A 57,671-nucleotide genomic window follows, 5' to 3' on the forward strand; every position below is an offset into this window, starting at 1 on the left:
ACTTGCGGCGATGGAGGGCGCCGGCGATCAGCTGGCTCGCGGTCGCGGCCGAAAGCTGGGCGAGCAGCCAGACGCAGACCAGTTTCAGCCCGCCGGCGATGCTGTCGACCTGGGGCAAGAGCCCGAGCACGATCAGGCCGAGGCCGAGATTATCGGCCTTGCTGAGCGCGTGCAGCCGGCTCAGCGTGTCGGGAAAGCGTAGCAGGCCGAGCGTTCCGGCGAGGAAGAGCAGCGCGCCGCCGGCAACCATGACGAGGGTAAGGAGATCGGCGAGCGTGCTCATGGCTCGTCGCCCTTCGGCGCGGCAGCGTCGGCGGCCTCATCCGATTGGCCGAGGGTGAAGGCGGCGCAGGAGAAGGCGGCAAGCAGCATCAGCAGCAGCGCGACATCGGTCATCGCCGAGGTATTCGAGGCGGCGCCGAGCAGGAGCAAAGCAGCGGCGGCGCCGGTTCCGAGCAATTGCACCGCCATCATGCGTTCGACCGCGAGCTCCGAGCGCAGCACCCTGAACAGGCCGAGCGCCGTGACGGCCAGGATGAAAAGCGCCGCCCCGGTGAGGAATTCAGCCATTGCGGCCTCCGTCCTGCAAGGTCTCGCAGAAGGCGGCTTCGTCGGCGGCGAGCTGTTCGGCCACAGGCTCGCGCAGGTCGAGGCAGTGGATGTGGAGCGTGCCGTCGGCCTCGGCCGCGACCGGCAGCTTGCCGGGTTGCAGGCTCATCACCGCGCAGCAGGCCTGGCGCGCCATGCCGGCGGGCAGGGCGGTCCGGTAGGTGACGAAGCCCGGCTGCAGCGGGGGCACGGGCGCGAAGGCGCGGCGCGCGACATCGATGCCGGCCGCAACCGATTGGGGCAGGAAGCGAACGAGGAAGCGCAGCACGCCGGGAAAGGATAGACTGCCACGCGCCGGCCAGAGAACCGTGCTCGTCCAGACCGCCGCCGCGGCTGCGACGACCCCGACCGGCAGGTCCTTCATGGCGGGTCCCATCAGGACCAGCCACAGCGCGAGAAAGCCGGCCCCGCGGGTCAAGAACACATGCCTCGGGGTGGAGTTCTCGGGCATCGATGCCGTTTCTCGCGAGCCTTCATGCCGGCGCGTTGCCATGTCGGGGGCGACGGCGTCCGACCGAAGGCATGTCGACGCTGCGTCAATCCGTGGTTCACGGGCCGGAATCGGCCTGATGATCCGCGGTCAAAGTACCGTTCGGTCATGCCATCGGCATCAGCCCCCTGTCTCAATCCTGTGCCCGGCGTCCCATTCTCGCCTTCTGCCGCCCGGACTGGCTGCCGGGAGGTGCAAGGCCGTGCGCGGGCGGCTATCCCTTGGCAAGGGCCGATCGGAACGACGGGTAGGCCGGGGGAGCGGACGATGCGGACCAGACAGCGAGGCACATCGGCAACAACCGATCGTGGGCGGAGCGTATGAGCATGGCACCGCTGATCGAGCCGCGCGCCGGCGACGCCGAGGATGATTTCAGCAGCACCAAGAAGCGGTCGCTGCTGGCGATCGCGGGCAGCCTGCTCGGCGAGATCAATCTGCCGAAGCTGGCGCTGGCCTGGGTCATCCTGGCACTGGTACCCGGGGTGCTGCTGGGGCTGGCGCCGCTGGTCGCGACCGCGTGGTTTGCCTCGGTCGCCGATCGGCTCTTCGCGCTCGCCGGCATCGGCTCGCTGCTGCTGCTGGCGCTGATCGCGGTGGCCGGCTGGTATGGCTTCAGGCCGCTCTTGCGTCTGGTCGAACGCAGCTTCTGGTCGCTGAACTCGCTCGCCGTGCAGCCGGTCTACGCATTGTGCCGCGAAGGGCTGCGCCATCTCGCCGAACGTTTCCTGACGGTCGGCGCGAGCGAGGACAAGCGGGCCGCCCTGCGCGCCGCGACCGCTATCGGCGCTGGCCTGCTCGCCAGTGCCGGCGCCGCCACCGTGGTGGGCCTGGTCTGGCCGGCGACGCGCTGGTCCGGCGAGTTCGCCGATCTCGTCCATCCCCTGCGTCTGCTCGTGCCGGCGCTCGCCAATACGGTCGCGGTCATGGCGGCCTATCTCGCGCTCGCCTCGCTCGCCTGGGGCCTGGCCGACGGGCTGATGGACCAGCCGCGCGATCTCGGCGGCTTCGACGAGGCTCCCGAGCAGGCGCGGCACTGGCGGGTGGTGCACCTGTCCGACATCCATATCGTCGGCGAGCGCTACGGCTTCCGGATCGAGAGCGGCCGCGCCGGGCCGCGCGGCAATGAGCGCCTGGGTCAGGTGCTCGACAGGCTGGACGAGATCCATGCCGCGGAGCCGCTCGACCTCCTGCTGATCACCGGTGACATGACGGATGCCGGGCGCTCGGCCGAATGGGCGGAATTCCTCGATCTGATGGCGCGCCATCCGGCGCTGGCGGAGCGCTGCCTGATCCTGCCCGGCAACCATGATCTCAACATCGTCGATCGGGCCAATCCGGCCCGGCTCGAACTGCCGACGAGCCCGGGCAAGCGTCTGCGCCAGATGCGGACGCTCTCGGCCATGGCGGCGATCCAGGGCGAGCGCGTCCAGGTGCTCGATCGCGAGCGGGCGGGGCTGGCGGGCACCCTGGCGGCGGCCCTGGAGCCGCATCGCGAGGCGATCGGCGTCTTCGCCGATGCCGGCACGCTGCGGCTATCGGCCGGGCTTTCCACGGTCTGGGCCGATGTCTTCCCGATGGTGCTGCCGCCCGCCGAGGAGGACGGGCTCGGCGTCATCCTGCTCAACTCCAATGCCGAGACGCATTTCTCCTTCACCAATGCGCTCGGCCTGGTGGCGGAGGAGGATCTGCAGGCGATGCTCGCCGTGCTGCGGCGCTTCCCGAAGGCGCGCTGGATCATCGGCCTGCACCATCACCCGGTCGAATACCCGCAGCCCGCCAAGGCCTTCTCGGAGCGGATCGGCACTGCGCTGATCAATGGCAGCCGCTTCGTGCGCCAACTCAAGCCGATGGCGCATCGGCTGGTGGCTATGCACGGGCATCGCCATGTCGACTGGATCGGGCGCTGCGGGCCGCTGAAGATCGTCTCGGCCCCGTCCCCGGTGATGGAGGCGACGGACGGCATGCCGACGGGCTTCTACATCCACACTCTGGCGGCCGCCGCCGATGGCGGGCTCGCCTTGCTCGCGCCGGAGCGGATCGAGATCGCGCCCCGGCCGCCGGCCGCTCTCAGTTCCTGAGGGCGGCGGCAGCTTCTTCCGGCACCGCGTCCTTCTCCGGCGATCCGAACAGCTCGGCGAGCCAGAGGCTCGAGGGATGCTGGGCGCAGAAGGTCAGGAAGGCGATGGTGATCGGCACGCCGATGAAGGCGCCGAAGACGCCCCAGAGATAGCTCCAGAAGAACACCGAGAACAGCACCATCGCCGGCGAGATCGAGAGCGCGCTGCCGGCGACGCGCGGCTCGATATAGCTGCCGACGGTGAACTGGATCAGGTTGAGGCAGGCGAAGACGCCGATCATCGCCTGCCAGGAGCCGAACTGCGTCATCGCGAACAGGGTCGGGAAGACCGTGGCGACGAGCGGGCCGAGGAAGGGGATGTAGTTCAGCAGGAAGGCGATGAAGCCCCATTCCTCGGCGAGCTGCAGACCGATGAGCTTGGCGAAGGCCCAGACCAGGACGCCGGTGATCAGGCTCATCCAGGTCCGAACCAGCATGTAGCGGCGGATCTTGCGGGCGGTCGCCATGGCGCCGCCGAGCAGGACCTGGCTGGTTTCGCGGTTGCGCATGCCGCTCAGCTTGCGTCCGAAATCGTCGACCTCGAGCAGGCCGAGGATCACATAGACCATCACGACAATCCAGAAGCTCATTGTGGTGTTGAGGCGCCCGGTGATCGTCTGGGCGGTGCGCAGCATCCAGGAGACGTTGAAGTTCTCCGACCACACGCCGGCGACCGCGATGCCATGGCCTTCGAGCCAGACCACGCCCTGGTCGTAGAACATCTGGAAACGCGCGGCGTCGTTGACGATCCAGCGGCCGACGCGGCCGAAGGCCCAGGCGATCAGCCAGCCGAAGGCGAAGAAGACGACGACCATGACGGCGATGCTGATCACAAGCGCCAGCATTCGCGGCAGCACGGATTGCAGGCGCTTCTGCAGCGGCCAGACCAGTGCGATGATGAAGAGCGCGAAGGCGACCGGGGCGAAGACCGAGCTCGCGATCGAGAGCGCGGCGACCGCCAGTATCGTGGCGATCAGGATCTGCGAACCGTGAAAGATCTTGCCGGTCGTCATCTCTTGTCCTGGTCAGGCTGGGCGTTGAGGCGGGAGGGCGGTTCCGTTGGCGAGGCGTGTCGTCTCAGACGCCGTCGGTCAGCTCGTCGAGATCGAGCGTCGAACTCTTGCCGATAGCATCGCGATGCTCGCGATAGAAGGCTTCGGCGGAACGCCGGCCTTCATTGTGGAGCATGGTCAGGAACTCCCATTCGGCGTTCAGCTTGGAGGAGTAGCCGAGCTCCGCCATGGCAGAACTGGTGATGCGGTGCAGGCGCATCCGGGCCCAGCGTGCGCTCTCGCCGGTCGCGGTCTGGGCGCTCTGGCGCAGCAGCGCCATCATCCGCAGCTCTTTCAGCAGCACGGCGTTGAACGAGACCTCGTTGAGCCGGTTCAGGATGTCGCGGGCCGTGCGCGGCGTGCCGGGACGCTCGACCGGGTTGATCTGGACCAGGATGGTGTCGAGCGCGTCGCTCTCCCTGATCAGCGGAGTCATGGTCGGATTGCCGGAATAGCCGCCGTCCCAATAGCTCTCGCCATCGATCTCGACGGCCTGGAACAGGGTCGGCAGGCAGGCCGAGGCGAGCAATACGTCGGGCGTGATCTCGGCATTGCGGAAGACCCGCCCCCGGCCGGTGCGGACATTGGTGGCGGTGATGAAGAGCTTGATCGGGCTTTTCGCGAGGCCGTCGAAATCGATGACCTCGGCGAGGATGTCGGTCAGCGGATTGGTGCCGGCCGGATTGAGGCTGTAGGGTGAAACCACCCTCGACATCATGTCCATGGCGACGAAGAGCGGCGAATTGTCGAGCGTCCAGCGGCCGAGCAGGATGTCGAGCGGGCTGCGCTGGAAGGGGCTGAAGCGCGCCGCCTCCGAGACCTTGCGCCAGAACAGGTCGAGCGCCTCGCGCGCGCCGGCCCGGCCTCCTCTGGCGAAGCCGGAAGCCAGCACCGCCGCATTCATGGCGCCGGCCGAGGTGCCCGAGATCGCCTCGATCTCGAGCCATTCCTCCTCGAGAATGCGGCAGAGCACGCCCCAGGTGAAGGCGCCATGTGCTCCGCCACCCTGGAGAGCGAGGTCGATGCGCAGCGAGGGGCGCTCCGCGGGCTTGCCGTTCTTGCCGGCGCGTAGCGGTGAAGGGGTGCTGGTCACGTCGTAGCCATCCTGATTGCGAGGCGTGCCGGGGACGTCATGCCGACTTCACCAGGCCGGAGAACCCGGCGACGGCGAGCAGGCTCAACGCCCAGCCGACCAGCGACTGGAAGTAGAAATAGGTGATCGCGACGCGCCCGCCCGGCTTGGAGGGGTTCGGCCGCCAGAAGGTTCTCTGGCCCATGTCGAGCACGGGCAGCAGCGTGTCGAGCGAATACATCCACGGGCTGAAGGCCGGATAGCTCGAGGCCTCCCAGCGTTCGCGGAAACAGGCGAGCTGGGTCTGGCCGGGGGCGGCCAGCCCCTGCGACTGGTTGCTGGCGAGGAGCGTGCGCTGCTCGCTGGTCTCGATGCCGCAGAGCGTCCATTCGGGGGCGCGCAGCACCACGGCGCTGTTCGGCATCACGGCGCCCTGTCGTTCGGCATAGGCGAAGATGCCGACGCCGAGGACCCAGAACAGCAGGAGCCAGACGAAGGCGAGCAGCGGCTGGCGGCCATAGGCCAGGGTCATGCCGAGAATGCCGTCGGTCGCGGTCAGGAGTGCGCGCAGGACCCGGTTTTTGGCGCGCTTGCGTCTTGCCTGGCGCTGCAGGCGCTCCTTGACGATGAGCACGGCGCGAGCGTCCTCGCCATGGCCCATTTCGCGGAAGACCGAGGCCAGTTGCTCATAGGGCTGCGGCCAGAAATCCTCGCCCCAGCGCTCGGGCTTCTGGCGCGCCAGCCAGTCGAGCCGGCTTGCGGCATCGACCGGTCCATCGATGAAGGCGCCGTAGCGGCAGCGGTTCAGCAGCAGGTCGCCGGGCCCCGGCCAGCATGCGGCTTCATCATGGATGGTGCCGATGGTGGCGCCGGTCAGGGCCAGCGTGCCGTTCACCTTGGCGCCCCGGCGCAGGAAGAAGGCGCCCTTGATCACGCTGCGTGCCAATTCGAGCGCAATGCCGCCGGGCACGCCGAGGACCGCACCGGATGCGTCGACATCGCCGCCGATCTGTGCGGCGCTGAGGCGTGCTTCGCCTTCGAGCCGAGCGCTGCGGAGCACGACGCTGCCGCGAATTTCGGCCTCGCTGGCCTCGATCGCCGTCCCTTCATCACGGGTGATCGCGGCGCCGGCGCAGTCGAGATCGGCCGTCAGGACCGCGCCGGAGAGATTGATCCCGCCGCGCATCGTCGTGCCGCGGGCAAGGACATTGCGGACTTCGAGGCTCGGCGCGAGCAGGGCATAGCCGTCGGAGACGCGCAGGGTCGCGCCATCGCATTCGAGATTGCCGCCGAGGCGCGCCTGGACGAGATTGACCTCGCCGCCGATCTCGGCGCCACGCAGATAGATGCCGCCGCGCGCTTCCAGACGCTCGGCCTGCAGGCCGGGCAGCTGCGAGCCGTCGAGGAACAGCCGGTTGATGATCGCCGCCCTCAGGACCGGCGTTTCCTCGAAATGACAGTCGTTCAGGCCGATGTCGCGGAAGACGCGGCAGGCCTCGAGATCGAGAATGCCGCTGATCCAGGCGCCGCTGATCCGGACGCCCTTCTCATGCGGCCGGCAGCCTTCCTCGCCGCCCAGCATGAGGAAGCGCAGGAAACCGGCGCGGACGACCCGCGCCGGATCGGGCTCGGGCGGGCGCGAGCCGTCGCCCAGCCGGTCGAAATTGCCGGAAAGCAGCTTGGCGACGACTTCCTCCTCCGCCGGGAGGAGTGGCCGGAAGTCGTCGAGGCGCGCGGTCGGATTGGCCCATTGGGCCAGTTCGCCTCCCGCTCCGGCGCCCCATTCCAGCGTCATGGGGTGGCGGGCGCGGCCGTCTCGGTCGCGGCATGCGCGGACAGCGCCTCGCGCAGCGCCGCTTCCTTGGTCTCGTCGAAGGAGGTGCGCATCAGCGTGCCGCCGACGCCCTTGAGATCGGCGAGGACCTTGTCGGTGGTCATCTTGCGGATCAGGAGGAAGAGCCCGGCCGAGTTCGGCTGCAGCGCGCCGGCGGCATCCTTCATGAACTGGTCGTTGATGCCGACATCGCTGAGCCTGCCGCCGAGCGCGCCCGAGGCGGCGCCGATCGCGGTGCCGAGCAGGGGCGCCAGGAAAATGAAGCCGATCAGCGTGCCCCAGAGCGCGCCCGAAGCGGCGCCCGCGGTGGTGAGGTTGAGCATCTGGTTGAGCTTGACCTGGCCCTTTTCGTCCTTGGTGACGACGACGGCGTCGCCGAGCTCGATCAGATATTCGCGCTGGAGGGAAAGGACCTTCTGGCGGACCTCCTCGGCCTTCTGCTCGGAGGGGAAGGCGATGAAGACGAGATCGCTCATCAGTGCAGCTCCATGTTTGCACGGGGGGGTCGACCCTGCGCCGCCACTCCGGCGGCGCGGCCAATGAGAAATTCGGCCAGCAGCGGGACGGGGCGACCGGTGGAAGCCTTGGCGGCGCCCGCGGTCGAGGCGGTGCCCGCAATGTCGAGATGCGCCCAGGGATAGGCCCTGGCGAAGCGGGAGAGGAAACAGGCTGCGGTGATCGCGCCCGCCGCGCGTCCGCCGAGACTGCCGGCGTCGGGCAGACTGCCGCCGGGCTGGCCGAAATAATCGTCCCAGAGCGGAAGCTGCCAGGCGCGATCGCCGGACATGCCTCCGCAGTGCAGCAGTTCGGCGGCCAGGGTCTCGTCATTGGCGAACAGGCCGCTCGCATGCGAACCCAGCGCCGCGACGCAGGCCTCGGTCAGGGTGGCGACGTCGATCACGCAGGCCGGCTTGAAGCGCTCGGCATAGGTCAGCACGTCACAGAGCAGCAGCCGGCCTTCGGTGTCATCGGACCCCATCTCGATGGTCTGGCCGGACATCGAAGTCACCACGTCGCCGGGTCTGCCGCCATGGCCGCCGGGCATGTTCTCGGCCGCGGCGATCAGGCCGACGACGTCGAGCGGCAGACCAAGCCGGGCGACCGTGCGCAGCGCGCCGAGCACGCTGCCGGCACCGCTCATGCTGAACCGCCTATCCGGGGCCTCGGCGCCCGGCGGCGGGGAGAGGTGGGTGGGACCAGCGCTCATGCCCTTGCCGACGAGCACGATCGGCTTGCGTGAGGCCTTGCGGCCCTGGGGCTGCATCACGATGAGCTTGCAGGGATTGGCGGCGCCCGTGCCGGCCTGGAGGAAGGCTCCCATTCCGAGGGCTTCGAGGGCCTGGCGCTCCAGCACCTCGACCGCGAAGCCGAATTCTTCGCCCATGTCGCGGGCGGTCCTGGCCAGGAAGTCCGGGGTGCAGACATCGCTCGGCAGGTTGCCGAGCTCCTTTGCCAGGGTGACGCCTTCGGCGACGGCGATGCCTTGCCGCAGGGCCAGGACGAGTTCCAGGGTCAGGGTCTGCGGGAGGAGCAGCATGATGCTGCGCATCGGCCGGCTCCGCGTCTTTCGAGCCTGAGCCGAGGCCGGAGGGAAGAAATTGTAGCTGCCAGAGGCGAGGTGCTGGCCGGCCTGCCGGACGCGCCAGCTCAGCGAGCGTCCGGGCACTTCATTCTCGGCCAGCGTCACAACGGCTTCCGAAATGGCGCCCTCGGCGATGACTTTCGCCGTCGCGGCCAGAGCCCGCCAATAGGCGCTGTCGGAAAAGGCCTCACGCTGGCCGAGGCTGACCAGCAGCGTCCGGGGCGCGGGCGAGCCTGGCAGATGATGCAGCAGCACGGTGGCGCCGGGCATCTCGGCGAGCTCGCCATGCGCCATGATCTGGGAGAGCCGGCCTGCGGTGCTGGCATCGAGGCGAGCGGCGGAGCCGCTCACCGGTCCGGTGCTGAACAGGCCGATGACGAGCAGCTCGGTCCGGAGCCTTTCGGCATCGCCGACCACCGGCATGATCTCCAGAGAATGTCTCCAGGAAGGCATCGTCGCATCGCTTGGTTGAGGAGAATTCTGCCGGATGGCGGGCGGAATACAGCTCTCCACGAGCCGCGGAGCGAAGGACGCTCCGCTTATGAGGGGGGCAGGGTCGGGCGGCCCTCCTGGCTTCCAACCGCGGCGGTACGGTCAGGAGCCGTCGGCAACTGGCGGATGCGCTGTCCCGGCAGCAGCGCCTGGATCCCGCCGCTGACCACGATCTCGCCGGGGGTGAGGCCCTGCGAGACGATGACCTGGTTCGGATCGAAGCGCATCACGTCGATGTTGCGCAGGGAGACGGTCGATTTTGCGGGATCGACGACCCAGACCGCCGGCGAGGAGCCCTGCTGGGTCAAGGCGCTCGCCGGAACGGCGATGATCGCGGCAGTCGCGGTCTCGACGGTGCCGACGACGGTCGATCCGAGCCGCATCGCCTCCGGTGGATCGCTCAGCCCGACCCGGATGGCGAAGGTGCGCGTGACGGGGTCGGCCTGCGGCGCGATCTCGCGGACGCGGCCGAGCGCGGTGACACCGGGAGCATCGGCGAGAGCGACGCGGACCATGGTCTCGCCCGACTTCTTCTCGAGCAGGCTGGCGGGAATGTTGAAGACGGCGTCGCGGCCGTCATCGCGGGCGAGCTGGGCGATGACCTGGCCGGGCTGAACGACCTCGCCGGGCTCGACATTGCGGGCGGTCACCGTGCCGGCGACGGAGGCCCGCAGCTCGGTGAAACCGAGCCGGTCCTGCGCCAGTTCGAGCTGGGCCTCGGCATTTTCGAGCTGGGCCTGGGCCGCCTCCTGCGCCTTGAGCGCCTGGTCGAAGCGCGGCCGGGTGGTGAAGCCCTGGGCCATCAGCCGTTCCTGGCGCTCGAAAGTGCTGCGCGCGGTGCTGACCTCGCCCCTGGCCGCCTCCAGCGCCGCCTTGGCCGCAGTCAAGGCGTTGCGCTCCAGCGTCGGGTCGAGGCGGGCGACGAGCTGCCCGGCGGCGACGCGATCGCCGATATTGACCGGCCGTTCGGTGACGCGGCCGCCGATGCGGAAGGCGAGGCCGACATTCTTCTCGGCCTGGATCTCGCCGCTGAGCTGGATTTCGTTGGCGAGCTTGCCGGCCTCGACGGTGACGACGCGGACGAAGCGCCCTTCCGCCGGCGCGGCCGGCTCGTTCTGGCAGGCGGCCAGTGCGAGCAGCAGGAGCGCTGCGGCCGCGGGACGAAGGCGAAATGCCGAAGGATGAGTCATGGCGCAGCAGCTCCCGCGACAGCCTTGGCACCGGGCTCGGCCGCCTTGGGCGCGGCGGAGCCACGGGCGAAGACGGTGACATAGAGGACCGGCAGCAGGATCAGGGTCAGCACGGTCGCGACCAGCAGCCCGCCCATGATGGCGAAGGCCATCGGTCCCCAGAACACCGTCGGCGCGATCGGGATCATGCCCAGCACCGTGGAGACGGCGGTCAGCATGATCGGCCGGAAGCGGGTCGAGGCTGCATCGAGCGCCGCATCAGTGATGCTCTTGCCGCTCTCGCGCTCGCTCTCGATCTGGCCGATCAGGATGACTGCGTTCTTGGTGATGATGCCGATCAGCGCGAGGATGCCGAGCAGGGCGACGAAGCCGAGCGGCATGCGCGAGAGCAGCAGGGCGCTGACCACGCCGATCATGCCGAGAGGCGCGATGCTGAGCACGATCGCCAGCAGGCGGAAGCTGCGGAGCTGCAGCATCAGCACCGTGAACATGATCAGCAGCATCACCGGCACGACCGCGATGACCGAAGCCTGCGAGATCGCGCTTTCCTCGACCGTGCCGCCGAGCGCGATGCCGTAGCCGGCGGGCAGGGTCTTGCGCAGCTCCTCGATGCCGGAGGCGAGCCCGCTGACGACGGTTTCGGGCAGGACGCCCGGCTTGACGTCGGCGGCGACCGTCAGGGTCGGGATGCGATCGCGCCGCCAGATCAGCGGCGAATCGAGCCCGTAGCTGAAGGTCGCGAACTGCGAGAGCGGTACCTGCCGCCCGCTCGGCAGCGCGACCTGCATGGTACGCAGCGTGTCGAGCGAGAGGCGGTCGGCGTCCTGGGCCCGCACGACCACGTCGACGAGATAGATGCCGTCGCGGATCTGGGTCACCACCGTGCCGGAGACGACCGCGTTGACGATGCTCGCCAGGGCCTGCGAGCTCAGGCCGAGCCGACGGGCCTCGTCCTGGTCGACCCGCAGGCGCAGCTCGCGCATGGGCTCGATCCAGTTGAAGTTGACCATCTCGGTCTTCGGATCGGCGGCGATGACCTGCCCGACCTTCATCGCGATATTGCGAACTTCGGCGAGGTCCGGGCCGCTGACACGGTACTGCACCGGCCAGCCGACGGGGGGGCCGAGCTCGAGCGGATAGACGCGCGAGACGACGTTCGGGAAGTCCTTGGCGAGCAGCGCCTCCAGCTTCTTATGCAGGCGTTCGCGTGCGGCGATGTCCTTGGCGACGACGACGGCCTGGCTGAAGAATTCGTTCGGCAGCTGGGCGTTGAGCGGCAGGTAGAAGCGGATCGCGCCACGCCCGACATAGGTGCTCCAGCGCTCCACATCGGGATCGCCCTTGAGCGCGGCGTCGAGCCGGTGCGCGATGGTCTCGCTGGCATAGATCGAGGCGTTCTGCGGCGCGGTGAGATCGACCAGAAGCTCGGGCCGGTCCGAAGCGGGGAAAAACTGGCGCGGTACCAGAGCCAGCGCCAGGATCGAGGCGACGAAGAGCCCGATGGTGACGGCGATGGTGAGCCAGCGCAGGCGGATCGCTCCTGTGAGCAGGCTGCGGAAGCCGCGTTCGACGCGGCCGGGCCCCGAGGCCGCGGCCTTCGGTGCCTTCAGCATGGCGAGGCCGAGCACCGGGGCGAAGACGACCGCGATGAAGAATGAGACGATGAGTGCGATCGTCACCACCGCGAAGAGCGAGAAGGTGTACTCGCCGGCCGAGCTCGCGGCGAAGCCGATCGGCACGAAGCCGGCGATCGTGACGAGCGTGCCCGCCGCCATGGCGGTGGCGTAGCGCTCGAAGGCGAAGGTCGCCGCCTTCGCTTTGTCCTCGCCGGCCGCGAGCCGTGTCACCATCGCGTCGGTCGTCGTCATGGCGTCGTCGACGAGGAGTGCCAGCGCGATGATCAGCGCGCCCAGCGAGATGCGCTGCATGTCGATGCCGATGATCAGCATGCAGGCGAAGACGACGGCGAGCGTCAGCGGAATCGAGAGCGCGACGACGAGGCCCGGCCTGACGCCGAGGCTGATGAAGCTGACGACGAGGATGATCGCGATCGACTGCCAGAGCGACGTCATGAAGTCGTGGATGGCCTCGTCGACCGTGACGGCCTGATCTGCGACCAGATGCGGCTCGATGCCGTGCGGCAGGTCGGCGGTGATCTTCGCCATCGCCGTCTTGATGTTGGCGCCCAGCGCCAGGATGTCGCCGCCCTCGCGCATGGCGATGCCCAGGCCGATCGCCTCCTGGCCGTTGACGCGGAACATCGGCTGCGGCGGGTCGGCATGGCCGCGGCGTACGGTCGCGATGTCGGCGAGGCGGACCATGCGGTCGCCGACCGGGAAATTGACCTGGAGCAGGTCGGCCTCGGACTGGAAGGCCCCCGAGACGCGCAGCGAAATGCGCTCCTCCGGCGTCTGGATCATGCCCGAGGGACGCACGATGTTCTGGGCCTGCAGCGCGGCCAGGAGCGCGCCGCGGTCGACGCCGAGATTGGCGAGCTCGCGCACCGAGAACTCGACGAAGATGCGCTCGTCCTGCGCGCCGATGATCTCGATCTTGGAGACGTCTGGCACCAAGAGCAGCCGCGAGCGCGCCGCCTCGACATGGTCTCGCAATTCACGACCGGTGAAGCCGTCGGCCGTGAAGCCGTAGATGATGCCGAAAGTGTCGCCGAAACGGTCGTTGAAGACCGGGCCGAGCGTGCCGGCCGGCAGGGTATGGCGCATGTCGGCGACGAGATTGCGCACACGGTACCAGGTGTCCTGCACCTCGTGACCGGGCACGGACTGCTTCAGGTTGACGAAAATCGTGGTGACGCCCGGCGTGGTGTAGCTGCGGACGTTGTCGAGCCCGGGGGTCTCCTCGATCTGCCGTTCCAGGCGCTCGGTCACCTGGCTCAGCATGTCTTCCATCGTCGCGCCGGGCCAGGCTGCCGAGACGACCATGGACTTGATGACGAAGGACGGGTCCTCGTTACGGCCGAGGCGGATGAAGGCGAAGATGCCGGCCAGCACCGAGACGATCATGAGGTAGATCACGACCGAGCGGTTCTTGAGCGCCCATTCCGAGAGGTTGAAGCTCATCGCGATTCCGTCCCGGCCAGCCGCACCTGCTGGCCTTCCTTCAACTGGCTCACCCCGGCGGTGACGACGATGTCCCCGAGTGCGAGGCCCTTGCCGATCAGTGCCGTGGCAGGGTCGGCGCTGATCACTTCAAGCTTGCGCAGCGACACGGTGAACTTGGTGGGGTCGACCACCCAGACGCCCGAATCCTGCCCTTGCCGCGCCAGCGCCGTGGCCGGAATGGCGATGGCCGAGGTCTCGGCGCTGCGGATCGCGCCCGAAACCGCCGTGCCCAGCCGGAAGGATTGCGGCGGTTCGGCAAGGCCGACCCTGACCCTGAAGGTCCGCGTCACCGGATCGGCCTGGGGCGCGACCTCGCGGACGCGGCCGGTGGCGGTCACGGCCGGATCGCCGGCGAGCGCGATATGGACGCGCGCATCGGGCGGCAGCGCGCGCACGACATCCGCCGGCACCTCGAAGACGGCATCGCGTCCCTCGCGCCGGGCGAGCTGGACGATCATGCGGGCGGGAGCGACGACCTCGCCGGGCTCCGCGCCGATGCGGGTGACCACACCCGGCGCATCGGCCTTCAGGCTGGTGAAGCCGACGATGTCCTGTGCCGAGCGGACGCGTGCCTGGGCCGCGTCGACCTGGGCCCGGGCGGCGGTGCGGCCCTGCTCCGCCGCCTCGAAATCGGCGCGGGTGGTGACGTTGCGCTCGAGCAGATGGCTCTGGCGTTCGAACTGGTTCTCGGCCTTGCGCAGCAGGCCCTGGGCCGCGGTGAGGGCGGCGCGGGCCGAGCGCAGTTCGTTGAGCTCGTTCTCCGGATCGAGCCGGGCGACGATCTCGCCCTCGCGCACGGTCGCGCCGACGCCGACGCTCCGCTCGGCCAGTCGCCCGCCGATCCGGAAGGACAGGGCGGCTTGGTCCTGCGCCTCGATATGCCCGGTGAAACTGATGTCACGGATCTCGCGTGGCGCCTCGACCGTGATCGTGCGCACGGTCCGGACCGGCGGTGTCGGGGCGGCCTCCTCGCTCCGGCAGCCGGCGACGGCGAGCGCGATGGCAGCGAGCGCCGCACCTTGCAGCGAGCGGGCCGTGCGGAACCTGTCGGGCTTGCCCATGCTAACCACCCGTGTGCCGAAACGGCCGCACGCTGCGCAAGAATCGCATCGGCGTCAGCGCGCAAGCAGACTGGATGTCCTGCAAGCCGTTCAAAGGCATGATCTCATTCCTCTGGCAACCGCAAGGCGACGGCGCGGAACCTTGCGCCGAGCAAGATCCGCCGCACCGTACGCTTCGGGTGACGGCAGGAACGCTACCAACAGACCGGCGGAGGCGGATGAGCTCAGAATCCCAACTCTGCGCTGGTCATCCCAATCTTTGGAGGGGCTGCTCGGCTTCGCTCGCGAGGGCCAGTGCGAGCGAGGACCTGCCCCTGAAGCCGAGCGCGACCGGGATCAGCAGCAGGAAGCCGGCCGCCGAGACGGTGGCCATCAGGCAGTAAACATGTTCGCCCCATTCACCATAGAGATGGCCCGCCAGCGTGGTCAGGACAGCCATGATCCCGGCCCAGCTCGCCGCCAGCCAGGCCTGCGCCTGGGCCAGCAGCCCGGCAGGCACGATCCGTGCGAGCAGGAAGACGCTGCTCAGATGCGTCGCTCCGAAGGTCAGCCCGTGGGTGAACTGAAGCAGGACCAGGAAGCCGATCTGCGGATCCTGCGCCATCCCGACCCAGCGCAGGGTCGCGATCACCGCGCTGGCGGCGAGCAGAGCGGCGGCGCCGGCAGAGCCCCGCACGACATAGCCGAGCAGGCTGAAGAAGGCCATTTCCGAGACGATGCCCGCGGCCCAGAGCGCGCCCATGGTTCCGCCGGACATGCCGAGGCTCTGCCAGTGCAAGGTGCTGAAGCCGTAGACCGCGGCATGGCTGGCCTGGACGAGCGCGGCGCCGGCGATGGTGAGGACGAGCAGATGCGGCGAAGCGAGCTTCCCGGCCGGTTGCGTGGCGGCGACCGGGCGTTCCGGGACGCGAATGACCGCCACGGCCCACGCTGCAAGCGTGGTCGCAAGGGCCGACAGAAGCAGCATTCCGATGATCGAGCTGGCAGGGAGCCAGTCCAGCATCCAGCCGGCGGAGAGGTTCGCGATCGCGAAACCGGCCGAGCCCCAGAGGCGGATACGGCCATAGCGCAATTCCGGGGTCCGCAGCTCGTTCAGGCTTCGCAAGGTGACGGCGTCGGTGAGGGCGATCAGCGGCCCCTGGGCGAGCGCGATGGCGACGACCAGCAGGAGGATCGGCAGGAAGCCGCCGGCGAAGGCGAGCAGCCCCGTGCCGATGGTGACCGCGGCCGAGCAGATGACGAGCGCCGCCCTCGCGCCTCCGCTGCGGTCGGCCAGCGCGCCGACAACCGGGTTCGCGATGATGCGGGCCAGGAGCGGCGCGGCCAGTATGATCCCGATGGCTTCGTCGCTGAGCGACTGTGCGCGCAGCCAGAGCGGAAAAAACGGCAGGTTGACGCCGAGCTCGAAGAACAGGGCGGCGTAGAGAAAGGAAAGCCGCCCGGTCGGCGCCTTCATGCCTCATGCCCGGCGTCGGCCGGGCCGGCTTCGGGCGTGCGGAGGTCGAAAGGGGCTGCTGAGAGCTGCGCCAGGCTGCGCTCGCGCGCTTCGCTCGGGCTGTGGCCGAATTCCCGCCGGAAGGCCCGGCTGAAGGTGGAATGGTCGACGAAGCCGACCTCGTTGCCGATGATGTGGATCGACGGGGAATCGCGATGCGAACTCAGGCGACGATAGGCCTCGCGCAATCTTTCGCGGTTGATGAAATGGGCGACGCCGCCAGTGCTCTCGAACAGGCGGTAGAGCTTGGAGCGTGACATCGCCATCAGACGGGCCAGTTGCTCGGGGCCGAATTCGGGGGAAGCCATGTTCTGCCGGACCACCAGGCGGGCCCGGTCGATCAGCAGGGAGGCCAGAGAGGCTTCCGCCGCTTCCGCGCGGGCGGCGCGCGGGACGACGCAGGCGGCGACGAGGGCGCGCGTCGCCGCAGCGAGATCCTGAGCATGGGCCGGCGGGATGTGGGGCAGTTGCCGGGCCAGGTTGTCCATATAGCCGGCGAGCAAGGCGCCGAGCTGGGGATTGATGTCGAGCGCATGCGCCTGTTCGAAATCGTCGCGCTCGTTGCGGCAGAAATCCCTCGGCAGGAACAGGGTCAGGACCTCGGTATCCTCGGCCTGGCCTTCGAATGGCAGGGCGAGCGACCGAAAGCTGATGTTCGGCCGCGCGGACGCGAGATAGTCGCCGCCCCGTCTCGGATAGGAACGTGCGGACACCACGCACCAATGGTCCAGGAAGGAGCGGGGGCGGTGCCGCCAGTGTCGGGCCGGCGTGTCGGAATACAAGGTTCGCGTGAGGATGATGTTGCCGAAGGTCCAGGAGGAGAATTCGACGGCGAAGGATTCCGAGGTTGCCGGCGTCGGCAGGAGGTCGATCGTGCCCGAAAGCAGCGAGCGCCACACTTCGAACTGATCGCGCGCAGGCAGATCCCTCGTCGAGAAGCTCTGAACGAAGACGGGCCCGGTCGGCGTATGCGGAGTGCTGTGAGTGGAAGTTGTCACGCCGCCTTCCTTTTTTATGGTGCCAGTTGGGACTTCCAGGATTGCAGTCAACGTGCGCCCGATTCCAGTTCGTCTTGAATGGTTTCGTCAACCTGTATTCGGTCTGATGAGATTTCTTTTGTTTTGGATCAATTCTAAGTTTCGATCTGAAGGTCTGATCCGGCTTTGCGCTTTCCGGACCGGACGTTTCCTCTAGCGCAGGGACGCGGCATCGAAGATGCGGATCGGGGCGGTGACGAGGAGGCTGGCCGCCGAACCGAGCGCATCCGCAGCCGCCAGCGGCGGGGATATGTCCGTGTCCGTGATGACCTGGCCCTGCAACAGGCGGTCTCCGATCAGACGGACGGCATCGGGGCTGGCGGCATAGAGATCGTGGTTGATGCGGTCGCCGGCATTGATGGCGCTGAGATCTAGCACGGTGATGCCCGACAGCCCGGCAAACTGCTGCTGGTACTCGTCGCGGGTCAGGTCGATGCCGCCGAGGCGCGTCGCCCCCCTGGAGATGAAGCGCGAGAGCTGCAGCGCCCGGTCATGCTGGGCGACGAACAGGGTGATCTGCGGCCGGCGTTTGCCCATATCCTCGACCTGGCGCCGGAACACGCCGACATCGAGATCGGGCGAGGCGAGGATCAGGTTGCTGATCTTGCGGGGCACGCCGCCCTGCTCGAGCGCGAGCTGGCGGACAGCCTCGACGGCCGGCCAGCTGCCCATGGAATGGGCGAGGATGACGATGTCGCTGACGGACGGGCTGTTCGCCGCGGCCTTCAAGAGATAGGCGAGGTCCGAGCGCGAATAGGAGGCGTTGTCGAAATCGCGGGCATAGTCGAGCAAATGGCCGCGCGATGGCCAGGAGAACAGGGCCGGCAGCGCATTCGCATCGGCATCGTGCGCGAGTTGCGCGAAGCGGAAGACCGCCCGGTCGAACGGCGTGTTGAAGCCGTGCACGAAGACGAAGACGCGCCGCTTCCGGCCATTCGCCTTGTTGAACCAGGACGCCAGCTGCGGCTTGGCGATCGGCGTCACCGAGCTGACGGTGAAATCCGTCTCCGGATTGCCCGGGACAGAACGCGGCAACTGGATGGTGCCGACCTCGCGGTCACGCGGGATCGAGACGACGATGTTGGAGAAGGAGACGGTGTCTCCGCGATCGCCGCTGAACAGGACGCCCGGCTCGGCCGAAGGCGCGCGCGTGGTCGCGGTGAGCATGTCGACCCGGTCGGTGCCCGGAACAGCGGGCACGATCTGCAGCAGGCCGGTCGGTGCGGAGGCGCAGGCGCCGAGGCCGAGCGCGCAGGCCAGCGCCATGACGGCATGTCGCCAAGGGCGGCGGTTTCGATTCGAAGTCACCGCCGGACTCCAGAATGTGAACGCCGGGCCGCCGGAGCGTGAGATGGACAGCACAAGAGAGATTCGCTTCGATTTCCGCGCATCGGTGTCACTTTGGCCATCCGCGCTGCGGCTGTGAATCGGAGGCTCACTCAAGGTCATGACAGGATAAAGAAGCCCCCCGGTAGCAGCAAGCTCGCGGTCGTCGGGCTTTGGTAGGCTTCGGACGTAACTTTGGGACAGGCGGCCCACTTTTTGGGATTCTGTGCCGATGCCCATTCCGCAAGGCGATCTAAGTTTCCGAGAATACGCACCGGCTCTGTGCCCGGTCATCACATTTGTACCGACGCAGTCCTTCCAGGGTGCGCCAATGCCAGGCTCGGGGGAGAAGGCACTATGACTGTCGAGAGCACGGCGCCGAAGACGACGATGCAGCGATTTCTCGATACCGTCGAGAAAGTCGGGAACATGGTTCCCCATCCGGTCATCATCTTCCTGATCCTGATCGGTATCGTCATCGTCCTTTCCGCCGTGCTGAGCCTGTTCGGCGCGGCCGTCACCTTCGAGCGGATCAATCCCGACACGCACAAGGTCGAGACGGCCTCCACGGCGATCCGGAGCCTTCTGAACGTCGAAGGCATCCGCTTCATGTATTCCTCGCTGATCCCGAACTTCATGAGCTTCACCGCGGTGGGGCTGATGATCGTCGCGATGATCGGCGCCGGCGTCGCCGAGGAATCGGGGCTCGTCACCGCGCTGATCCGCAAGCTCGTGATCGTCTCGCCGGCCTGGGCGCTGACCTATATCCTGGCTTTCGTCGGCATCCTCGCCTCGATCGCCGCCGATGCTGGCTATCTCGTGCTGATCCCGCTCGCTGGCATCGCCTATCTCGCTGTCGGGCGGAATCCGCTGGCGGGCCTGGCACTCGGCTTCGCGGCGGTGGCCGGCGCCTTCACCGTCAACATGCTGATCAAGCCGCTCGACGCGGTGCTGGTCGAGTTCACCAATGACGCTGCGCGCCTCGTCGACCCCAACCGCTCGATCGGCCTCGCCTCCAATCTCTGGTTCTCGATTGCCTCGGTGATCTTCCTCACCGTCGTCGTCGCCTTCATCACCGACAAGATGATCGCGCCGCGCCTGGGCGCTTACGACCCGTCCAAGGCGGCCGAGGGTACCACCACCGAGCAGGGCGCCGTGCTGTCCGAATCGGAGAGCCGCGGCCTGCGCTATGCCGGCTTCGGCATGCTAGCTTTGATCGCGGTCTTCCTGGTGCTGACCATTCCCTCCTGGGCGCCGTTGCGCAATCCGACCACCGGCGAGCTGATCGGCAACTCGCCCTTCATGAACGGGCTGATCGCCCTGATCATGCTGATGTTCCTGGTCAGTGGCTGGTGCTATGGCATCGGTGCCGGGACGCTGCGGACCCTGACCGAGGTGATCGCGGCGATCGAGAAGTCGATCAAGAGCATGGGCGGCACGATCTTCCTGTTTTTCGTGCTCAGCCAGTTCGTCGCCTATTTCACCTATACCAATATCGGCACGGTGATGGCGCTCAGCCTGTCGGGCGTCCTGCAGGCGGCCAATATCGGCGCGCTGCCGCTGCTGCTCGGCTTCATCGTCGTGGTCGCGATCATCGACCTCCTGCTCACCGGCGCCATCGCCAAATGGGCGATCTTCGCGCCGGTCTTCGTGCCGCTGCTGATGAAGCTCGGCGTCGAGCCCGAGGCGGTGCTGGCAGCCTATCGCGTCGGCGATTCCCCGATGAACGCGATCACCCCGCTCAACGCCTATTTCGCGCTCGTCGTCGGCTTCGCCCAGAAATACGACCGCAATGCCGGCGTCGGCACCATCGTCTCGCTGATGCTGCCCTATGTCGTGTGGATGTTCGTGCTGTGGACCGCGCTCTTCGCGGTCTGGAAGATGCTGGGCCTGCCCTGGGGCCTCTGATCGACCGCCGGATCCACATTTAAAATCAATCCAGACCCAACCCTCGGATGGATGTCATGAGCACTGCCAATATCCCCCTCGATGTCGAAGGCGCGATCGACCACCTGATGAACTTCCTCTCGGTCGAGGGCGTCACCGGCGAGGAGGCTGCGATCGCTGCCGCGGTCAGCGAAGCCCTGAAGAAGGCCGGCGTGCCCGCTTCCGCGATCCGCTTCGACGATGCCAATACGCGCATCCCGGTGCCGACCCAGACCGGCAACCTGATCGTTGACCTGCCCGGAACGAAGCCCGGCCCGCGGCTGATGTTCTCGACCCATCTCGACACGGTGCCGCTCTGCGCCGGCGCCAAGCCGAAGCGCGAGGGTGACCGGATCGTCTCCGACGGCACGACCGCCCTCGGCGGCGATGCCCGCACCGGCGTCGCGCTGCTCGTCGTGCTCGCCGAGACGCTGCTCAAGCACAAGCTGCCGCATCCGCCGATCACGCTGCTCTTCACGGTTCGCGAGGAGAGCGGCCTGCACGGCGCGCGCGAGCTCAACCCGGCCGAACTCGGCGGGCCGGTTATGTGCATCAATGTCGACGGTCAGCTCGCCTCCGAGCTGATCATCGGCGCGGTCGGCCAGGAGAACTGGGAAGTCGAGATCAAGGGCAAGGCCTCCCATGCCGGCGTCGCGCCGGATAGAGGCATCTCGGCGACCCTGGTCGGCGCGCTCGGCCTCGCCGAGGCGAAGCGCACCGGCTGGTTCGGCAAGGTCGTCAAGGGCGACGAGTTCGGCACCAGCAATATCGGCATCTTCGGCGGCAAGAACGGCAAGCCGGCCGGCGACGCCACCAATGTCGTCACCGACTACGCCTTCCTGAAGGGCGAGGCGCGCAGCCCCGAGCTGAGCTTCGCCACCAAGATCGTCGATGGCTACGAGGCGGCCTTCGCCAAGGCCAAGGCCGAGGTCACGGACCATGAGGGCGAGACCGCGGAGGTGACCTTCCGCCGGGCCGCCGCCTATCCGCCCTTCAAGCTCGCCGACGACGCCAAGGTCGTAAAGCGTGCGACCAAGGCGCTCGAGCTGCTCGGCATCAAGCCGACCTATCTGTTCTCGAATGGCGGGCTCGATGCGAACTGGCTCGACAGGGCCGGCATCCCGACCATCACCATCGGCGCCGGCCAGGCCGAGATCCATACGATCAAAGAGTTCGTGAAGCTCGACGAATATGAGAAGGGCTGCCGGCTCGGCATCCTGATGGCGACGCTCGAAGACTAAAGACAAAATCGAGCGGGCGGTGACGGCCCGAGCAGACGCAACAAGGAGCTGAGCGTGAGCCCGATAGCCTATACCGCCCTGATCATCGCAGTCGCGGTCGTCCTGTTCGTCACGAACAAGGTGCCCGTTGTGCTGGTGGCGATGGGCACGGCGCTCTCGCTTTGGGCGACCGGCGTGCTCACTCTGCCGCAATCGCTCGGCGGGCTCGGCGATCCCGCCGTGATCTTCATCGCCTCGCTGTTCATCATCAGCTCGGCGCTCGAGGTCACCGGCGTCACGGCCTGGGCGGGGCAACTGCTGATCAAGGGCGCGGGCGAGGAGAGCCGCACGCGCCTGCTCCTGCTGACCATGACGCTCGTCGCCTTGCTGACCGCCCTGATCAGCGTCAACGGCGCCGTCGCGGCGCTGATGCCTGTCGTCGTGGTCATCGCGGTGCGGCTGCGGCGGAACTCGTCGCAGCTCTTGATGCCGCTGGTCTTCGCGGCCCATGCCGGCTCACTGCTGGCGCTGACCGGCACGCCCGTCAACGTGCTCGTCTCCGAGGCGGCGGCGGATGCCGGCGTCGGCGGTTTCGGTTTCTTCGAGTTCGCGCTCGCGGGCATTCCGCTGCTGCTCGGCTCGATGGCGATCATGATCCTGTTCGGCGAGAAGCTGCTGCCCCAGCGCAACGGCGCGACCATGCCGGCCGATTTCAGCCGGCATGCGCGCACGCTGGTCGAGCAGTATGGGCTCGCCAGCGGCGTCTTTCAGCTGCGCGTGCGTCCGACCTGCCCCTATATCGGCCAGCCTGCGACCGCGGTCGATGTCAGCGGCTTTCCCGGCCTGCAGTTCGTCGCGATCCAGGAAGGCGAGAGCGGCGGCCCGCTGCGCCGCGGGACGATCGCCGAGGGCGACTACATCCTCCTGCGCGGCGAGGCCGAGGCGGCCGCGAACCTGTCGGTCAAGATGCATCTCGCCTTCCGCGACGAGGGCGCCGCGGCCGGCGAAGGCGAGGAGACGCTGTTCAACCGCCGCTCCGGTCTCGCCGAGGTGGTGATCCCGCCGCGCTCCGGCCTGATCGGGCAGAGCGTGTTCCCGGGCATGGTCACCGAAAGCGGCGACCTGATCATCCTCGCCGTCCAGCGCGCCGGCAACGAGGTCGCCGCCGCGAGCGCGACCAGCGATGGCGGTGGCATCGTGCTGCAGACCGGCGACACCATGCTGCTCCAGGGCACCTGGAAGGCGCTCGACACCCATCTCGACGATCCCGACGTGCTGGTCGTCAGCTCGCCCGAACTCGTCCGGCGCCAGGCGGTGCCGATGGGGCCGGGGGCCAAGCAGGCGATCGTCATCCTGTTCGCGATGGTGCTGATGCTGGCGACCGGCATCGTGCCGCCGGCCGTGGCCGGGCTGCTCGCGGCCGGCGCCGTCATCCTCTGCGGCATCATGAATGTCGAGCAATCCTATCGCGCGATTTCGTGGACGACGGTGATCCTGGTCGGCGCGATGATGCCGCTCTCGACCGCGATGGTGGAGACCGGTGCCGCGAAGATGCTGGCCGAGCGGCTGGTCTACATGGTCGGCGATGCCGGGCCGATGGCGCTGCTCGCCGGGCTGTTCGTGCTGACCGCGATCATGGGCCAGCTGATCAGCAACACCGCGACGGCGCTGATCGTCATCCCGATCGGCGTCGCGGCCGCCGCCAGCATGGGCATCTCGCCGCGCCCCGTGCTGATGAGCACCGCCGTTGCCGCGGCCGGCGCCTTCCTGACCCCGATCGCCACCCCGACCAATCTGATGGTGATGGGACCGGGCGGCTACGCCTTCGGCGACTACTGGAAGCTCGGCCTGCCGCTGCTGATCTGGTTCTTCGTGGTCGCGGTCTTCATCGTGCCGCTGATCTGGCGCTTCTGACGCACCGCCACCGCGGCATTCGCAATCTGTTTTTGAGCATCGGCCGGCGCGGACCACCGCGCCGGCTTTTTGCCGTCTGACGCCGGGGCATGAAGTTGACCTTCGGCTCGTTCCCATTCGACAATCTTCGTCGTGCGGAAATGCGCATAGCGCATCGCGTATCGCTGTTGCTTACTCGTGAGTAAGGTCATGAACAGCGAGTACGAACGCTGGAGACACCGCGACGATCAATGATCGCGGGCTCGACGGGAGGATGCGATGAACGAAGCCGGGGCTCCTGTGCTCCTGGCGATCGAGGGGGCCGTTGCGGTCATCACCCTCAATCGCCCGCAAGTGCTCAACGCGATCGACGCTGCGACTGCGCGCGCCTTCGGAGAGGCCGTGGCTGATATCGCCGGCAATCCCGCGGTGCGCTGCGTGCTGTTGCGCGGCGAGGGCCGGGCCTTCTGCGCCGGCGGGGACGTGTCCCGTTTCGTCGACGGCGACCCGCTCGGCGCGGTCGAGGCGATCATCGACCCGCTCCATGCCGCACTGAAGCAACTCGATTCCCTTTCCGTGCCGACGGTCGCGGCGGTGCAGGGCGCTGCCGCCGGCGCGGGCTTCAGCCTCGCTCTGGCCTGCGATCTCGCGCTTGCCGCCGACGATGCCGTGTTCACCCTCGCCTATGCCCGGATCGGTGCGAGCCCGGACGGCTCGGCGACCTACCGGCTACCGCGGCTGGTCGGGCCACGCAAGGCGCTTGAGCTCGCCATGCTGGCCGAGCCGGTCAAGGCGCCCGAGGCGCTGGCGCTCGGTCTGGTCAACCGCGTCGTGCCTGCAACGGCGCTGCAGGATGAGGCGCTGGCGCTGGCGCAGCGGCTCGCCGCCGGCCCGACCGGCGCCTATGGCCGGATCAAGGACCTGATCGGCCATTCGCTCGACAACGCGCTTCCGGCGCAGCTCGACCGCGAGCGCGAAGCCTTCCTCACCGGCGTGCGTACCGCTGACTTCAAGGAGGGCGCGAGCGCCTTCCTAGCGAAGCGGCCGGCGCGGTTCGAGGGGCGCTGAGATGGCGGCAGCGATGCCCGCCGGTGTGCCCGCCCGGCCGATCCTGGAGGTCGCGGGCGTCTCGCTCGCCTTCGGCGGCGTGCGCGCTTTGACCGACGTCTCCTTCCAGGTGCCGGAAGGCTCGATCACCGCGGTGATCGGGCCCAATGGCGCCGGCAAGACCTCGCTGTTCAACACGATCTCCGGCTTCTACCGGCCGCAGGCCGGGCAGATCAGCTTTGCCGGCGAGAGCCTGACTGGCGTACGTGCCCCGGAACGGGCGGCGCGGGGCCTCGCCCGTACTTTCCAGAACATCGCCCTGTTCCGCGGCATGACCGTGCTCGACAACATCAAGCTCGGCCGCCACGCGCATCTGCGCACCGGCGTACTCGACGCTCTGTTTTACTGGGGCAGGGCGCAGAAGGAGGAGCTGGAGCTGCGGGCGGAGATCGAGGAGCGGATCATCGACTTCCTCGAGATCCAGCACATCCGCAACGCCTCGGTCGCGACCCTGTCCTATGGCCTGCAGAAGCGCGTCGAGCTCGCCCGGGCGCTGGCCATGCGCCCGCGCATCCTGATGCTCGACGAACCGGTCGCCGGCATGAACCGCGAAGAGACCGAGGACATGGCCCGCTTCATCCTCGATGTGAAGGAGGAATGGGGCGTCACCATCCTGATGGTCGAGCACGACATGGGCATGGTGATGGACATCTCCGACCATGTCGTCGTGCTGAATTTCGGCCAGGTCATCGCCAGCGGCACGCCGCGCGAGGTGCAGAGCAACGAGGCGGTGATCGCGGCCTATCTCGGTGCCGGCGATGTCGGCGAGCTCTCGCGTCGGATCAAGGCGGAGGCGGTGTGATGGACGCGCTCTTCCTCTTCGAAGTCACCCTGGCCGGGCTCGGTGCCGGCGCGCTCTATTCGCTGACCGGCGTCGCCTTCGTGCTGATCTACAAGGCGACCCGCGTGGTCAATCTCGCCATCGGCGAGATCCTGATGCTGGGCGGCTATGCCTTTCTCGGCTTCGCCGCCGGGCTCGGCCTCTCGCCCTGGCTTGCTTTGCCGCTCGCGGTCGCGGCCGGCGGCGTGCTCGGCTGGCTGGTCGAGCGCACCATGATCCGGCCGATGCTGGGCGAGAGCCCGATCTCGGTGTTCATGGTGACGATCGGGCTCGGCTCGATCCTCGCCGGCGTCGTGCAGCTCGGCTGGGGCGCCGATCCGCTACGCCTGCCCGAATTCATGCCGTCGACGCCGGTCTTCATCGGCGAGGCCTATCTCGCGCCGAAGGTCGCGATCGGCTTCGTCGCCGCGGCCGTGGTGATCGGGCTCTTCCTCGCCCTGTTCCGCTTCTCGCGCGGTGGCGTCGCGCTGAAAGCGACGGCGGCCGATCAGGGCGCCGCCTATTCGGTCGGCATCGACGTGCCGCGTGTCTTCTCCGTCGCCTGGATCCTCGCCTGTGCCACCGCTGCGGGCGCGGGCGTTCTGGTCGGGGCGATCGGCGGGATCTCTCCGACCATGGGCGTGTTCGGGCTTTCGGTGCTGGTCGTCGTGATCATCGGCGGGCTCGATTCGATCGCCGGGGCGCTGGTCGGCGGCCTCTTGATCGGGCTGGTCGAGGCGCTGGCCGGGGCCTTTCTCGGCGGCGAGTTCAAGCTCGTCGTCACCTTCGCTTTGCTGCTCGTGCTGCTGATGGTCCGGCCCTACGGCCTGTTCGGCACGCATGAGATCGAGAGGCTTTAGCGCCATGCGGATCGGCACGCTCAAGACCAGCTACGCCGCCGACGAGGCGCTGTTCGACAGCTCCGTGCAGCGCACGCTGCTGGTGCTGCTCGCACTCGCTGCGGTCGCCTTCCCCTTCGTCGCGAGTCCGTACTGGCTCTTCCTCGCCTGCCTCTGTGCCATCAATGTCGCGAGCGCGACGGGGCTGAACCTGCTCACCGGCTATACCGGGCTGGTCAGCCTCGGCCAGGCCGCGTTCATGAGCGTCGGCGCCTATACGGTCGCGGTGCTGGAGATCCGGCTCGGCACGCCCTTCCTGCTCAACCTGCTGATCGGCGCCGGGCTCGCCGCGATGATCGGCATCCTCGTCGGCATTCCCAGCCTGAAGGTGAAGGGGCTCTATCTCGCCATCGCGACGATCGCGGCCTCGGTCATCCTGCACTTCCTGTTCTCGCACTGGTCGCTGACCGGCGAGGCGCGCGGCCTGTCGATGCCGCCGGCACGGCTGTTCGGGATCAGCCTCGACCAGCCCTTCTCGCTCTACTGGCTGATCATGCCGGTGACCTGCCTGATGGTGCTCGGCGCCGCCAACCTGCTGCGCACCCGCATCGGGCGCGCCTTCATCGCGATCCGCGACCGCGACATCTCGGCCGAGGTGCTCGGCATCCCGCTGCTCCGCTACAAGCTGACGAGCTTTGCGATCTCGTCCTTCTATGCCGGCCTCGCCGGTGGGCTCTGGGCCTATTTCTTCCGGGTCGTGACGCCGGAGAGCTTTCCGCTGGTCAACTCGATCTTCTACCTCGCCGCGATCATCGTCGGCGGCATGGGGACGATCCTCGGCGGCATCCTCGGCGCGGTCTTCATGACACTCGTCCCCGAACTCCTGAAATTCGTCGCGAACTGGGCGACGCCGATCTATCCGGACGCACTCGCGGCGCTGGCGCCGGTACGCACCATCGTCTTCGGTGGGCTGATTGTCGGCTTCCTGATCTTCGAACCGCGCGGCCTCGCCGAGATCTGGCGGCGGGTGCGGCGCTTCTTCCATCTCTGGCCCTTCAGGACCTGAAGGCGCACGGGACACGTGCCTTTGACGAAACGGCCGTCGCCAAGAGCGGCCATATCAGCGGGAGGACGAGCATGAGCAAGATGAGGTTGAACCGGCGGGAGCTTCTGGCCGGGACGGCGGCAACCGCCGCGATGGCGTTCGGGATGGGGCCGCTCGCGGCGCAGGAAGGCGGCGACATCGTGCTCGGCGGCTCGATCCCGCTGACCGGCGTCTTCGCCTTCGCGGGCGTCGGCATCCATGCCGGCATCCAGGACTATCTCAAGATCCTGAACGATGGCGGCGGCATCAAGGGCCGCAAGATCAAATATGTCGCCGAGGATACCGCCTACAAGGTCGACGCCTCGGTCGCCGCCTTCAATAAGATCACCAGCCAGGAGAAGGTCTCGCTCTACTATGGCGATTCGACCGGCTTCTCGAAGACGATCAATCCCGAGCTCGAGCGCCGCGGCACCATGATCATGGCCGGCGCCTCCTTCGCGACCGAGCTTAACGACCCCAAGAAGTTCCCGCTGCAGTTCATGGCGGGGCCGGACTATACCGAGATGTTCGGCATCCTCCTGCGCTACATCGCCAAGGAGAAGCCGGGCGCGCGCGTCGCCTTCGTCTATTCCGACACCGAATTCGGCCGCGACCCGATCGTGCCAGGCGAGGCGGTCGCCAAGGAGCTGAAGCTCAACGTCGTCGAGAAGATCGTGACCCCGCCCGGCAGCGTCGACGTTTCGACCGAGGTGCTGAAGCTGCGCCGCGCCAATCCCGACTTCACGATCTTCCACGGCTATGTGCTGGCGCCGATCCCGGAATTCGTCACCCAGGCGAAGCAGATGGGCATGAAGAGCCAGTTCATGGGCACGTTCTGGACCATGGACAATTCGACGGTGCAGCGCATGGGCGACGCCGCCGACGGCTTCATGGGCGTGATGCCGTACCGCTACTATTACGACAAGGACGGTACCGCGCCGATGCTGGAGAAGATCCGGCAGATGCGCACCGAGTACCAGTCGACCGGCTACCTGCAAGGCTTCGTCACCGCCATGCTGATGGCCGAGGCGGTGAAGCGGACGCTCGATGCCGGCAAGGAGCTGACCGGCGCCAATCTCAAGGCCGGGCTGAACAGCATCAAGGACTTCGACACCGGCGGCCTGTTCGGCGTGCCGATCTCGATCCCCGGCAATTCCGTGCCGGTCGGCCGGATCTATCGCTTCGACAGCAAGGCCAAGCAGATGCTGCCGGCCTCCGACTGGATCAAGCTTTGACCCTCAGGCGCAGGGCGAGGGGCTGAAGGCATGGCCGGGACCGCGGTGCTCGACGTCAACAATGTCGAGGTCGTCTACAACAGGACGGTGCAGGTGCTGCGCGGCCTGTCGCTGCGCGTGCCGCAGGGGCAGATCGTCGCCCTGCTCGGCTCGAACGGGGCCGGCAAGTCGACCCTGCTCAAGGCCGTCTCGAACCTGCTCGCGCTCGAGGATGGCGCCGTCACCGGCGGCGCCATCCATTTCCAGGGCGACGATATCGCGAGCCTTGCCCCGCACGGCCTCGTCCGGCGCGGCCTGTTCCATGTCATGGAGGGACGGCGCATCTTCGAGGACCTGACGGTCGAGGAGAACCTGACCGCTGCGACCTTCGCCCTGACCGGGCGCAAGCTGCCGGCGGCGGATTTCGATCTGGTCTACAGCTATTTCCCGCGCCTGCACGAGCGCCGCAAGGGGCTGGCGGGCTATCTCTCTGGCGGCGAGCAGCAGATGCTCGCCATCGGGCGGGCGCTGATCGCGCGCCCCTCGCTGATCCTGCTCGACGAGCCCTCGCTTGGCCTCGCGCCGAAGCTGGTCGAGGAGATCTTCACGATCATCGCCAGGATCAATGCCGAGCAGGGCGTCTCGATGCTGCTCGTCGAGCAGAACGCCGCGGTCGCCTTCGCGGTCGCGAATTACGGCTACATCCTCGAAATGGGCAAGGTCGTGATCGACGGCCCGGTCGAGAAGCTGGTCCGCGACCAGGACGTGCGCGAATTCTATCTCGGCCTCGGCGGCGCCGGGGGCGAGCGCAGCTATCGCGACATCAAGCACTACAAGCGCCGCAAGCGCTGGCTTTCGTGAGGTCGGCAACGATGCGCGAGCTTCCCAATCTCACCCTGCCGCAGATGCTGCGCGAGAATGCGCGGACGATGCCCGAGCGCATCGCCCTGAGGCAAAAGGACTTCGGCATCTGGCTGCCGATCAGCTGGGCGGAGTACGACCGCCGCGCCCGGCATTTCGGCCTTGGCCTGCGCGCGCTAGGGCTCGCCGAAGGCGGGCATGTCGGTATCCTCTCCGAGAACCGGGCCGAATGGGTGGTCGCCCAGCTCGGTGCCGGCATGGTCGGGGCGGTGGCGATCGGCGTCTATGCGACCAGCCCGGCCAACGAGGTCGCCTATGTGCTCGGGCATGCGGAAGTCGAGATCGTGGTCTGCGAGGACCAGGAGCAGGCCGACAAGGTGCTGGAGCGCATCGCGGAGCTGCCGCAGCTGAAGCGGATCGTGGTGATCGATCCCAAGGGCCTGCGGCACTACGGCTCGGAGCTGATCATCTCCTTCGCCGATGTGCTGAAGAGCGGCGCCGAATACGAGATCGCGCATCCCGGCCTGGTCGAGGCCTGCCTTGCCGCCCAGACTCCGGCCGATATCGGCCTGATGGTCTACACCTCTGGCTCGACCGGCAAGCCCAAGGGCGCGATGCTGAGCTATCGCAACATGCGGGCCCAGGCTGCCGGCGTGATCGAACGGCTCGGCTACGACGCCGACACCACCAACCTGTCCTATCTGCCGCTCTGCCATGTCGCCGAGCAGATGCTGAGCACCATGGCGCCGATCTATGTCGGTTCCTGCGTCTCCTTCGGCGAGTCGATCCGCACCGTGCAGGAAGACCTGCGCGAGATCGCGCCGACGCTCTTCCTCGGCGTGCCGCGGATCTGGGAGAAGCTGCACGCCGCGATCCACATCAAGCTGATGGAGGCCGGCGGTTGGCGCCGGCGTCTGTTCGAGGCGGGTCTCGCCGCCTGCGAGCCCTTCGCCACCAAGCCACCGGCGGCGCGCAGCCTGCGCGAGAAGGCGGTAGCCGGCTTCTACCATCTCGTCATCTTCCGGGCGCTGCAGAACTTCATCGGCCTGCGCAAGGTCAAGGTCGCGCTTACCGGCGCGGCGCCGATCCCGCCGCGCATCGTGCAGTTCTTCCGTACGCTCGGTGTGCCTCTCGTCGAGGTCTACGGCCTGACCGAGACCTCGGGCATGTCCGTCGGCCAGCGCCTCCAGCGCCTGCTGCCTGCTTCAGTCGGCGAGGCTGTCGCCGGTGCCGAACTCAAGCTGGGCGCCGAGGGCGAGCTCCTGCTGCGCGGCGACATCGTCTTCGAGGGCTATTTCCGCAATCCCGAGGCGACGGCCGCCGTGCTGCGCGATGGCTGGCTGCACACCGGCGACGTCGCCGCGATCGAGGATGGCCAGACAAGGATCGTCGACCGGCTGAAGGACATCATGATCACCGCCGGCGGCAAGAATCTCAGCCCCTCCGAGATCGAGAACACGGTGAAGGGCAGCGCCTTCATCAAGGAGTGCATCGTCGTCGCCGATGGCCGGCGCTATCCCTCGGCGCTGATCCAGATCGACGGCGAGACCGTCGGCAAATGGGCCGAGGAGAACCGCATCGCCTTCACCCATTTCCGCAGCCTCGCCGAGCATGGCCGCGTGCGCGAGCTGGTCGCCGCCGAGATCGAGCGGGCGAATGCCCAACTCGCACCGGTCGCGCAGCTCAAGCGCTTCCACCTCCTCGTCAAGGAACTCGACCATGACGATGACGAGGTCACCGCGACGATGAAGGTGCGCCGCGCCAACATCGCGAAGAAATACGCCGCCGAGATCGAAGGGCTGTACAAGCCCGAGCGGCAGGCCGAATCCGCCTGAAGGAGCAGTTTCATGAGCCGACATGTCGTCATCACCGCGGGCGTCCGCACCGCCATCGGCACCTTTGGCGGAGCGCTGTCCGGCCATGCGCCGTCGGAGCTCGGGGCGCTCGTCGTCGGCGAGGCGCTGAACCGCGCCGGCCTGCCCGCAGCCGAGGTCGGCCATGTCGTCTTCGGCAATGTCATCCTGACCGAATCGAAGGATGCCTATCTCGCCCGCGTCGCGGCGATCGAGGCCGGGATTCCGGTCGAAGTTCCCGCGATGACGCTGAACCGGCTCTGCGGTTCCGGCGTGCAGGCGATCATCTCGGCGGCGCAGGCGATCATGCTCGGCGATTGCGACACCGCGGTCGCCGGCGGCGCCGAGACGATGAGCCGGGCGCCGCATCTGCTCGCCACGGCCCGCTTCGGCCAGCGCATGGGCGATGCCGTCGTCGCCGACCATCTGACCGGCGTACTGACCGACCCGTTCGGCAACGGCATCATGGGCATCACCGCGGAGAACGTCGCCGAGCGCTACGGCATCGATCGCGAGGCGCAGGACACCTTCGCCGCCGAAAGCCAGCGCCGCGCCGCCGAGGCGATCGCCGCCGGCCGCTTCAAGCAGCAGATTCTGCCGGTCGAAGTCCGCAAGGGCCGCGACACCATCAGCTTCGATACCGACGAGCACCCCAAGCCGGCGACGACGGCGGAGACGCTGAAGGGGCTGCGCCCGACCTTCAAGAAGGACGGCACGGTCACGCCCGGCAACGCTTCGGGCATCAATGACGGCGCCGCCGCCATGGTGCTGATGGAGGAAGGCCGTGCCGGCCGCGAGGGCAAGCCGGTGCTGGCGCGCCTCGTCGGTTATGCCCATGCCGGCGTCGAGCCCGGCGTGATGGGCATCGGCCCGGTGCCGGCGGTGCAGGCTCTGCTCAAGCGCACCGGGCTCTCGCTCGGCGATTTCGACGTGATCGAGTCGAACGAGGCCTTTGCCGCCCAGGCCTGCGCGGTCGCCAAGGAGCTCGGCTTCGATCCGGCCAGGGTCAACCCGAATGGCGGGGCAATCGCGCTCGGCCATCCCGTCGGCGCGACCGGCGCGATCATCACCCTCAAGGCGGCCTATGAGCTTCAGCGCAGCGGTGGCCGCTACGGGCTGGTGACGATGTGCATCGGCGGCGGCCAGGGCATCGCGCTGGCCATCGAGCGGGCCTGAGCCGGATGGCGGCGCCACTCTGGAAGACGCAGGCGCAGCGCGAGCAGGAGCGCGCGCTGAAGCGCGAGGCCGTGCTGCGCGCTGCGGCGCGCGCCTTCAGCGAGCAGGGCTTTCACCGGACCTCGCTCGACGATGTCGCGGAACGGCTCAACGTCACCAAGCCGACGATCTACCATTACGTCCGCAGCAAGGACGAGATCCTGTTCGAATGCGTGCGGATCGGGCTGGAGCGGCTCGATTCGGCGTCGGCCCAGGCCGAGGCGCAGCGCGGTCGCGGTCGGGGCCTCGAGCGGCTGATCGTGCTCTGGACCGAATATGCGCGGATCGTCACCGAGGATTTCGGGCGCTGCCTCATCCTGGTCGGCGAGGACCCCTTGCCGGCGGAGACGCGCAAGGAGCTGCGCGCCCTCAAAGGCAAGATCGACAAGCGCTTCCGCGGCCTGATCGAGCAGGGCATCGCCGACGGCTCGATCCAGCCCTGCGACCCCAAGCTGCTCGCCTTCGCGGCCGCCGGCGCGCTGAGCTGGATCGCGCGCTGGCATGACCCGGCGGGCTCGCTGCCGGTCGACGAGATCGCCCGGCAGACGATCGGCTTCTTCGTCCACGGCATCGGCGCGAATGGCGCAGGAGCAGGGAACGGTCGCCACGCCGGAGAGCATGTGAGCGCGGTGTAAGCCGGTCTTGCCGCCGGTCGGAAACGCGGATTTTCCGAACCGCTTGCAGGCCGAGGCAGCGACGCGCGCGCCCGGCCGCTAAAATTTGCGATTGATTGACATCAATTACGCGTGTTCCCGAACACCGCATTGAGGCGGGCAGCGGCCAGGGTCGTTGCTAAAGCGTCTTACGCTGGCGATAGTGCAGTGCGGCAAGCCGCTGCGACGCTCCGACGTACAAGCCCCGTGGCGTGTAGGGAAAAGCGATATGATCGGTCCCTTCTCGGTGAACCCATCCGCCGGTGCAAAGGCGGAAGCTCTGTTTCGCAGTGATCTCGGCGATTATCTGGTCGATGTCGCGCAGCGCAATCTGCTGATGCTCGACGTGCTGCGCAGGCGCGGCGACAATTATCTCCAGCATATGGCGATGATCGCGCCGCATGTCCTGGGCTTCAGCTTCGAGCCCGTGATGAGCGGCCTCAGCCTGCCGCGCCCGGTCAACTACTGGCTGGTCCGGATCATTCCGCCGGAGGGCGTCGTCACCAACGAGGCGTCACGCCCCTTCATCGTCGTCGATCCGCGCGCCGGCCATGGGCCAGGGATCGGCGGGATGAAGCCGGACAGCGAGATCGGCGCGGCGCTCGCCGCCGGCCATCCCTGCTATTTCATCGGTTTCCTGCCCGATCCTGTGCCGGGGCAGACGATCGAGGATGTCGGCTGCGCCGAGGCCGCCTTCATCGAGGCCGTGATCAAGCGCCATCCCGACTATCCTGGAAAACCCTGCGTCATCGGCAATTGCCAGGCCGGCTGGGCCGTGCTCGGGCTCGCCGCCGCCCGTCCCGATCTGATGGGGCCGATCATGGCGGCGGGCGCGCCGCTGGCCTATTGGAACGGCAAGGACGGCCTCAACCCGATGCGCTATTCGGGCGGCATGCTCGGCGGCTCCTGGTTGGCCTCGCTGACGGGCGATCTCGGTGCCGGCATCTTCGACGGGGCCTATCTCGTCCAGAATTTCGAGAAGCTGAACCCGGCCAATACCTGGTGGGGCAAGCTCTACGACGTCTGGTCTCAGGTCGACACGGAAGCCGAGCGCTTCCTCTCCTTCGAGAAATGGTGGGGCGGCCATGTGCTGCTCAACCGCGAGGAGATCGAATTCATCGTCGAGGAGCTCTTCGTCGGCAACAAGCTGACCAAGGGCGAGGTCAGGCTGTCCTCCGGCAAGACGATCGATCTGCGCGAGGTCACCTCGCCGATCGTGGTGTTCTGCTCCTGGGGCGACAACATCACCCCGCCGCAGCAGGCGCTGGGTTGGATCACCGATCTCTATGCCAGCGATCTCGCTCTGATCGCGGCCGAGCAGACCATCGTCTACTGCATCCATCCGCAGGCCGGCCATCTCGGCGTGTTCGTCTCGAGTTCGGTGGCAAAGAAGGAGCACACTGAACTCACCGAGAACATGGACCTGATCGACATCCTGCCTCCCGGCCTGTGGGAAGCGGTGATCACGCCGCGCGAGCCTGGACAGGATTATGCCGACCTCGCCGCCGGCAACCATGTGCTGCGCTTCGAGCCGCGCAAGCTCGAAGATATCCGGGCGCTCGGGCTGAACAGCGCCGAGGACGATCGGCGTTTCGCGACCGTCGCCAGGCTTTCCGAGATCAATGCCGATCTCTACAAGACCTGGCTGCGCCCCTGGGTGAAGGCCGTCGCCAATGCGCCCGCCGCGGAATTGTCCCGCCGGCTCAATCCGCTGCGCTCGCAATTCGAGGCGTTCTCGCACAACAACCCGTTCCTGCGTGGCGTGCCGGTCTTGGCGGAGCAGGTTCGCCGTAACCGCCGCCCGGCAGCCCCGGGCAATCCGTTCCTGGCCTGGCAGCAGATGGCTTCGCAGAACATCGCCGCCTCGCTCGACCTGTTCCGCGACATTCGCGATTCCGCCACCGAACTCCTGTTCAAGCAGGTCTATGGCTCTCCTGCGTTGCAGCAGGCGCTCGGCGTCACCGATGAGACGGCGCGCCCCGTACCCGCCGATCGTGAGCGTGGCGTCGCCGAGCTGGAGGCCGGGCTCGCCGGTCTGCGCCAGCGGGTCAGCGAGATCAACGCGAACATCGCCGTGCTGCGCGCCTTCATGTTCGTCCTGGCGGCAGGCAAGAGCCTAGACGAGCGCATCTTCGCTGCGCTCCGGCGGCTGCAGAAAAAGCATCAGAGCCTCGAAGGCACGACGCTCTGGCAATTCAAGGCCAAGGTCCGGGAGCAGTTCTTCATGCTGCGCTTCGACCGGGACGAGGCCGTCGCCGCGATCGAGCGCGTTCTGCAGAAGCAGGCGCCGCCGATCTCGCTGGAGGAGTTCCACGGCATCCTGACCGCGGCCGGCCCGCTCGAAGGCGAGGCGCTCACCCGCTACGAACGCGTCAGCAGGATGTTCCCGGATCATGCGCCGGAGCGCGAGCCGCCGGCGCCGGGCGTCGAGACGTCCGCTTTGACCGTTCGCGCAGCCACGCCCAAGCCGGCAGCGCAGCGGCGCAGGCCCGGCACCGGATCGCGCCGCCGCACCGCCCCGCAGAAGTGACACCGAAAATGGCTCAGACCAGCACGCTCGCCGCCGAAATCGGCCATCCTCGGCGTACCGCTGCCAATGGCGACAAATATGAGCGCCTGATCGCCAAGGCCCGCGAAATCCCGCCGGCGCCGACGGCGGTCGCGCATCCCTGTGACGAATCCTCGCTGAGGGGCGCGCTCGACGCGGCGGCGCAAGGCTTGATCACGCCGATCCTGGTCGGCCCCAGCGGTCGGATCGTCGCGACGGCGAAGCAGGCCGGGCTCGACATCGCCGGGCTGGAGATCGTCGATACCCCGCACAGCCATGCCTCGGCGGCCAAGGCGGTCGAGCTGGTGCATGCCGGTAAGGCGGCGCTGCTGATGAAGGGCAGCCTGCACACCGACGAATTGCTGGCCGAGGTCACCAACAAGGAGACCGGGCTGCGCACCGGCCGGCGTGTCAGCCATGTCTTCATCATGGACGTGCCGACCTATCCTGAGCCGTTGTTCATCACCGACGCCGCGGTCAACATCTTCCCCGACCTCGAAGCCAAGCGCGACATCATCCAGAACGCGATCGACCTGCATGTCGGGCTCGGATTGGGGACGCCGAGGGTCGCGATCCTCTCGGCGGTCGAGACGGTGACGACAAAGATCCCGAGCACATTGGAGGCGGCGGCGCTCTGCAAGATGGCCGATCGTGGCCAGATCTGCGGCGGCCTGCTCGATGGGCCGCTGGCGCTCGACAATGCGATCAGCCCGGAAGCGGCCAGCATCAAGGGCATCGTCTCGCCGGTCGCGGGCAGGGCCCAAATCTTGGTGGTGCCGGACCTCGAAGCCGGCAACATGCTGGCGAAGAACCTGACCTTCCTGTCGGGCGCCGATGCCGCCGGCATCGTGCTCGGCGCGCGCGTGCCGATCATCCTGACCAGTCGCGCCGACAATGTCCGCACGCGGCTTGCCTCCTGCGCCGTTGCCGGGCTCTATGCCCATGCGCTGGCCCAGTCGCGCCCGATCGGAGGCTAGGCGGTGAGCGAGGTCCTGTTCGTCGTCAATGCCGGCAGTTCGAGCATCAAGTTCAAGCTCTATCGCGTCGTCGGCGAGGATATCGCGCTGGTCTTCGGTGGCGCCGTCGACGGCATCGGCACAAGGCCGCGGCTCAAGGCGAAGGACCATGCCGGCGAGACGCTGATCGAGCGCAGTTTCAGCGCGGAGGAGGTCGCAAATTCCTCGCAGGCGCAGCGCATCATCGCCGACTGGGTCGGCGGGCAGATGAAGGACGCGCAGCTGATCGGCATCGGCCATCGCGTCGTCCATGGCGGGCCGGTCTATTCGGCCCCGGTCCTGGTCGACGACGCGGTGATGCGGACGCTCGAGACCTTCATCCCGCTGGCGCCGCTGCACCAGCTCAGCAATCTCGACCCGATCCGCGTGCTGCGCGAGCGCCGGCCCGATCTCCCCCAGGTCGCCTGTTTCGATACCGCCTTCCATCGCGGGCATCCCGAATTGTCGGACCGCTTCGCCCTGCCGCGCGAACTCTATGACGAGGGCGTCCGGCGCTACGGCTTCCACGGCCTGTCCTATGAATATGTCTCGCAGGCGCTGCGCGGCATCGCGCCGGAGATCGCCGAGAAGCGCGTGATCATCGCCCATCTCGGCTCCGGCGCCTCGGTCTGCGCGCTGGAAGGCGGCCGCAGCATCGAGACGACCATGGGCTTCACCGCGCTGGACGGGCTGCCGATGGGGACACGCTCCGGCTCGCTCGACCCGGGCGTCGTGCTGCACCTGATCGAGCAGAAGGGCATGAGCCCGGCCGAGGTCGGGCATATGCTCTATCATGAGAGCGGGCTGCGCGGCCTGTCCGGGATCAGCAACGATGTCCGGGCCCTGCTGGAGAGCGACAGGCCGGAGGCTGCGATGGCGATCGACTTCTTCAGCCTGCGCGTGGCGCAGGCCTTCGCCAGCCTGTCGGTCTCGCTCGGCGGGCTGGATGCTCTCGTCTTCACCGCCGGCGTCGGCGAGAATGCCCATCAGGTCCGGCGCAATGTGGTCGAGCGCCTGCGCTGGGCCGGGTTTGCGCTCGACGAAGAGGCCAACAGCCGCAATGACCGCCGGATCGAGGCACCCGGCAGCCGCGTACCGATCCTCGTCGTGCCCACGGATGAGGAACGCATGATCGGCCAGCACACGCTGCGCCTGCTGCGCCGGCCACAGGATTGCATCGCGAAGCAGGCCGGGGCTCCGCACCGGCCCGAGCTCGGAGAAAGATGATGAATTTCGCCCGCTTATCGACCGCGACGGCCCTGGCGGCGACGCTCCTGACCTTCGGCAGCGTCATGACCCCGGTCTCTCGCGACGTCTCGCTCAGCACTCCTGCGCAGGCCCAGTCGCGGATCAAGGAATTCCTGCAGCGCCTGCGCAGTGGCAACCTGCCCGCCGGCATCGCCAAATCGAACGGCCGGATCGAGGCGACGCAGATCGATGTCGCGGCGAAATATGCCGGGCGGCTGTCGCAGGTCCTGGTCAATGAGGGCGACGACGTCACGGCCGGGCAGGTCGTCGCGAAGATCTCCTCGCCGGAATACGAGGCGCAATTGCGCGGCGCCCAGTCTCAGGTCCTCAAGGCCAAGCAGGGGCTCGCCGAGGCGAACGCCCTGATCGTCCAGCGCAAGAGCGAGATCACCCTGACCCAGGCCGAGCTGGAGCGCGGCCAGCAGCTCGTCGACAAGGGCTATCTGACCCGTCAGACTTTCGACCAGCGCGTCGCCAAGGCCGATACGGCGAAGGCCGCGCTCGTCGCCGCCGAGGCTCAGCGCGAGCAGGCTGCGTTCGCCATCAAGAGCGCCGAGGCCGAGGTCGATCGGATCGAGGCCGTGCTGGTCGACATGACCCTGGTCGCGCCCCGCAGCGGACGGGTGCAGTATCAGCTCGCCCGGGCAGGCGAGGTCGTCGGTGCCGGCTCGCGCATCCTGACGCTGCTCGATCTCAGCGATGTCTACATGACGATCTATCTGCCGGCCGCCCAGGCCGGGCTGCTGGCGCTCGGCGACGAGGCGCGGATCACCGTCGACCCGCTGCCGAACTACGTCATTCCCGCCAATGTCAGCTTCGTCGCGGCCGATGCCCAGTTCACGCCGAAGAGCGTCGAAACCGCCGATGAGCGCGAGAAGCTGATGTTCCGCGTCAAGCTGCAGATCGATCCGCGCGTCCTGAAGAAATACCACCGCCAGGCCAAGACCGGCGTGCGCGGCATGGGCTTCGTGCGCACCAGCGCCTCGATCCAGTGGCCCGAAGACCTCAGCGTGAAGCTCCCCTGATGAGCGACGGTTACATTGCCAGGGTCGAGAACGTCTCGCACCGCTACGGCAAGACGGTCGCGCTCGACGACGTCTCGATCGCGTTCCCGGCGCGCCGCATGGTCGGGGTGATCGGTCCGGACGGGGTCGGCAAATCGGCCCTGCTCGCTCTGGTGGCGGGTGTCCGCCAGATCCAGACCGGCGTGGTCACGGTCTTCGACGGCGACATGGCCGACAAGGCGCATCGCGAGAAGCATGGCGCGCGCATCGCCTATATGCCGCAAGGGCTCGGCCGCAATCTCTACCCGACGCTGAGCGTCTTCGAGAATATCGACTTCCATGGACGGCTGTTCGGTCAGGGCGAGGCCGAGCGGCGACGGCGCATCGACGAATTGCTGCAGGCGACCGGGCTCGACCCGTTCGAGGACCGTCCGGCCGGCAAGCTCTCGGGCGGCATGAAGCAGAAGCTCAGCCTGTGCTGCGCGTTGATCCACGATCCCGATCTCCTGATCCTCGACGAGCCGACGACGGGCGTCGATCCGCTGTCACGCGGCCAGTTCTGGGATTTGATCAACACGATCCGTAGCCGGCGCCCGCAGATGAGCGTCATCGTCGCCACCGCCTATATGGACGAGGCCGAGCGCTTCGACTGGCTCGCCGCCATGGATGACGGCAAGGTGATCGCCTCCGGGCCGGTCGACGAAATCCTGGCGAAGACCGGGCAGAGATCGCTGGAGGCGGCCTTCATCGCGCTACTGCCGGAAGCCAAGCGGGCGCACCATCAGGAGGTGGTCGTGCGGCCGCGCCCGGCCAGCGACAGCGCCGTGCCGGCGATCGAGGCCGAGGGGCTGACCCGCCGCTTCGGCAATTTCACCGCCGTCGACCATGTCAGCTTCCGCATCGAGCGCGGCGAGATCTTCGGCTTCCTCGGCTCGAATGGCTGCGGCAAGTCGACGGTGATGAAGATGCTCACCGGCCTGCTGCCGGCGAGCGAGGGCACGGCCAAATTGTTCGGCAAGCCGATGGGCTCGAACGACATGGAGACGCGCCGCAATGTCGGCTACATGTCGCAGGCCTTCTCGCTCTATACCGAGCTGACCGTCCGGCAGAACCTCGAGCTGCACGCCAAGCTCTATCATCTGCCGAGCGAGGAGATCGAAGGCCGCATCGCCGAGCTGCTCGAGCGCTACGATCTGAAGGACGTGGTCGATGCCCGTCCCGATAGCCTGCCGCTCGGCATCAAGCAACGCCTGCAGCTCGCCGTCGCGGTGCTGCACCGGCCGGCCATGCTGATCCTCGACGAGCCGACCTCGGGCGTCGACCCGATCGCGCGCGACGCCTTCTGGCGCACGCTGATCGACCTCTCGCGCGATGACGGCGTGACGATCTTCCTCTCGACGCATTTCATGAACGAGGCGGAGCGCTGCGACCGCATCTCGCTGATGCATGCAGGCAAGGTGCTCGCCGTCGGCACGCCCGAGGAGCTGGTGCGCGAGCGAGGCAGCGCCTCGCTGGAGGATACCTTCGTCGACTATCTCGCCGAGGCCGCCGGGATCGACCGCGAGGCCAGGACCGAGGCGCCCGATCCGAACGCGGCGACGCCGGCCCCGGAGCCGATCCGCCCGCCGCGCCGCTTCGACCCGAAGCGGCTCTGGGCCTATTCGCGGCGCGAGACGATGGAGCTGCTGCGCGATCCGATCCGGCTCGCCTTCGCCTTCCTCGGCCCGCTCGTCCTGATGATCGCCTTCGGTTTCGGCATCTCCTTCGATGTCGAGAACCTGCGCTTCTCTGCGCTCGACCACGACAACACGCCCGAAAGCCGGCAATTGGTCGAAGCCTTTTCCGGCTCGCGCTATTTCGAGGAGCGCCCGCCGTTGCGAAGTTCCGGCGAACTCGACCAGCGCCTGCGCACCGGCGAATTGCAGCTCGCCATCGAGATCCCGCCGGGCTTCGGTCGCGACCTGCAATCGGGCCGGAAGCCCGAGGTCGCGGTCTGGCTCGACGGTGCCATGCCGTTCCGCGCCGAGACGACCAAGGGCTATGTCACCGGGCTCGCTGCGCAACACGCCAAGGAATGGCTGGTCCAGAACAGCACCGGCACGAGCGCCGCCAGCCTGATCAATATCGAGACGCGCTTCCGCTACAATCAGGCCTTCAAGAGCGTCAACGCCATGGTGCCGAGCGTGATCATGCTGATGCTGATCCTGATTCCGGCGATCATGTCGGCGATTGCCGTCGTGCGCGAGAAGGAGACCGGCTCTATCGCCAATTTCCAGTCGACGCCGATCACCAAATTCGAGTTCCTGTTCGGCAAGCAACTGCCCTATATCGCGATCGCGATGATCAGCTTCGTGCTGCTGGTGCTGCTGGCGCTTTTCCTGTTCGGCGTGCCGATCAAGGGCTCGGCGGCGCTGCTGGCCCTGGGAACCCTGCTCTATGTCACGGCGACGACCGGCTTCGGCCAGCTGATCTCGACCTTCACCAAGACGCAGGTCTCGGCGGTGTTCGCCACCGCGATCCTCTCGATCATCCCGGCGGTGAACTTCTCCGGACTGCTCGTTCCGGTCGCCTCGCTCTCCGGCGGCGCGCGCTTGATCGGGCTCGGCTTTCCCACGGCCTGGTACCAGCCGATCAGCGTCGGCACTTTCACCAAGGGGCTCGGCTTCGACGATCTTTCCTTCAACCTCGTGATGCTCGCCGGCTTTTCACTGCTCTTCCTCGCCCTGGCGCAGCTTCTGCTGCGCAAGCAGGAACTCTGAGATGAGCGCCGAGACTTCCGCCACCACTCAGGGCCGTTCAGGCCAACGCCTGTCCGGGCTGCGCATCCATCTGCAGAACATCGTCCAGCTCGTGATCAAGGAGCTGCGCAGCATCCGCGCCGATCCGGTGATGCTGATCCTGCTGGTCTACTCCTTCTCGATCGCCGTCTACACGGTGGCGACAGGCGCCTCGACCGAAGCCAAGAACCTCTCGGTCGGTATCGTCGACGAGGACCGCTCGGACCTGTCCCGTCAGATCCGGAACGCGCTGAACCCGCCGCTGTTCAAGAGCGCGGTGCCGATCAACGCCGGCGAGATCGACGAGGAGATGGACCATGGCAGGCTGGTCTTCGTGCTGGAGATCCCGCCTTCCTTCCAGGCCGACCTGCTCTCCGGCCGGCGCGCTTCGGTGCAGCTCAATGTCGACGCCACCGCGATGACGCAGGCCGGCAATGGTGCGGTCTATATCCAGTCGATCATCGCGCAGGAGGTGACGAATTTCCTGGCCGGCCGCGAGACGGTGACCAGCGCCCCGGTCAATGTGGTGATCCGCGCCAAGTTCAATCCGAACCTGGATTCGGCCTGGTTCACCTCGGTGATGCAGGTGATCAACAGCATCACCCTGCTGACCGTGATCCTCACCGGTGCCGCCCTGATCCGCGAGCGCGAACAGGGTACGGTCGAGCATCTCCTGGTGATGCCGGTGGTGCCGACCGAGATCATGCTGGCCAAGATCATCGCCAACGGCATCGTCATCCTGGTCGCGGCCGGGCTGTCGCTGGCGCTCGTCGTGCAATGGTGGCTGCAGGTGCCGATCGCCGGCTCGCTGGTGCTCTTCCTCGCCGGAGCAGGGCTCTATGTCTTCGCCGTCGCGGCGCTCGGCATCATGCTCGGCACGCTCGCCACCACCATGGGGCAGTTCGGGCTCCTCGCCATCCCCATCCTCGTGCTGATGCAGCTGCTCTCGGGCTCGAGCACGCCAATGGAGAGCATGCCGGTCTGGCTGCAATACACCATGCAGGTGATCAGCCCGACGCCGCATTTCGTGGCTTTCGCGCAGGCGGTGCTCTATCGCGGCGCCGGATTTTCGGTGGTCTGGCTGCAACTCGTCGCGCTGATCGTCATCGGTGGCGTCTATTTCAGCTACGCCCTCAGCCGCTTCCGCCGCGTGATCTTCGGAGATTGACCCCATGACGCCGATCGGTGAACTCGTCCGTGGCAAGAAGGGTTTGATCGTCGGTATCGCCAATGAAGGCAGCATCGCCTTCGGCTGCGGAAGGGTGCTGCACCGGCTCGGCGCGGAACTGGCCGTGACCTATCTCAACGCCAAGGCCGAGAAATGGGTGCGCCCGCTCGCCGAGGAGCTCGCCAGTCCGATCATCATGCCGCTCGATGTCGAGGTCCCCGGCGAGCTCGAAGCGGTGTTCGCGGCGATCGCCCGGCACTGGGGCAAGCTCGACTTCGTTATCCATTCGATCGCCTTCGCGCCGCGCGACGATCTGCATGGCCGCGTCGTCGACGTCTCGCGCGAGGGCTTCGAGCAGGCGATGCGGGTGTCCTGCTACTCGCTGATCGAGATGACGCGCGCCGCCGAGCCGCTGATGGCGGAAGGCGGCACGATCCTGACGATGAGCTATTACGGCGCCGAGAAGGTGCTCGATAACTACAACATCATGGGGCCGGTGAAGGCGGCGCTCGAGAGCACGACGCGCTATCTCGCCCATGAACTCGGCCAGAAGGGCATCCGCCTGCATGCGCTTTCGCCGGGCCCGCTGAAGACGCGGGCCGCCGGCGGCATCGCCGGCTTCGACGAATTGCTGTCGCAGGCCGCCGCCCGGGCGCCGCAGGGACGCGTCGTCACCATCGACGAGGTCGGCCAGGTTGCCGCCTTCCTGATCAGCGACGCGGCCACGGGCATGACCGGCAACACGATCTATGTCGACGCCGGCTATCATATCATGGGGTAGGACGCCGGGCTGGAGGTTCAGCCGAGCCGGTAGGGCAGGATGCCGCGCTCCCAGGGGTCGACGATCACGGCGCGGTCGAGCGGCGGCACGGCACGCTGCGGGCAGTCCGGCCGCTCGCAGAGCCGGCAATTGATCCCGATCTCGGCGATCTTGCCGCTGCTGCGGATGGCGTCGGCGTAGATCAGCTCGTCGGCATAGGCCATCTCGCAACCGATGCCGATGGCATAGCGCGAGCGCACGGCGTCGAAGCGTGACTCGCCCTTGCTGATCGCCCGGGCGATCGAGAGGTATTGCCGGCCATCCGGCATTTCCGCCCGCTGCACCAGGAAGCGATCCGGCATCTCGAAGGCTTCGTGGATGTTCCAGATCGGGCAGGCGCCGCCATAGCGGGCGAACTGGAAGCGCGTCGCGCTATGGCGCTTGGTGATGTTGCCGGCGCGGTCGACACGCAGGAAATACATCGGCACGCCTTCCTGCCCGGCGCGCTGCAAGGTCGAGAGCCGGTGGCAGACCTGCTCCAGGCTGGCCCCGAAGCGGATGGCGAGGCGTTCGACATCGTGCCGCATCCGGCGTGCTTCGTCGCGAAAGGCGCCATAGGGCATGGTCAGCGCGCCGGCGAAATAGTTCGAGAGCGCGGCCGAGCAGAGGAGCGCGCTGTCGCGGTTGAGGAAGCCGGCTTGCGCCACGATCGCGTCGGCCGTCTCGCCATGGGTGAGCCGGGCGACATGGCGGGCCAGGGCGAAGACCTGGCTGGAGACCGGCAGCGCCTCGTTCAGCGTGATCCTGCCGGCCTCGCGCTCCAGCCGGCTCTGGGCGGGATGGCTGTCGGGCGGGCATTCGACGACGCTAAGCCCGTGCTCACTGGCGAGATAGATCTCCATGCGCTGGCGGGGGTCGCCGGGGATCTCCGAGATGCGCGTTGCCAGGGCTTCGGCGGCGAGGTCGAGCTCATCGACGTAATTGCCGATGAAATGGAAGAAGTCGCGGACCTCGTCGAAGGCCGAGATCGGCCGGCGCGGCTGCGAGGGCTCGGGATGGACGGCCTCGTCGAGGGCGCGATAGCGCGCCTCGAGGCTCTGGTATTGCGCGTGCAGATCAAGCAGGGCGCGGCCGATCTGCGGCATCTGGACGGCGGCGGTGCGCAATTCGCGCGGATTGACCTCGATCGTCCCGAACAGCGGATCGGCCAGGGTCTCGCGCAGATTGGCGGCGAGGCGGTCGCCGAGATCGTCGGTGAAGATCGAGAGATTGACCCGGAAGACGCGGGCGAGATCGACCACCATCGTGCCCGAAAGGCTGCGCTGACTCGCCTCGATCTGGCTGAGGTAGCTCGGCGAGATATTGAGGCGCCGCGCCAGTTCGAGCTGGGTCCAGTCGCGTTCCTCGCGCAATCTGCGAATGGTCGCGCCGGCGAAGAGCTTGCGTCTCAACTTTTCTGTTGGCGAATTTGTTAATTTTGCCATTTTGCAATTTTGCACAAAATCCCTTGCCGCCACAAGGCGCGCGGCGGATAGGGCAGGCGAGGGAGACGGCCATGCAAGACATCCTGAACGATCTCGAATCGCGTCGCGCGGGAGCCCGGCTCGGTGGTGGCGAGCGGCGGATTGCGGCGCAGCATGGGCGCGGCAAGCTGACGGCGCGCGAGCGGATCGAGCTGCTGCTCGACAAGGACTCCTTCGAGGAGTTCGACATGTTCGTGCAGCACCGGGCGGTCGATTTCGGCATGGACAAGGCCGAGAAGATCCCGGGCGACGGCGTCGTCACCGGCTGGGGCACGGTCAATGGCCGCACCGTCTTCGTCTTCTCCAAGGATTTCACCGTCTTCGGCGGCTCGCTCTCCGAGACCCATGCCCAGAAGATCATCAAGATCCAGGACATGGCGCTGAAGATGCGCGCGCCCATCGTCGGCATCTTCGACGCCGGCGGCGCCCGCATCCAGGAGGGCGTCGCGGCGCTCGGCGGCTATGGCGAGGTCTTCAAGCGCAACGTCCAGGCGTCCGGCGTGATCCCGCAGATCTCGGTGATCATGGGGCCCTGCGCCGGCGGCGACGTCTATTCGCCGGCGATGACCGATTTCATCTTCATGGTCCGCGACACCTCCTACATGTTCGTCACCGGGCCGGAGGTGGTGAAGACCGTCACCAACGAGACGGTGACCGCCGAAGAGCTCGGCGGCGCCAGGGTCCACACCTCCAAATCCTCGGTGGCCGACGGCTCCTTCGAGAACGATGTCGAGGCGCTGCTGCAGGTGCGCCGGCTGATCGACTTCCTGCCGGCCAACAATACGGCGGGCGTGCCGGAATGGCCGTCCTTCGACGTGCCGGACCGGGTCGACACCAGCCTCGACACGCTGGTGCCGGACAATCCGAACAAGCCCTACGACATCAAGGAACTGATCCTGAAGACGCTCGACGAGGGCGATTTCTTCGAGATCCAGGAGGCTTACGCGAAGAACATCGTCACCGGCTTCGGGCGGATCGAGGGCCGCACGGTCGGCGTCGTCGCCAACCAGCCGATGGTGCTGGCCGGGGTGCTCGACTCCGATGCCTCGCGCAAGGCGGCGCGCTTCGTGCGCTATTGCGACGCCTTCGAGATCCCGATCGTCACCTTCGTCGACGTGCCCGGCTTCCTGCCGGGCACGGCGCAGGAATATGGCGGGCTGATCAAGCACGGCGCCAAGCTGCTTTTCGCCTATTCGGAATGCACGGTGCCGCTGGTCACGGTGATCACCCGAAAGGCCTTTGGCGGCGCCTATGACGTGATGGCCTCGAAGCATATCGGCGCCGACGTCAACTATGCCTGGCCGAGCGCCCAGATCGCGGTGATGGGCGCCAAGGGCGCGGTCGAGATCATCTTCCGCGGCGGCGACGCCGAGACCATCGCGCGCCAGACCAAGGAATATGAGGACCGCTTCATGTCCCCGTTCGTCGCTGCCGAACGCGGCTATGTCGACGAGGTGATCATGCCGCACTCGACCCGTCGCCGCATCGCCCGGGCGCTGGCCATGCTCCGCACCAAGAGCCTCGAACGCCCCTGGCGCAAACACGACAATATCCCGCTGTGAACAAAGCGGTGGCAAAGGCGGGCGAGCATGTCGAAAGTGACCTCGACGCGCTTGCTGCGTTGCTCTGGGCGGTCGGCGAAGCGCCCGCCGATGCCCAGGCCCAGGATCATCTTCTGAGCGAGATCTCGCAGCTCCTCTGGGACGCCAGCGAGCCCAACCAAGCCGTCGAGCGATAGGAAACCAGCGATGTTCACGAAGATCCTGATCGCGAACCGCGGCGAGATCGCCTGCCGAGTGATCAAGACGGCGCGGCGGATGGGGATCGCGACGGTCGCGGTGTATTCGGATGCGGACCGCGAGGCGCTGCATGTCGAGATGGCCGACGAGGCCGTTCATATCGGGGCGGCGCCGGCCGCCGAATCCTATCTCCAGATCGAGAAGATCATCGCCGCCTGCAAGGCGACCGGCGCCGAAGCGGTGCATCCCGGCTATGGCTTCCTCTCCGAGCGCGAGGCCTTCGCCAGGGCGTTGAAGGAGAACGGCATCGTCTTCATCGGGCCGAACCCCGGCGCGATCGCGGCGATGGGCGACAAGATCGAGTCGAAGAAGGCGGCGGCGGCGGCCAAGGTCTCGACCGTGCCCGGGCATCTCGGCGTGATCGAGGACCCCGACCATGCCGTCAGGATCGCCGACGAGATCGGCTATCCCGTGATGATCAAGGCCTCGGCCGGCGGCGGTGGCAAGGGCATGCGCATCGCCCATTCCTCCGGCGAGGTCGCCGAGGGTTTCGCCCGGGCGCGCTCGGAAGCGGCCTCGTCCTTCGGCGACGACCGGGTCTTCATCGAAAAATTCATCGTCGATCCCCGGCATATCGAGATCCAGGTGCTCGGCGACAAGCATGGCACCGTGATCCATCTCGGCGAGCGCGAATGCTCGATCCAGCGCCGCAACCAGAAGGTCGTCGAGGAGGCGCCGTCGCCTCTGCTCGACGAGGCGACCCGGCGCAGGATGGGCGAGCAGGCGGTCGCGCTGGCAAGGGCGGTGAACTATGACAGCGCCGGTACGGTCGAGTTCGTCGCCGGCCAGGACAAGTCCTTCTACTTCCTCGAGATGAACACGCGCCTGCAGGTCGAGCATCCGGTCACCGAGATGGTCACCGGCATCGACCTCGTCGAGCAGATGATCCGCGTCGCCTATGGCGAGAGGCTGGCGATCAGCCAGGAGGATGTGAAGCTGAACGGCTGGGCGGTCGAATCCCGCGTCTATGCCGAGGATCCGACCCGCAACTTCCTGCCCTCGACCGGGCGGCTGGTGACCTATCGCCCGCCCGCCGAGGGGCGCGACGGCGAGGCCACGGTGCGCAACGACACCGGCGTCTATGAGGGCGGCGAGATCTCGATCTATTACGACCCGATGATCGCCAAGCTGGTGACGCATGCGCCGACGCGCGAGGCGGCGATCAGGGCGCAGGCGCGGGCGCTCGACGCCTTCGCGATCGACGGCATCCGCCACAACATCCCCTTCGTCTCGGCGCTGATGCAGCATCCGCGCTGGATCGCCGGCGAGCTCTCGACCGGCTTCATCGCCGAGGAGTTCCCGGAGGGGTTTGCGCTGCCGCAGCCGCAGGGCGAGGTCGCCTTGCGCATGGCGGCGATCGCGATCGCCTGCGACCACCGGATGAACCAGCGCAAGCGCAACGTCTCGGCGCAGATGCAGGGCTGGCGCAAGGTCGAGTTCGAGCGCGCCCGCATCGTCGAGCTCGGGGGCGAGCGTTTCGCGGGCGAGGTCTCCGAAGAAGGCGGGGCGATCGTGATCGCCTTCGGCGAACGTCGCGTCAGCCTCGCCAGCGACTGGCGCCCGGGCGAGCCGGTCTGGCAGGGCACGCAGGGCGGGATCGCCATCGCGGCGCAGGTCCGGCCGATCCTCAACGGCTTCGCCCTCGGCCATGCCGGCGCCTATGCCAATGCTCATGTCTACACCGCCCGCGAGGCGCAGCTTGCGGCGCTGATGCCGGAAAAGGCTGACGCCGATACCGGAAAATTCCTGCTCTGCCCGATGCCCGGGCTGGTCAAGGCGCTCTTCGTCAGCCTCGGCCAGGAGGTCAAGGCCGGCGAGCCGCTCGCCATGGTCGAGGCGATGAAGATGGAAAACGTCCTGCGCGCCGAAAAGGACGTCACCATCACAAAGATCCTCGCCAAAGAAGGCGACTCACTCGCCGTCGACGCCGTGATTATGGAGTTCGCGTGAGAGACGCCACGGAGGACACCATGCTTCCCGAAACGGTCGCCGCCGCCTTTCCGCTGCCCGATCAGGCGCAATGGCGCAGCGCCGTCGACAAGGTGCTGAAGGGCGCCGATTTCGAAAAGCGCCTCGTCTCCCAGAGCGCGGACGGCATCCGGATCGCGCCGCTCTACCCTGCCGCACCCGCCGGGCTGCGGCCGATGCGCGCCGTTGCCGGCCGCTGGCAGGTCGCTGCCAAGCTCGACCATCCTTCGCCGGCTGCCGCTCGCGATCTTGCGCTCGCCGACCTCGAAGGCGGCGCAGAGACACTGGTCCTCAGCTTCGCCGGTGCGCGCGCTGCCCGCGGCTACGGTCTGGTCGCCGAGGATGTCGCGGCTCTCGACACGGCGCTCGACGGGGTGATGCTCGATCTGATCCGCCTGCGGCTCGATCCGGCGCCGGCCGGGGAGCGCAACGCCCGTTTGGTCGCGGAGCTGATCGCGCGCCGCGATATCGACCCCGCCAAGGCGGAGGTGGACTTCGGCCTCGATCCGATCGGCGTATTCGCCAGCCATGGCGCGCTTTCGGCGGCATGGCCTGAACTCGGCCGGCGCCTCGCCGCGCTGATCGGCGAACTCAGGGGGCGGGGTTTTTCCGGCCCATTCCTGACGGTCGATACCAGGCCCTATCACGAGGCGGGGGCGAGCGAGGCGCAGGAACTCGGCGCGGCGATGGCGACGGCGCTCGCTTATCTCAGGGCGCTGGAGGCTGGCGGCATGGCGCTCGACTTGGCGCGCGACGCGATCTCCTTCACGCTCGTCGCCGATACCGACGAGTTCATGACCATCGCCAAGTTCCGGGCGGCGCGGCTGCTCTGGGAGCGGGTGCAGCAGGCCTGCGGCCTCGCAGCGAAGCCGATGGCGCTGCATGCCGAAACCGCCTGGCGCTCGTTGACGAGGCGCGATCCCTGGGTGAATCAGCTGCGCGCCACGATCGCCAGCTTCTCGGCCGGTATCGGCGGTGCGGATTCGCTCACCGTCCTGCCCTTCACCGCGGCGCTCGGCTTAGCCGACGCCTTCGCCCGGCGCGTGGCGCGGAATACGCAATTGATCCTGCTGGAAGAGGCCAATCTCTGGCGCGTCGCCGATCCGGCGGCCGGCGCCGGCGGCTTCGAAGCGCTGACGCAGGGGCTCTGCGAGCAGGGCTGGAGTAAGCTGCAGGATCTCGAGCGCGAAGCCGCCGACGGTCTGCCCGGCATGGTCGCAGCGCTCGCCAATGGTCATGTCCAGCAGGGATTGGCCCGCCAGCGCGCGCTGCGGACCAAGGCGATCGCGACCCGCCGCGAGCCGATCACCGGGACGAGCGAGTTCCCCAATCTCGGCGAGACGAGCGTCAGCGTGCTCGCCGTCCCGCCGGTGGCGGACGGCTCTGAAGCGGTCGCTGCCGAGACAGGACTTATGACGGAGGCCCTGCCGTCGGTGCGGCTGGCGGAGGCGTTCGAAGCGCTGCGCGATCAAGCCGACGCAGCTACGGCGCGGCGCGGCAAGCGTCCGGCCGTCTTCCTCGCGACGCTCGGTTCGATCGCCGATTTCACGGCGCGGGCCGGCTTCGCCCGCAATCTGTTTGAGGCGGGCGGTCTCGCCGCGCCTTCCGGAGACGGCTTCGCCAGCGGCGGCGCGACGGATCTGGCAGCGCTCGTCACCGCCTTCGAGACCTCGGGCGCGAGGCTCGCCTGCCTCTGCGGTTCCGATGCCGGTTATGCCGGCGAGGCGATCGCGGTCGCGCAGGCGTTGCAGGCTAAAGGCGCGAGCGTCTGGCTCGCGGGCCGGCCGGGCGATCTCGAAAGCGCCTTGAACCAGGCGGGGGTGAGCGCCTTCATCTTCGCTGGCTGCGATGTGATCGAAGCGCTGCGCAGCGCCCACGCCATTGCGGCGTCCTGACGGGAGAGACCGATGAGCTTGATCCCGGATTTTACGAGGCTTGGCTTTTCGGAGATCGCCGGCGCGGCGGGCGCGAGCGCCTCTACGGCGGGCGCTGTGCCGGTCTCCGGCGAGGTTTGGGCGACGCCTGAGGGGATCGCGGTGAAGCCGGTCTATACGGCTGAAGATCGCGCCGGGCTCGCCTTCGTCGAGACCCTGCCGGGGATCGCGCCCTATCTGCGCGGGCCCTACCCGACCATGTATGTCAACCAGCCCTGGACGATCCGGCAATATGCCGGCTTCTCGACGGCGGAGGATTCGAACGCCTTCTACCGGAGGAACCTCGCCGCCGGGCAGAAGGGGCTCTCGGTCGCCTTCGATCTCGCGACCCATCGCGGCTATGACAGCGACCATCCGCGGGTCGGCGGCGATGTCGGCATGGCCGGGGTCGCGATCGATTCGATCTACGATATGCGCACGCTGTTCTCGGGGATTCCCCTCGACCAGATGAGCGTCTCGATGACGATGAACGGCGCGGTGCTCCCCGTGCTGGCGCTCTACATCGTCGCGGCCGAAGAACAGGGCGTGCCGGCGGCCAAACTCTCGGGGACCATCCAGAACGACATCCTCAAGGAGTTCATGGTCCGCAACACCTATATCTATCCGCCCGGCCCCTCGATGCGGATCATCGGCGACATCTTCGCCTATACCTCGGCCCATATGCCGAAGTTCAACTCGATCTCGATCTCCGGCTACCATATGCAGGAGGCGGGGGCGACGCAGGACCTCGAGCTCGGCTACACCCTCGCCGACGGCGTCGAGTATATCCGCGCCGGTCAGCGCGCGGGGCTCTCCGTCGACGTCTTCGCGCCGCGCCTGTCGTTCTTCTGGGCGATCGGCATGAACTTCTTCATGGAGGTCGCCAAGCTCAGGGCGGCAAGGCTGATCTGGGCCAAGCTCGTCAAGGACTTTGGTGCGCAGAACGAGAAGTCGCTGCCGCTGCGCACCCATTGCCAGACCTCCGGCTGGTCGCTGACGGCGCAGGACGTGTTCAACAATGTGCCGCGCACGATGATCGAGGCGATGGCGGCGACGCAGGGCCATACCCAGTCGCTGCACACCAATGCGCTCGACGAGGCGCTCGCCCTGCCGACCGATTTCTCGGCCCGCATCGCGCGCAACACCCAGATCCTGCTGCAGCAGGAGAGCGGCACCACCCGGATCATCGACCCCTGGGGCGGCTCCTATTATGTCGAGCGTCTGACCGCCGAGCTCGCGGCAAAAGCCTGGGCGCATATCCAGGAGGTCGAGGCGCTCGGCGGCATGGCCAAGGCGATCGAGGCCGGCATCCCGAAGCTGCGGATCGAGGAGGCCGCCGCCAAGACCCAGGCGCGCATCGATGGCGGCCAGCAGGCGATCATCGGGGTCAACTGCTTCAAGCCGCAGGACGAGGCGGCGATCGAGGTGCTCAAGGTCGACAATGCCGCGGTCCGGGCCCGGCAGCTCGACAAGCTCGCCCGGCTGAAGGCCGAGCGCAACGAGGGCGAGGTCCAGGCGGCGCTGGCGGCGCTGACGCAGGGTGCCGCCGGCGAGGCCAATCTGCTCGACCTCGCCGTCAAGGCGGCGCGGGCCAAGGCGACGGTCGGCGAGATCTCCATGGCACTGGAAAAGGTCTTCGGGCGCCACCGGGCCGAGATCAAGGCGATCTCGGGGGTCTACAAGCGGGAGGTCGGCACGATGAACCCTGCGGTCGCACGGGTGCAGGCGATGACCGAGGCCTTCGCGGAGGCGGATGGGCGCCGCCCGCGCATCCTCGTCGCCAAGATGGGCCAGGACGGGCATGATCGCGGCCAGAAGGTGATCGCCTCGGCCTTCGCCGATCTCGGCTTCGACGTCGATATCGGCCCGCTCTTCGCCACCCCCGAGGAGGCGGCGCGCCAGGGCGTCGAGAACGACGTCCACATCATCGGCGTCTCCTCGCTCGCCGCCGGCCACCTGACCCTGGTGCCGGAGCTCAAGGCGGCGCTCGCCAAAGCCGGGCGCCCCGACATCATGATCGTCGTCGGCGGCGTGATCCCGCCACAGGACTTCGAGACCCTGCTCAAGGCCGGCGCCAGCGCGATCTTCCCGCCGGGAACCGTGATCGCCGACGCCGCCGAAAAGCTCCTCGAGGAACTCAACCAGAAACTCGGATACATCAAGAAATCAGCCGCGGAGTAAGCAGGGCCCCCCCGAAGTCAAGGGGCTCCGCGGGGGCATGCGGGCGTCAAGCATGGTGTCCGTCAGATTGTCTCCTCGGCGCTCTCATATTCGCTGTCGGCCCCGCCGAGAGCGAGATATTCGGCGGCCAGGAAGTCGAGCAGGCTGCGCACCGAAGGCAGCAGGCCGCGCCGGGAGGGGAAGGCGGCATGGATGATGCCGGCCTGCGGCGCCCAGTGCGGCAGGATGTCGACCAGCCGGCCGGATTTCAGATCCTGCGGGATCACCATCAGCGGCAGCTGGCCGACGCCGATACCGGCCAGCGCTGCCCGCCGGAGCGCGACCATGTCCTCGGTCACCAATCTCGGCCTGTGCGGGATGATGGCCGTCGCGCCGCCGGGCCCGTCCAGGTGCCATTCATGGCTGGTCCGGGCCGAATCCCAGGCTAGGCTCGGAAGTTCCGAGAGGTCGGCCGGGACCAGCGGCCGCGAGAAGCAGTCGGCGATCAGGGCCGGGCTGGCTACCAGGCGCTGCCTGCTGGTGGCCAGCTTGCGGATCACCAGGTCGCTATCGTCCAGCGGTGGAAAGCGGACCCGGAGCGCGATGTCGAAACCTTCCCGGATCACGTCGACGCGCCGATTGGTGCTTTCGAGATGGACCGTGACCTTGGGATGCTTGCCCATGAAGCGGGCGATCATGTCGGCGATCCGGAAATAGATCAGCGAAGCCGGGCAACTGACCCGCACCACGCCTTGGGGCTCGGCCCGTATCCGTTCGATCGCCTCCTTTGCAGCCTCGGCTTCGACCACCATGGCCAGGCAATGCCGGTAGAATTCGCGGCCGATTTCGGTGACCATGAATTGCCGCGTCGAACGCTGGATCAGGCGCACGCCGAGGCTCTCCTCGAGGAGGCCGATGCGACGGCTGAGCCGCGAACGCGGCAGGTTCAGCTTGCGGGCCGCGGCGGCGAAGCCGTTCTGTTCGACGACATCGACGAAAAGACGGAAGTCGTTGAGGTCCTGCATGTCGTGATTCGTGATCAATGTCCTGAATTCAGGACATTGTATCCTAAACGTCGGTCTACTGCGAGTTTTGTCGCAGATATAGGTTTCCCTTCAGATGGAACGCCCCAGGCGGCCGAAAGGGAGAAAGACCGTGAGACAGCTTCGAGGCATCTACAGCAGCCCGGCGCCGCATTGGGTTGGCGACGGGTTTCCGGTGCGCTCCATGCTCTCGCATGCGGTGCAGGGCGAGCATGTCAGCCCCTTCCTGCATCTCGACCATGCCGGACCGGCCGCGTTCGCGCCAGCCGAGCGGCCGCGCGGCGTCGGGGTGCATCCGCATCGCGGCTTCGAGACCGTGACGATCGTCTATCAGGGCGAAGTCGAGCATCGCGACTCGACCGGTGCCGGCGGCGTGATCGGTCCGGGCGATGTCCAGTGGATGACGGCGGCGTCCGGCATCCTGCACGAGGAATTCCATTCGCAGGCCTTCACACGCCGCGGCGGCACGCTCGACATGGTGCAGCTCTGGGTGAACCTGCCGGCGAAGCACAAGAATGCCGAACCGGGCTACCAGACGCTGCTCGACCGTGACATCCCCGCGGTAACCCTGCCGGGCGAGGCCGGCCGGCTGCGCGTCATCGCCGGCGACTATCAGGGCCATCGGGGGCCGGCCCGCAGCTTCACGCCGATCACGCTCTGGGACCTTCAGCTGAAGCAGGGCAAGTCGGTCTCGCTGGATCTGCCGGAAGGCCACATGGCGGGGCTCGCCCTGCTGCGCGGAACCGTGCGCGTCAACGGTGCTGCGACGGCGCATGCGGGGCAGTTCGTCCTGCTCGACCGCGACGGCGGCGCCATCAGCCTCGCCGCGGAAAGCGATGCGAGCGTCCTGCTGCTCGGCGGCGAGCCGATCGCGGAACCGGTCGCGATGCGCGGGCCCTTCGTCATGAACACGGCCGAGGAGCTGAACCACGCCTTCGCCGATTTCCGGGCCGGCCGCTTCGGGGCGATCCCCGCCTGAGGGCTGCTCGGCCGGAACATTCTGTCTGACGAGGGGCGCGACCGAGCCCGCGCGCGACCTTCGCTCGCCATCGCGTGATGGCGTCCTCAAGCGGGCGGATCAGATGTCAAGCAAGGAGCATGACCATGAGCTACAACCGTCTCGACAAGGACAAGGCTGCCGTATTGCTGGTCGATCATCAGGCCGGTCTTTCATCCCTGGTGCGCGATATCCAGCCGGATTCCTTCCGCAACAATGTGCTGGCGCTGGCCGATATCGCCCAATACTTCAAGCTGCCCTCGGTTCTGACCACGAGCTTCGAGGATGGCCCCAACGGCCCGCTGATGCCCGAGCTGAGGGAGAAGCTGCCGAACGCCCCGTTCATTCCGCGCCCGGGCCAGATCAATGCCTGGGACAATGAGGACTTCGTCAAGGCGGTGAAGGCGACGGGGCGCAAGCAGCTCATCATCGCCGGCATCGTGACCGAGGTCTGCGTCGCCTTTCCGGCTCTTTCGGCTCTCGAGGAAGGCTATGAGGTCTTTGTCGTGACCGACGCTTCCGGCACCTTCAACGAGGTCACCCGCCATTCCGCCTGGGACCGCATGTCCAAGGCCGGGGCGCAGCTGATGACCTGGTTCGGCGTCGCCTGCGAGTTGCACCGCGACTGGCGCAACGATGTCGAGGGGCTGGGCGCTTTGTTCGCCAACCACATCCCCGACTACCGCAACCTGATCAACAGCTACACTACGACCAAGGCGTCGAAGTGAATTTCGGTCCTTGAGCGAGGGCGAGCAGACAGGAGATCATCATGACCACCAATACGAATGTCGCCAATTTCAACGGCCAGCGCCCGGTCATCGACCCCAATGACGCGGTGATGCTGCTGATCGACCATCAGAGCGGCCTGTTCCAGACCGTCGGCGACATGCCGATGCCGGTCCTGCGCAATCATGCCGCGGCGCTGGCCAAGATGGCGACGCTCGCCAACATCCCGGTGATCACCACCGCCTCGGTGCCGCAGGGCCCGAACGGACCGCTGATTCCCGAGATCCATGCCAATGCCCCGCATGCCAGATATGTGGCGCGCAAGGGCGAGATCAACGCCTGGGACAACCCAGATTTCGTTGCCGCAGTGAAGGCGACGGGCCGCAAGACGCTGATCATCGCCGGCACGATCACCTCGGTCTGCATGGCTTTTCCGGCGATCTCGGCGGTCCAGGACGGCTACAAGGTCTTCGCCGTGATCGATGCCTCCGGCACCTACTCCAAGATGGCGCAGGAGATCACGCTGGCGCGCGTCGTCCAGGCCGGTGTCGTCCCGATGGACACCGCTGCCGTCGCCTCCGAGATCCAGAAGACCTGGAACCGCGAGGACGCCCAGGAATGGGCCGGCGTCTACACCAAGATCTTCCCGGCCTATCAGCTGCTGATCGAGAGCTATCTGAAGGCGCAGGAGGTCGAGAAGACCCACGAGCAGCTCGACTCGGCCCGCAAGTAAGCCGCTGCGGACAAACCCGCTCTCTCGCCCGACGGAGCGCTGGGAGCGATGGCCCGGCGAGGCATCGACCTCGCCGGGCTTTCGCCGTTTCCAGGGGAGGCGGCCTCAGGCGCGCGTGAAACCGGCGAAAAGCCGCGTCACTTCGCGATAGACCTCGCGCTTGAACGGGATGATGAGCTCGGGCGTATCCGCCAGCGGCGCCCAGCGCCAGGAATCGAATTCCGCCTTGTGGCCGCCGGCTGGATTGGCGATGTCGATCTCGTCTTCCTCGCCCTCGAAGCGGAAGGCGAACCATTTCTGCGCCTGGCCGCGATAGCGCCCGCGCCAGGCCTCCTTGCCGATCTCGTGCGGCAGGTCATAGCTCAGCCAGCCCGGCGCCTCGGCCAGCAGCGTGACCGAGGCGACATTGGTTTCCTCGCGCAGTTCGCGATAGGCCGCCTGCAAGGGCTGCTCGCCGGCGTCGATGCCGCCCTGCGGCATCTGCCATTCATGGCCGGGGGCGACATGCTCGCGCTGGCTGCGATTGGCGCGGCGGCCGAGGAAGACCAGGCCTTCGCGGTTGAACAGGGCAAGGCCGACACAGGGCCGGTAGCCGGCGGGCGGTTTGGTCGTCATCTCAGGGAGCCGGTGCTCGAAGGGTTGCGGAAGCCGCGCGCGGCGCTGACCGGCACGATGGTCAGGCCCTTGGCCTCGAGGGTTCTCGCCCAGCGCGTGATACGTTCGATGGTGACCGGCAATGCGCTCGCGGTCGCGACCGCGACGCCGTTCTCGCGGGCGAGCGTCTCCAGCCGCTGCAGCTCCTTGTCGATGGCATCGGCACGCGGTGCGCCGTCGAGGGCAAGATCGGCCTTCAGCGCCGGGATCTGTGCCCGCGTTGCCGCCGGGGCGAGCTGGCTGCGCGCCGAGGAGCCGTCATCGACCACCATCAGGCCGCGGCCGGCGACCTCGCGCAGCAGCGGCGTCAGGGTGGCATCGTCCGCCGTCAGGCGGCCGCCGAGAAAATTGACGATGCCGACATAGCCGGTGAAGCGCCCGAGCGCCCATTGCAGCCGGTCGAGATTATCGGCGCCCTTCGGGCCGGTGAGCAGGGTGTGCGGGCCCGGATCGTTGTCCGGATAGTCGAAGGGCTCCATCGGTACCTGCAGG

The 57,671-nt window shown here is 67.5% G+C and carries 46 protein-coding genes (2 of these 46 only partly in view); 28 read left to right on the top strand and 18 right to left on the bottom strand.

What is annotated here, in order from left to right; genetic code table 11:
• The 3 genes in view from AC3RCC_RS04040 to AC3RCC_RS04050 are tightly spaced (each overlapping or abutting the next) and all read right to left on the bottom strand, a layout consistent with a single transcriptional unit that may run on beyond the window.
• On the bottom strand, positions 1-283 hold the 5' portion of the coding sequence (locus AC3RCC_RS04040; RefSeq protein ID WP_492257672.1) for a monovalent cation/H(+) antiporter subunit G. It extends 11 nt beyond the left edge of the window; 283 of the gene's 294 nt are visible here — the first part of the coding sequence; the start codon lies at positions 281-283; its stop codon lies off the left edge, out of view.
• Positions 280-570 (bottom strand): monovalent cation/H+ antiporter complex subunit F, encoded by a 291-nt coding sequence (locus tag AC3RCC_RS04045; RefSeq protein WP_492257673.1) that lies wholly within the window; start codon positions 568-570, stop codon positions 280-282. Before AC3RCC_RS04045 ends, AC3RCC_RS04040 begins: the two co-directional genes overlap by 4 nt.
• Positions 563-1,027, bottom strand: coding sequence for a Na+/H+ antiporter subunit E (locus AC3RCC_RS04050; RefSeq protein ID WP_492257674.1), 465 nt, complete (start codon positions 1,025-1,027; stop codon positions 563-565). Before AC3RCC_RS04050 ends, AC3RCC_RS04045 begins: the two co-directional genes overlap by 8 nt.
• 398 nt (positions 1,028-1,425) lie before the next feature.
• Between AC3RCC_RS04050 and AC3RCC_RS04055 the strand changes: the two genes are divergently transcribed.
• Entirely contained in the window at positions 1,426-3,177 is a 1,752-nt protein-coding gene (locus AC3RCC_RS04055) for a metallophosphoesterase family protein (protein WP_492257675.1), read from the top strand.
• Here the strand turns inward: AC3RCC_RS04055 and AC3RCC_RS04060 are convergent.
• From AC3RCC_RS04060 to AC3RCC_RS04110, 11 genes are all read right to left on the bottom strand, one after another.
• The gene (locus AC3RCC_RS04060) at positions 3,167-4,228 is read right to left on the bottom strand and encodes an AI-2E family transporter (protein ID WP_492257676.1); all 1,062 of its coding nucleotides are present in this window, start codon (positions 4,226-4,228) and stop codon (positions 3,167-3,169) included. The genes AC3RCC_RS04055 and AC3RCC_RS04060 overlap by 11 nt on opposite strands.
• A 64-nt stretch (positions 4,229-4,292) precedes the next feature.
• The gene (locus tag AC3RCC_RS04065; RefSeq protein ID WP_492257677.1) at positions 4,293-5,360 is read right to left on the bottom strand and encodes a patatin-like phospholipase family protein; all 1,068 of its coding nucleotides are present in this window, start codon (positions 5,358-5,360) and stop codon (positions 4,293-4,295) included.
• A gap of 37 nt (positions 5,361-5,397) precedes the next feature.
• A complete protein-coding gene (locus AC3RCC_RS04070; RefSeq protein ID WP_492257678.1) occupies positions 5,398-7,134 on the bottom strand; it encodes a hypothetical protein in 1,737 nt (578 codons plus the stop codon).
• Positions 7,131-7,649, bottom strand: a complete 519-nt coding sequence (locus AC3RCC_RS04075) for a DUF1269 domain-containing protein (RefSeq protein WP_492257679.1) — start codon at positions 7,647-7,649, stop codon at positions 7,131-7,133. The genes AC3RCC_RS04070 and AC3RCC_RS04075 overlap by 4 nt, the downstream gene beginning before the upstream one ends.
• Complete coding sequence (locus tag AC3RCC_RS04080) at positions 7,649-9,208, bottom strand: leucyl aminopeptidase (RefSeq protein WP_291638056.1); 1,560 nt, start codon at positions 9,206-9,208, stop codon at positions 7,649-7,651. The genes AC3RCC_RS04075 and AC3RCC_RS04080 overlap by 1 nt, the downstream gene beginning before the upstream one ends.
• Before the next feature lie 86 nt (positions 9,209-9,294).
• Positions 9,295-10,437 (bottom strand): efflux RND transporter periplasmic adaptor subunit, encoded by a 1,143-nt coding sequence (locus tag AC3RCC_RS04085; protein ID WP_492257680.1) that lies wholly within the window; start codon positions 10,435-10,437, stop codon positions 9,295-9,297.
• On the bottom strand, positions 10,434-13,517 hold the full coding sequence (locus AC3RCC_RS04090; protein WP_492257681.1) for an efflux RND transporter permease subunit: 3,084 nt from the start codon (positions 13,515-13,517) through the stop codon (positions 10,434-10,436). Before AC3RCC_RS04090 ends, AC3RCC_RS04085 begins: the two co-directional genes overlap by 4 nt.
• Positions 13,514-14,620, bottom strand: coding sequence for an efflux RND transporter periplasmic adaptor subunit (locus tag AC3RCC_RS04095; RefSeq protein ID WP_492257682.1), 1,107 nt, complete (start codon positions 14,618-14,620; stop codon positions 13,514-13,516). The genes AC3RCC_RS04090 and AC3RCC_RS04095 overlap by 4 nt, the downstream gene beginning before the upstream one ends.
• 247 nt (positions 14,621-14,867) lie before the next feature.
• On the bottom strand, positions 14,868-16,076 hold the full coding sequence (locus AC3RCC_RS04100) for an MFS transporter (protein WP_492257683.1): 1,209 nt from the start codon (positions 16,074-16,076) through the stop codon (positions 14,868-14,870).
• Complete coding sequence (locus AC3RCC_RS04105; protein WP_492257684.1) at positions 16,073-17,164, bottom strand: helix-turn-helix transcriptional regulator; 1,092 nt, start codon at positions 17,162-17,164, stop codon at positions 16,073-16,075. The genes AC3RCC_RS04100 and AC3RCC_RS04105 overlap by 4 nt, the downstream gene beginning before the upstream one ends.
• Before the next feature lie 141 nt (positions 17,165-17,305).
• Positions 17,306-18,418 (bottom strand): alpha/beta hydrolase, encoded by a 1,113-nt coding sequence (locus tag AC3RCC_RS04110; RefSeq protein ID WP_291638062.1) that lies wholly within the window; start codon positions 18,416-18,418, stop codon positions 17,306-17,308.
• A 417-nt stretch (positions 18,419-18,835) separates the two neighbouring features.
• Between AC3RCC_RS04110 and AC3RCC_RS04115 the strand changes: the two genes are divergently transcribed.
• The 19 genes from AC3RCC_RS04115 (at position 18,836) to fabI (ending at position 43,684) form a co-directional block, all read left to right on the top strand.
• Positions 18,836-20,386 carry an AbgT family transporter gene (locus AC3RCC_RS04115; RefSeq protein WP_291638063.1) on the top strand — a complete coding sequence of 517 codons (1,551 nt, stop codon included), beginning with the start codon at positions 18,836-18,838 and terminating at the stop codon, positions 20,384-20,386.
• A 47-nt stretch (positions 20,387-20,433) separates the two neighbouring features.
• On the top strand, positions 20,434-21,645 hold the full coding sequence (locus AC3RCC_RS04120; RefSeq protein WP_291638064.1) for a M20/M25/M40 family metallo-hydrolase: 1,212 nt from the start codon (positions 20,434-20,436) through the stop codon (positions 21,643-21,645).
• A gap of 54 nt (positions 21,646-21,699) precedes the next feature.
• A complete protein-coding gene (locus tag AC3RCC_RS04125) occupies positions 21,700-23,538 on the top strand; it encodes an SLC13 family permease (RefSeq protein WP_492257685.1) in 1,839 nt (612 codons plus the stop codon).
• 258 nt (positions 23,539-23,796) lie between these two features.
• On the top strand, positions 23,797-24,585 hold the full coding sequence (locus tag AC3RCC_RS04130) for an enoyl-CoA hydratase-related protein (RefSeq protein ID WP_492257686.1): 789 nt from the start codon (positions 23,797-23,799) through the stop codon (positions 24,583-24,585).
• Position 24,586: 1 nt separating this feature from the next.
• Positions 24,587-25,426, top strand: coding sequence for an ABC transporter ATP-binding protein (locus AC3RCC_RS04135; protein WP_492257687.1), 840 nt, complete (start codon positions 24,587-24,589; stop codon positions 25,424-25,426).
• Positions 25,426-26,304, top strand: a complete 879-nt coding sequence (locus AC3RCC_RS04140; protein ID WP_291649072.1) for a branched-chain amino acid ABC transporter permease — start codon at positions 25,426-25,428, stop codon at positions 26,302-26,304. The genes AC3RCC_RS04135 and AC3RCC_RS04140 overlap by 1 nt, the downstream gene beginning before the upstream one ends.
• A gap of 4 nt (positions 26,305-26,308) precedes the next feature.
• On the top strand, positions 26,309-27,349 hold the full coding sequence (locus tag AC3RCC_RS04145) for a branched-chain amino acid ABC transporter permease (RefSeq protein ID WP_291638069.1): 1,041 nt from the start codon (positions 26,309-26,311) through the stop codon (positions 27,347-27,349).
• A 71-nt stretch (positions 27,350-27,420) separates the two neighbouring features.
• Positions 27,421-28,602 (top strand): ABC transporter substrate-binding protein, encoded by a 1,182-nt coding sequence (locus tag AC3RCC_RS04150; protein WP_291638070.1) that lies wholly within the window; start codon positions 27,421-27,423, stop codon positions 28,600-28,602.
• 30 nt (positions 28,603-28,632) lie between these two features.
• The gene (locus tag AC3RCC_RS04155) at positions 28,633-29,442 is read left to right on the top strand and encodes an ABC transporter ATP-binding protein (RefSeq protein WP_291638071.1); all 810 of its coding nucleotides are present in this window, start codon (positions 28,633-28,635) and stop codon (positions 29,440-29,442) included.
• Positions 29,443-29,453: 11 nt separating this feature from the next.
• Complete coding sequence (locus AC3RCC_RS04160; RefSeq protein ID WP_492257688.1) at positions 29,454-31,277, top strand: AMP-dependent synthetase/ligase; 1,824 nt, start codon at positions 29,454-29,456, stop codon at positions 31,275-31,277.
• Positions 31,278-31,289: 12 nt separating this feature from the next.
• A complete protein-coding gene (gene bktB, locus AC3RCC_RS04165; RefSeq protein WP_492257689.1) occupies positions 31,290-32,471 on the top strand; it encodes a beta-ketothiolase BktB in 1,182 nt (393 codons plus the stop codon).
• Positions 32,472-32,476: 5 nt separating this feature from the next.
• Positions 32,477-33,145, top strand: coding sequence for a TetR/AcrR family transcriptional regulator (locus AC3RCC_RS04170; RefSeq protein ID WP_291638074.1), 669 nt, complete (start codon positions 32,477-32,479; stop codon positions 33,143-33,145).
• A 247-nt stretch (positions 33,146-33,392) separates the two neighbouring features.
• The gene (locus AC3RCC_RS04175; protein ID WP_492257690.1) at positions 33,393-35,693 is read left to right on the top strand and encodes a DUF3141 domain-containing protein; all 2,301 of its coding nucleotides are present in this window, start codon (positions 33,393-33,395) and stop codon (positions 35,691-35,693) included.
• 8 nt (positions 35,694-35,701) lie between these two features.
• Positions 35,702-36,688, top strand: a complete 987-nt coding sequence (locus tag AC3RCC_RS04180) for a phosphate acetyltransferase (RefSeq protein WP_492257691.1) — start codon at positions 35,702-35,704, stop codon at positions 36,686-36,688.
• A 3-nt stretch (positions 36,689-36,691) separates the two neighbouring features.
• The gene (locus AC3RCC_RS04185) at positions 36,692-37,933 is read left to right on the top strand and encodes an acetate/propionate family kinase (RefSeq protein WP_492257692.1); all 1,242 of its coding nucleotides are present in this window, start codon (positions 36,692-36,694) and stop codon (positions 37,931-37,933) included.
• Entirely contained in the window at positions 37,933-38,979 is a 1,047-nt protein-coding gene (locus AC3RCC_RS04190; RefSeq protein WP_465247502.1) for an HlyD family secretion protein, read from the top strand. Before AC3RCC_RS04185 ends, AC3RCC_RS04190 begins: the two co-directional genes overlap by 1 nt.
• On the top strand, positions 38,979-41,717 hold the full coding sequence (gene rbbA / locus AC3RCC_RS04195; RefSeq protein ID WP_492257693.1) for a ribosome-associated ATPase/putative transporter RbbA: 2,739 nt from the start codon (positions 38,979-38,981) through the stop codon (positions 41,715-41,717). Before AC3RCC_RS04190 ends, rbbA begins: the two co-directional genes overlap by 1 nt.
• A 1-nt stretch (position 41,718) precedes the next feature.
• Entirely contained in the window at positions 41,719-42,903 is a 1,185-nt protein-coding gene (locus AC3RCC_RS04200; RefSeq protein WP_492257694.1) for an ABC transporter permease, read from the top strand.
• Between the two features lie 4 nt (positions 42,904-42,907).
• Positions 42,908-43,684, top strand: a complete 777-nt coding sequence (fabI, locus tag AC3RCC_RS04205) for an enoyl-ACP reductase FabI (protein ID WP_291649091.1) — start codon at positions 42,908-42,910, stop codon at positions 43,682-43,684.
• 17 nt (positions 43,685-43,701) lie between these two features.
• On the opposite strand, the gene AC3RCC_RS04210 is transcribed toward fabI, so the two are convergent.
• Positions 43,702-45,114 (bottom strand): short-chain fatty acyl-CoA regulator family protein, encoded by a 1,413-nt coding sequence (locus AC3RCC_RS04210; protein WP_291638081.1) that lies wholly within the window; start codon positions 45,112-45,114, stop codon positions 43,702-43,704.
• A gap of 104 nt (positions 45,115-45,218) precedes the next feature.
• Between AC3RCC_RS04210 and AC3RCC_RS04215 the strand changes: the two genes are divergently transcribed.
• From AC3RCC_RS04215 to scpA, 5 genes are read left to right on the top strand one after another with little or no spacing between them, the layout of a single operon-like run.
• Positions 45,219-46,748 carry an acyl-CoA carboxylase subunit beta gene (locus tag AC3RCC_RS04215; protein ID WP_492257695.1) on the top strand — a complete coding sequence of 510 codons (1,530 nt, stop codon included), beginning with the start codon at positions 45,219-45,221 and terminating at the stop codon, positions 46,746-46,748.
• Between the two features lie 8 nt (positions 46,749-46,756).
• Complete coding sequence (locus tag AC3RCC_RS04220) at positions 46,757-46,924, top strand: hypothetical protein (RefSeq protein ID WP_492257696.1); 168 nt, start codon at positions 46,757-46,759, stop codon at positions 46,922-46,924.
• A gap of 10 nt (positions 46,925-46,934) precedes the next feature.
• Complete coding sequence (locus AC3RCC_RS04225; RefSeq protein ID WP_492257697.1) at positions 46,935-48,935, top strand: acetyl-CoA carboxylase biotin carboxylase subunit; 2,001 nt, start codon at positions 46,935-46,937, stop codon at positions 48,933-48,935.
• 20 nt (positions 48,936-48,955) lie between these two features.
• Positions 48,956-50,848, top strand: coding sequence for a methylmalonyl-CoA mutase family protein (locus tag AC3RCC_RS04230; protein ID WP_492257698.1), 1,893 nt, complete (start codon positions 48,956-48,958; stop codon positions 50,846-50,848).
• A 12-nt stretch (positions 50,849-50,860) separates the two neighbouring features.
• On the top strand, positions 50,861-53,047 hold the full coding sequence (scpA, locus tag AC3RCC_RS04235; RefSeq protein ID WP_492257699.1) for a methylmalonyl-CoA mutase: 2,187 nt from the start codon (positions 50,861-50,863) through the stop codon (positions 53,045-53,047).
• A 62-nt stretch (positions 53,048-53,109) separates the two neighbouring features.
• On the opposite strand, the gene AC3RCC_RS04240 is transcribed toward scpA, so the two are convergent.
• Complete coding sequence (locus tag AC3RCC_RS04240; RefSeq protein WP_492257700.1) at positions 53,110-54,051, bottom strand: LysR family transcriptional regulator; 942 nt, start codon at positions 54,049-54,051, stop codon at positions 53,110-53,112.
• Positions 54,052-54,181: 130 nt separating this feature from the next.
• Between AC3RCC_RS04240 and AC3RCC_RS04245 the strand changes: the two genes are divergently transcribed.
• From AC3RCC_RS04245 to AC3RCC_RS04255, 3 genes are all read left to right on the top strand, one after another.
• Positions 54,182-55,048 (top strand): pirin family protein, encoded by an 867-nt coding sequence (locus AC3RCC_RS04245; protein ID WP_492257701.1) that lies wholly within the window; start codon positions 54,182-54,184, stop codon positions 55,046-55,048.
• A 125-nt stretch (positions 55,049-55,173) separates the two neighbouring features.
• Positions 55,174-55,794 (top strand): isochorismate family cysteine hydrolase YcaC, encoded by a 621-nt coding sequence (ycaC, locus tag AC3RCC_RS04250; RefSeq protein WP_291638973.1) that lies wholly within the window; start codon positions 55,174-55,176, stop codon positions 55,792-55,794.
• A 41-nt stretch (positions 55,795-55,835) separates the two neighbouring features.
• The gene (locus AC3RCC_RS04255) at positions 55,836-56,525 is read left to right on the top strand and encodes a hydrolase (RefSeq protein ID WP_492257702.1); all 690 of its coding nucleotides are present in this window, start codon (positions 55,836-55,838) and stop codon (positions 56,523-56,525) included.
• A 105-nt stretch (positions 56,526-56,630) separates the two neighbouring features.
• Here the strand turns inward: AC3RCC_RS04255 and AC3RCC_RS04260 are convergent, their stop codons facing one another.
• Both AC3RCC_RS04260 and AC3RCC_RS04265 read right to left on the bottom strand, forming a co-directional pair.
• On the bottom strand, positions 56,631-57,140 hold the full coding sequence (locus AC3RCC_RS04260) for an RNA pyrophosphohydrolase (protein WP_291638975.1): 510 nt from the start codon (positions 57,138-57,140) through the stop codon (positions 56,631-56,633).
• On the bottom strand, positions 57,137-57,671 hold the 3' portion of the coding sequence (locus tag AC3RCC_RS04265) for a divergent polysaccharide deacetylase family protein (RefSeq protein ID WP_492257703.1). It continues 674 nt past the right edge of the window; 535 of the gene's 1,209 nt are visible here — the last part of the coding sequence; the start codon falls outside the window, past its right edge; its stop codon occupies positions 57,137-57,139. Before AC3RCC_RS04265 ends, AC3RCC_RS04260 begins: the two co-directional genes overlap by 4 nt.

Source organism: Allobosea sp. GW823-FHT01F03, assembly GCF_058798075.1.

Coding starts and splice junctions, on each gene's coding strand:
- AC3RCC_RS04130 (WP_492257686.1), top strand. CDS start 23,797: ATGAACGAAGCCGGGGCTCCTGTGCTCCTGGCGATCGAGGGGGCCGTT.
- AC3RCC_RS04240 (WP_492257700.1), bottom strand. CDS start 54,051: ATGCAGGACCTCAACGACTTCCGTCTTTTCGTCGATGTCGTCGAACAG.
- AC3RCC_RS04075 (WP_492257679.1), bottom strand. CDS start 7,649: ATGAGCGATCTCGTCTTCATCGCCTTCCCCTCCGAGCAGAAGGCCGAG.
- AC3RCC_RS04145 (WP_291638069.1), top strand. CDS start 26,309: ATGCGGATCGGCACGCTCAAGACCAGCTACGCCGCCGACGAGGCGCTG.
- AC3RCC_RS04150 (WP_291638070.1), top strand. CDS start 27,421: ATGAGCAAGATGAGGTTGAACCGGCGGGAGCTTCTGGCCGGGACGGCG.
- AC3RCC_RS04190 (WP_465247502.1), top strand. CDS start 37,933: ATGAATTTCGCCCGCTTATCGACCGCGACGGCCCTGGCGGCGACGCTC.
- AC3RCC_RS04045 (WP_492257673.1), bottom strand. CDS start 570: ATGGCTGAATTCCTCACCGGGGCGGCGCTTTTCATCCTGGCCGTCACG.
- AC3RCC_RS04140 (WP_291649072.1), top strand. CDS start 25,426: ATGGACGCGCTCTTCCTCTTCGAAGTCACCCTGGCCGGGCTCGGTGCC.
- AC3RCC_RS04255 (WP_492257702.1), top strand. CDS start 55,836: ATGACCACCAATACGAATGTCGCCAATTTCAACGGCCAGCGCCCGGTC.
- AC3RCC_RS04080 (WP_291638056.1), bottom strand. CDS start 9,208: ATGCCTTCCTGGAGACATTCTCTGGAGATCATGCCGGTGGTCGGCGAT.
- AC3RCC_RS04085 (WP_492257680.1), bottom strand. CDS start 10,437: ATGACTCATCCTTCGGCATTTCGCCTTCGTCCCGCGGCCGCAGCGCTC.
- scpA (WP_492257699.1), top strand. CDS start 50,861: ATGAGCTTGATCCCGGATTTTACGAGGCTTGGCTTTTCGGAGATCGCC.
- ycaC (WP_291638973.1), top strand. CDS start 55,174: ATGAGCTACAACCGTCTCGACAAGGACAAGGCTGCCGTATTGCTGGTC.
- AC3RCC_RS04095 (WP_492257682.1), bottom strand. CDS start 14,620: ATGGGCAAGCCCGACAGGTTCCGCACGGCCCGCTCGCTGCAAGGTGCG.
- AC3RCC_RS04135 (WP_492257687.1), top strand. CDS start 24,587: ATGGCGGCAGCGATGCCCGCCGGTGTGCCCGCCCGGCCGATCCTGGAG.
- bktB (WP_492257689.1), top strand. CDS start 31,290: ATGAGCCGACATGTCGTCATCACCGCGGGCGTCCGCACCGCCATCGGC.
- AC3RCC_RS04120 (WP_291638064.1), top strand. CDS start 20,434: ATGGATGTCATGAGCACTGCCAATATCCCCCTCGATGTCGAAGGCGCG.
- AC3RCC_RS04225 (WP_492257697.1), top strand. CDS start 46,935: ATGTTCACGAAGATCCTGATCGCGAACCGCGGCGAGATCGCCTGCCGA.
- AC3RCC_RS04060 (WP_492257676.1), bottom strand. CDS start 4,228: ATGACGACCGGCAAGATCTTTCACGGTTCGCAGATCCTGATCGCCACG.
- AC3RCC_RS04115 (WP_291638063.1), top strand. CDS start 18,836: ATGACTGTCGAGAGCACGGCGCCGAAGACGACGATGCAGCGATTTCTC.
- AC3RCC_RS04070 (WP_492257678.1), bottom strand. CDS start 7,134: ATGACGCTGGAATGGGGCGCCGGAGCGGGAGGCGAACTGGCCCAATGG.
- AC3RCC_RS04200 (WP_492257694.1), top strand. CDS start 41,719: ATGAGCGCCGAGACTTCCGCCACCACTCAGGGCCGTTCAGGCCAACGC.
- AC3RCC_RS04055 (WP_492257675.1), top strand. CDS start 1,426: ATGGCACCGCTGATCGAGCCGCGCGCCGGCGACGCCGAGGATGATTTC.
- AC3RCC_RS04260 (WP_291638975.1), bottom strand. CDS start 57,140: ATGACGACCAAACCGCCCGCCGGCTACCGGCCCTGTGTCGGCCTTGCC.
- fabI (WP_291649091.1), top strand. CDS start 42,908: ATGACGCCGATCGGTGAACTCGTCCGTGGCAAGAAGGGTTTGATCGTC.
- AC3RCC_RS04090 (WP_492257681.1), bottom strand. CDS start 13,517: ATGAGCTTCAACCTCTCGGAATGGGCGCTCAAGAACCGCTCGGTCGTG.
- AC3RCC_RS04170 (WP_291638074.1), top strand. CDS start 32,477: ATGGCGGCGCCACTCTGGAAGACGCAGGCGCAGCGCGAGCAGGAGCGC.
- AC3RCC_RS04160 (WP_492257688.1), top strand. CDS start 29,454: ATGCGCGAGCTTCCCAATCTCACCCTGCCGCAGATGCTGCGCGAGAAT.
- AC3RCC_RS04180 (WP_492257691.1), top strand. CDS start 35,702: ATGGCTCAGACCAGCACGCTCGCCGCCGAAATCGGCCATCCTCGGCGT.
- rbbA (WP_492257693.1), top strand. CDS start 38,979: ATGAGCGACGGTTACATTGCCAGGGTCGAGAACGTCTCGCACCGCTAC.
- AC3RCC_RS04155 (WP_291638071.1), top strand. CDS start 28,633: ATGGCCGGGACCGCGGTGCTCGACGTCAACAATGTCGAGGTCGTCTAC.
- AC3RCC_RS04215 (WP_492257695.1), top strand. CDS start 45,219: ATGCAAGACATCCTGAACGATCTCGAATCGCGTCGCGCGGGAGCCCGG.
- AC3RCC_RS04230 (WP_492257698.1), top strand. CDS start 48,956: ATGCTTCCCGAAACGGTCGCCGCCGCCTTTCCGCTGCCCGATCAGGCG.
- AC3RCC_RS04100 (WP_492257683.1), bottom strand. CDS start 16,076: ATGAAGGCGCCGACCGGGCGGCTTTCCTTTCTCTACGCCGCCCTGTTC.
- AC3RCC_RS04175 (WP_492257690.1), top strand. CDS start 33,393: ATGATCGGTCCCTTCTCGGTGAACCCATCCGCCGGTGCAAAGGCGGAA.
- AC3RCC_RS04110 (WP_291638062.1), bottom strand. CDS start 18,418: ATGGCGCTGGCCTGCGCGCTCGGCCTCGGCGCCTGCGCCTCCGCACCG.